This is a genomic window from Grimontia sp. SpTr1 (genome assembly GCF_947387585.1).
Taxonomy (GTDB): Bacteria; Pseudomonadota; Gammaproteobacteria; order Enterobacterales; family Vibrionaceae; genus Enterovibrio; species Enterovibrio indicus.
The window spans coordinates 173,015-230,685 of sequence record NZ_CANDOD010000003.1; the positions used below are offsets into that span (position 1 = coordinate 173,015).

The following is a 57,671-nucleotide window of genomic DNA, read 5'->3' on the forward strand; positions in this document are numbered from 1 at the left end:
CAGTCAAATACGACGCGTAGTTCTCAATGCCTCCGCAGTAACCTTGTAACCGAAGCATCTCCAAATCCCGTGTGGTGCGCTCATAAAGTCTTGCTGCTTCTGCAACTTGATGGTTGCGACTGAGTTCGGCAGTGCGTTGTTCAAGCTCAGCTTCTATCGCTTTGCAGGCGCGGGCAATTTGTTCCGGCGAGGTGGAATAGAGGGTCTTTGGTGAGACACGGTAATGTTCCAGGTCACCCAGAATTTCGCCAGTGGCGTTGTCCACTCTCAGTAGTTGAGTGATGGTTTGGGCATTGTCGAGCATCACCACTATCGCATCTTTTTCAGAATCTGCCGGGAAGATATCTACTTTATGCGGACTGATGCGGTAACTCCCACGAGAAAGAGGCTCACCGCCGGGCTCGTAGTGAAGTTTGGCTAACTGGTTCTCCAGTGTTGTGAGGTTCAACCGGTCTCCGGGTTGAAGCGGGATCTGGAGCGCGCGGTAGTCATCTGGTGAACCTAAGCCATAAACGGAAGAAACTGACGCCACCACTATCACGTCTTTTCGCTCAATCAGCGCTTTGGTAGTGGAAAGCCGCAGCCGCTCAAGCTGTGCGTTGATGGCGGAGTCTTTTCTGATAAATCGGTTACTGCCCGGAATATAGACTTCTGGCTGATAGTAATCGTAATAGGAGACGAAATACTCCACCGCGTTTTTTGGAAAGAAGGCCAACATTTCATGGTAGAGCTGCGCAGCCAGTGTCTTGTTATGGGCAAGGATAAGGGTAGGGCGCTGCAAACGGTGAATAATGTTTGCCATGGTGAATGTCTTGCCAGACCCTGTGACACCTTGGAGTGTTTGGTGGGTTTTCCCTTCCTCAATGCCAGCGATGAGCTTGGCAATGGCTTCCGGCTGATCACCGGCCGGTGCGTTCTTTGAGTGAAGCAAAAAGGTTTCCTGACCCATGCCTGATTCCTTAGTCAAAAAAGGTAATCATCAAGTAAAGGGTGGAGTGTAGGGACCTGTCAAACCGCATAGCGTTCTAGGTTTGGGAATGTTGATTGGAATCGGTGTTTGTTCGGGGTGTGGATTGTCTGACGTGTGATTTCTGGCAAAGCCGCTCAGATTTTTGTACTTCCACGTATAAATATCTTAGATATGTAGTCAGTGTTTGAATTGATGTATCTGGCTATCAATGCCTGCCTGATTACCTTTCCATTCCTGTTTTCCTTCATTAGCTTATTTACTGATTGAATACTTGGTGAGGTCAGAGTAGGGAACCGTTTTCGTGTGAATGCGGCGCCTTCGAAGTAGGAATGACAGTCAGTCTGCCAACGCTTCAATGTATCGAGCGCAGCCGGATTCGCCGGTTGTGTATCTGATTCATGCGGGAATGCAGGCCATTATTTCACTTTTACCTGTTTGTATTCTCTGCATTGCAAAGAGGTATGAGTATGCGTCCGTTTTCGAGCTTTACCCAATCGTTAAAAACCATGAAAAGTTCCGGTGTCTTGGCGGCAGTTTTTTCTCTGTCTATCCTGTTCAGCCATGCAACCAGCGCTGAAGAAAAACTCCCTTTCTTGACGTTTAACCCGCCGAGCTATGTCACAAGCATCCTGACCGGATCGACTAACTTTGCAGGTCAGGATGTCGGCGACATGAGCTTTGTGGTGTTCGTAGGCGAAATTAATGGCGTCGATAGCAATGGCGTCCATCCGGTGAAATTTACCCTTCCATCAGGCGATTACTTTGGGGTGGAATATGATCCAACATTGATGAGTTTAAACGGTCGCAACGTGAGTAATGCAGATTGGGCATACAGCTCGGCTGGTGGTCTCCACACTTTTACCTACATTGGCAATGGCGGTGTTTTCCCTGCGGGCACTTATTCCTTTGTCGGCGTGAATGCGACGTTCGTGCGCCCTCTGCGTGAGGAAGTGACGCTACAAGTCGACCTTGACCCCAGTGCTGGTGGGCAGGTGAGTTCTCCCCGTGCCAGCGACTCTGATGTGATTATTTACTAGGCCATTCCCCCCATCATTATTGCTGCCTTCTCTAGGGAATCACCTAGGGAAGGCGTATCTCCTAAAACCTTTTTCAACGGCGGCATCCTGCTAATCAAAATTCTCCATCGTGTCTTAGTTTTGAACGATAGTTGTAAGGAGAATTGCGATAGTTTGGTGAAAGGATGCAGTGGCTCGCGGCTATGGCGAGTGGGTTCAATGGATTGAAAAGGATTTGGCGATGTTTGGAAACATTCTTTCCTCAGCGTTTAACTTTGCATATAGCTACAAGGGGTTGCTGTTTCGCGTCACTCTCATCCCCATTCTTCTGACGGCCGCACTGGAAGTGGCTGCGTTTTCTTCTGACAGTGAATGGATGGTGTGGGTCGACTACTTCTTGTGGAGTGTGCTCAGTACCATTCTTGCGGTAAACGTGCATCGGGTTGTGTTAATGGGGCCGGATTCTGTGCCGACCTTTGGGCGCTTTACCTTCGGCAAAATCGAAATCTGGTTTTGGCTGCATTATATGGGGCTTGGTGTCGCCTATTTGCTCATGGCCTTTGCGATGAATTGGATAGGCTCGCTGTTCATTTTCCTGTTGATTATCAGCTTGGTGTTTGGGTGCCGCCTTAGCTTGGTGTTCCCCGCGATTGCGATGGGGAAAGGTGTCTCTTTTCCTTATGCCTGGGCGCAAACGGCGCAAAAAACCTGGCTGATGATCGGCGTGGTGGTGATTGCTCCTTTTATCTTTGGCATCGTGTTTGTTCCCATCACCGCGCTGATTGCCTATACCGCGCCTGAAAACTCTCCCCTGTATGCCATTCTGGCAACCAACATTATGATTTCTTATGTGACGGTTTTGGCAGTTATCGCGCTCTCTTTCGCCTATCAGGATATTACAGGTGAAGACCCTTCAATGCCTTCACCTGAAGAACCTCGGGAAGAATAACGAGAGATTGTCGAAGGTAATGCTGAGTGTGTCGTATTGATAGAAGCGGCAGTGAGGGCATGACGAACAATGGAGTTTGCGCTGGAAAAAACAGCCAGAGAGGTATGGATGTTTGAATTTAAAACTGGCGATTGGGTGTTCACCACGCAATCTGGTGTTTGGCAGATCTACCGTATTGAGCTTTTTAAGGCATTCAGCCCTTCACGCAAGGCACTTGAAGATAAAACGTTGGTATTCGCGAAGCGGTTTATCGACGATACGGGCAAGGCAGCATTTACTCAGGAATTCTTTTCTCCCAACTCGTTATTCCCTGTGAAAGGGGAAGCTGAACACGACTTGGATCTATACATCAAAAGTCATCCCAAGCTCTACGCTAAATTTCTCCGATACAAGCCTGAACCCATCAATACCGTCTTCCACTGTCGTGTCGAAGCGCCCGAGGATCAGTCGACAGAGGACGTTGGAGAACTGTTCCCTAAAGAGGTTGAGTTCACCCAATCAGAAGCGATGGAGTTTGTTGACTCGCTGGGGCTGAAATCGAGAAGTTATCCGCTTTGGACAGTGGAATTTGTTTCCCGCGGTACTGTGTTGCGCGATGGATATGTTCGCTATGTTTTCAACCGCGTGCTGGAGTTCTGAGATTAGAAGCACTGTGTATGGGAAATTATTACTCTAAGACGGCTCCTAACTAAGGTGTCGTCAATGGGTTATTATCATTACTTTGACAAGAAAACCTACTTTAAGACGGTTGAAAGCGGAAATACTCCTAGAATGATTGATTTTGATTTCCTTGTATTAAATTAACTTATTTTCTTTCTCAATTTTGGTCGGTTTTTATTTCAGTGTTATTTGGTGTAACGAATTTCTCTTTCTTTCTATTTTTCTTTTATTGTATGACTAAGTAGACAATTAAGAGTGATTAAATATATCACAAGCAGTCATCTGTTCTTACTCTTTTACTTACTCCTTCGGCGTTTGGTGGCGTGTCTATGGATTCTCACCTAAAGTGTCTTCTTATTTTAATATATTGTATTTTGTTTTATTAGGGTTGTTTAATGCAATTTTTACTTCATTTTATCTTATTGCTATGATTTTATGGGTTTTTTAATCTAATTTTCGATATAGGGTTTGGCTTTATAGATTTTATTGCACCCTTTGTAATTTTTCTTTTTCATTAACTTGTTGTTTTATTTGTTTAAATCGATTGTTGTGATTGATATATTCTTCTTGGTTTTTGAAGATATGAAAGCGTGAAGTTGTTTTTTCTTAAATATGAAGCTTAACTTTTAAATCAGTAAGGCTATAACATAAATTCCGGGCTTGGTTTTAGTTGGAATAACGTTTATCAGGCTGCGTATTATGATATATTTCCAACTCAAGCCCGGCAATTTTCTTATTATATTTAGAAGGATATGAAATAATGAGATCGTTAATTATTGTATGTATGCTGGGCATTGTTTCAGGCTGCACAAGCTACAGTACGACGCTAGCAAACGAAAAAGGGCATACCACTGATTGCCACGCTAGCGGGTTCGGATTAATCAGTTCAATGGTAGCGAAAAGCAGTTACGAAGAATGCGTGAAAAACGCCCACTCTAGAGGATTTGACGAAGAATAATGCAGTATCTTATGACTGCCATTATTGGTTAGGAAGTAACTATTTAAACGACTTGAACGACGGGCTGTGTTTGTTACCTCACGACAACTCATCATGTTGAAGCTCAGCGGTCGGACTTGACGACTGCCAGGACTCGGTAGAGAGTTTGGTGTTCATCGACGAGTCCGATCCTTTCACTGCTTATGCTCTCAGGATGGTCTCCCCCGAATGTGAAGAAGCTGTCCAAGACAGTTTTGCGATAGCGCTTTACTATCCAGCCCATACTGGGGTGGTTAAAGAAAAACACTTGGTTTCGCGACTTCGGCCACCACCTGGGTTGGAGAAGGCCGACCACGTAATCATTAGTGTTGAGTGTCGGGCTCATTGAGGAGCCCGCAATACGCATGATTTTCAGCATCTCAGAGGTTTCGCTTTAAGCTCTTAGGGCTTGAGGTCAGGATACACAGTTGGCAACTCGGGGAGATAGGGACAGTCTGCCGTGTAAGTTTTCACGCCTTTGGTCGCCCAGAATATCTCTGCAAAGCGGTTCACTTTATCCAACAGTTTCAGCGCTGCATCCTTGTCTGATTCCTGCTTCACGACAGAAGCAAGCATCATGATCTCATGGGTCAGGGAGTGAATTTCCGGAAACTGGTCAAGCTGTGGCTGCTTGAAATAATCTCCCCAGATAATGCGAACTTCTTCTTTCAGCTTTTTACCGTGCTCTTCTTTCTGTTCAATCAGGCGGGCAAACGTCGCTTTTTGTTGCTTAGTCAGACCTTGTTCCGGCAGCTCGTTGAGCAGGTCAATCATGCGGATCATCGTCAGCACGGCGATTTGCGCGTGGACAGGATCGTAGATTTTGCAGGGAATATCGCAGTGGGCAGAAACTCTGCCGAAAGAGAATGTGTGGTCGAGGCGTTCCATCAAAGAATGAAGCATGGTGGTTATCTCCGTGACTTGGATTTCTTATCCAGATAAGTAATCGCAAAGATGATGAGCGCACAGCCAAACAGGATCGGCATTAGCCACAGGAAGTGAATCAAATCGGCGGTCCAATGCGCGTGATCGTGGCCTTTGTGGGCGAGCACTTCTGTGCTGAACAGAAACAGAAGGGCAAGCAGTGTGAAGTTCTTGAACATGGTTTCCTCCGGCCGCTCAGGCAGCGCGTTGGGCAGTTTGTTTAAACACGACCAATTCACTGAGTCCGGCGGAATAAGCTTTTAAAAGCTCAACAAAATGCTGGTGGTCCGGTGAGGCCTTTTTCAGCTGGACTTCGATGATTTCCAGCGGCGATTCAAGGTGGAATCGGGCGAGTTCAGATTGATCTGATTGCTTGTAAACGGTGGCGAGGTTGTGATGACAGGCCAGCCAGGCTGAGAGCTTTTCGCGGTCTGTGAACAGAGACTCGCTGTTCTCATCCAGCAAGGTGAGGGCATCGAAGTAGTTGTCTTCTGCATGCTCCATCTCATCAATGGCGAAGTATTGGTTCCCCGCCAATATCAAGTTTCTCCAATCATCCATATCACTGCGCCTCAATCATAATGATAACTATTCGCAAGTGATAATTATTATCGATTTGGGTGGAAAGTAAAGACAGTTCCAAAGAGAGAGTAATTGGAATGCCCGAAATGTGATGCAGATTCGAGAGTGGGGAAAAGAGATGTATGAAGGGCTTGGAGGGAAAGGGAAGTTATAGAGGCGTCTCAGAATACGTACTTATTTAGAGGCTTCCTTGGCTGATGCTTAAAGAAACCTTCACTCAGTCAGGTGCGTCAGATGGTTCGTTTTGTATTGGTTTTCTTTCTCTTGATGCTGTCTTTCAACACCACTGCGAAAGAAGCAAGTTGTTCTGCTCAATTGATACCTGACGTTAGTGACGGTCAGGTAATAAAACCGTATTTGGAAAGCTTGAAACAAACCACGCTGTTTTCCAACGAAAATGTCAACGGAAGTTATTGTAACCTCCACGCGTACTACCTAGATAAATCCCCTTGGAAGTTTTATGCCACCCGAGTCCTCTCAATTCTCATCATTCTATTGGGTGCGATGTTGCCCGTTGTTGCAGTTTTTCCAACGTTTTTCAAAGACCAAAGAGTATGGACGGTTGGTATTGGCGCTGCCATTGTGCTTTCTCAGGGAGTTCTGCAAACATTTCACTTTGAGCAGTCTTGGCGTGGTCAGATTGTGGCTCAACTAGAACTGGAAAGCGCTTTAAGGCAATGGCAATTGAGCGTGGTAAATTTGGATGAGAATAGTCCAGAAGCACTTGAGAGTTTGAAGAAGGCGACGCTGGATTTTGATAAGCAAGTATCAAGTATTGTGATGAATGAAACCTCAGGTTTTTTTGACAATGTTTCAAAAGGCACCGGAGCACTTGGCTCCGGGGGCAAGTAATCGTTATATCGCAGCTAAGACTTCGAACTCTTTAACGCTTTCTTAGCCAGATCATCGGTCAGTTTGTGCATTTCCGGCATGATGCGGTGAATCAAATGCAGCTGTTGTAGCACCATACGGGCGGAGCTGCTTTCTTCTTCTCGCCAGCGTTCAAGGTGCTTGCCGAGCGCTTCATCCAGACATGGCGTTTTCTCGAACGATTCGCCTGAAAGCTTCGACACCAGACAATCCAGTTCTTCGTGAATGCCACGGTGCGCTTTGGAAACCAACTCGTGAATGCTGTCGTCGTCCATTTGCATGCGGTGTGCACCCAGTGCAGAGATATAACTCAGCATGGCGTGGTTCAGGCAAAGGAATCGGAAACTTTCATCAGTGGCTGTGCGATACCGGCCAGGTTCCGCCAGCATGTTACTGATAGCGGTCGTAAGCTGGGCATCACCATTATGCGCTTCACGACGGGCGACACGGTAAGCCATGTTGTCACGCTTACCAATGCGGTATTGGCCAATGATCTGTGCCAGATAATCGCGGTTAGCCGCAACGGAATCTTTCATGATCCCGCGCAGTCGGTGAGCCTGCCAATCAGGCAACACAAAACGCACTGCCAACACGGAAAGGGCGCAGCCAACTAAGGTATCGCCAAGGCGCGGCAGTATCACGGCGTAACCTTCACCCAACTGGTTAAAGCACATCAATACCAGCAGGGTAATAAACGCGGTTGCTGCGGCGTAGTGGGTGGTTCGGAACGCAAAGAACAGCACGCCGAACAGCACCATTAATACCAGTTGTCCGGTTAAATCCGGGAACAGGGTCAGCAGCGGTAAGCCCACTAACAAACCAATCAAAGTGCCTGAAATTCGTTCGGTCAGCTTGCTGCGCGTGGCGGAGTAATTGGCCTGACAGACAAACAGGATTGTCAGCAAAATCCAGTAACCGCGGGTGAGGTCAAAGCCCTGAATAATGCCGTAACCGACCGCCAAAGCGAGGCTCAAACGCACGCCATGACGGAACAGCAGGGATTTCGGTGTTAACTGGGCGCGAATGCGCGAAAGCTTGTCGCGGAAGCCGTGCGCATCTGAATCGGCGATCTCTTTGTCTTCATCGCTTTGCGTGGCATCCGGGTTGCTGACGTTGGAAAGCTGGCGCTCGACGGTCGCTAAGTTTCGGAACAGAAAATCGAGCTGCGGCAGTAATGGTGTCCATTCTGGATTGTTCTGCGCTTTCACATACAGCAGGGATTCGTTCAGCTCATCCAGCGCTTTTACGCTCTCTTCTCCGTGTCGGTAAGGCTGTCCAAGAGTCAGACATTGAGAAACTTCCAAACACGCTTTGGATTGCAGGTGCAAAAGTCGCTGCAGGCGGAACATGACATCACTGTGGAAGAAGACTTCTGCCAGTTCCTGATAGCGGTAATGCGAGGAGTTGGCTCGCTCATGAATGTCTTGCGCCAGAAAGTAAATCTTGAGGTATTGGCGGTTACTGTCGCTCAGTCTGCCGCCACGTACACGGTTCAGCAGCGCGGCCTTGGCTGTGTTTAGCGCGGTGACAACCAGCGCATTTTCTTTTGCATCACGCAGGCGCAAAGGCTGTGGCTTTAAATCTCTACTTGGGTGGAACATCTCTGATTTCTGGTCAAGATAACCGGAAAGGGATTTAAACAGCGCTGCAAGGCTCTGTTGCACTGGCTGGTGCGGCCATAGCAGCAGCCAAATCAGTGAAATAGCCCCGTAAAGCGCGGCACCTGCCAGCAGAAGTGAAGGTTGATACCAAAGGTTTTGTGACTCGTGCGCGCCGAGCATGGTGTAAACAGCAATAAGCAAGGATGCAAATGCAATGCTGGCATACCGCGCACCTATCGCGCCCAACATGATAAAACCGAAGGTTGAGGTCATGAGACCGGTAACAAACCACCATGGGTAATCAAAAAGGAGCTCAATGGAGAAGGTGGCGACGGCGAAACAGAAAAGGGTGGTGAGCAGCGCAGAGAGTCTGCCGGAGAAGTTGTCGTCTGTTTCTGCCAGTGCAGAGGCAATAATGCCAAGAACCAGTGGTGTGATCGCTTCTGAGGCGCCATACCACCAACAGGGAAGGGCAACACCAACGAGAGCGATAAACACGCGGACACTGTAGTTAATGCGGCTGTTGGCCCAGTATTCCCTGAATGTAAGAGAAGTTTTCTTTGAAATCATTTCAATGCAGCGTTAAGGCAAGTGTGGCTAAGATAGCAGATTAAAGGTGTCATCCAAGGGACGAGATCAAAAACGAAGACTATTTCGCTTGGACAAGACAGGGAAAGCGTCCTTTTGCTTGATTTTCATTCATCTATCTAAACTCTTTGCGTTGTTGGGCTATAAATAACACCTGAAATTGATATGCTGTACATATAGACAGGAAAATAGAATCCAACCATGAAACTCACCGCCTCCAATCTGGCTCAGTGGTTTGTACAGGGCGATCACTACAGTATCGCGCTGGACGACAACCAACTGGTTTTTGAATCCAAACAAATGACGCAAACCGTCCCATTTTCTATTTGGGATGGGCAGTGCCGCGTGTCTCGCGGTCTGGTTTGGGGGCGACTGACTTTCATTGTTTCTCCTGCAGATCGGCCCGCACAGAAAATCACGGTTTATGGTTTGCCCTGGAATCAGGTGCATGAGTTCGCTGAGACACTTTCTGAGCACTATCAAGCGTGGCTGGGTAAGCAACAGAACAAGTTCATGCTGGTGGAGTCGGAATTGTTTGCGCTGCGTGATGAGTTACGCGACTTCTCGGGTTTTCTGAGATTTGAAGATTTGAAAACGTGGCAGGTGAAAGCGCAGGAAGTCTTTGAGCGTTGCGGTGTTTTACCGCAAGTGATGGCAGCAGCCAATCCAGCGCTTTATCAATCACTCTATGGCTGGCTGCAAAACGGTGAAGCACAGCGCAACGCCCGAAATACTGCATGGCGTGATGAAGAGTTGGAACGTTGGTCAACCTGGTTTGATGGGGTGGAATCGTCACCGCTGAATGATTCACAGCGTCAGGCAGTGTTGATGGACGATAACCACAACTTGCTGTTGGCGGGTGCGGGTTCGGGTAAAACCAGTGTGCTGATGGCACGGGCGCAGTATTTGGTTGCCAGCCAGCAAACGGAACCTTCACGCATTTTGATGTTGGCATTTGGTAAGAAAGCCAGTGAGGAGATGGCAGAGCGTTTGACGAAAGCGGGTTTAAAGGGTGTGGAAACCTCGACCTTCCATGCCTTTGCGCTCAAGGCAATCAAAGAGATTTCAGGGCAGGATGCCAATATCGCGCCGATGGCGACAGATGAAGAAACCAAACACAGTTGGATGACCTTGTGGCTTGCGGAAAACTTCGCTCAGCCTGCGGTTGAAAAGCGCTGGCTTAAGCATTTGGCGCAGTGGTCTATTCCGGGTTTATCGGCAGAGCGTCCGCTGCTGGAACAGGCTCATGAAGCTAAGCTGCAAAGGTGGCTGTGGCGACTGGTGGATTTGCTGGCGCAACAAAGCCAATCGGCAACGGCGATCAAGGCATCGATTAAAGGTGATGAAAAAGCTGAAAGTGAACTGGCATTGGTTCAGCCAGTGCTGAAAGGCTACCTCGCGGCGCTGAAAGAACAGAAGGCTTATGACTTTAACAGCCTGATCAAAGAAGCCACTAAGCTGCTTTCCAAGAAAAGCGAAGCCTTTGGCGCGCGATACGATCACATTATGGTCGACGAATATCAGGACATTTCCCCAGCGCGTCTTGCTTTGCTCGAAGCGCTTTGCGGCGGTAAACGAAACCGTGCGCCGTCGCTGTTTGCCGTGGGGGATGACTGGCAGGCGATTTACCGCTTTGCAGGATCTGATGTCAGTCTGACCACGGGTTTTATGAGCCGTTTTCCTTCTGGTGTGATTCGTTATCTTGATACCACTTATCGCTTTAATTCCCAGATTGGCGCTGTTGCCAATACCTTTATTCAGGTTGACCCACAGCAACTGAGCAAACCGCTCGACAGTGCACGAGAGCAAAAGAAAAAAGCCGTGCATTTGATGCCCTCGGATGCGATGGAATCGGTATTGGAGAAACTGGCAAAATCCGCTGGCGACAAACCAACCAGCCTGTTGTTAATGGGGCGTAATAACGCCAACAAACCAGAATCTCTTGGCGAGTGGCAGAATCAGTATCCGAGCCTTTCCATCAGCTATGTCACGGCACACGGCAGTAAAGGTCTTGAAGCGGATTACAGCTTTATTCTGGATGTGGATGACGGTACGTTTCCGGCTAAATCATCAGGTGAAGGATTGGAAGCCGCATTGCTGTCAGTGGCAGATGAAATGGAACATGCGGAGGAAAGACGCCTGTTCTATGTGGCGTTGACCCGTGCACGACATGAGTGCTGGGTGTTCTCCCACCCGGAAAAACCATCGGTATTTGCCAAAGAGCTTTGGCAAGGAAGTTATCCTGTCACGTCTAAGCTTTCGAAGAAGGTGCTGCAGGCGGTTTAAGCCGCCTTCATATCTTCGTCTTTGTACTGTTGGGCGATATCGATAAAGGTATGCTCACAGGCCAGAAAAGCATCCACCACTGCAGGGTCGAAGTGGGTGCATCGTCCCTCCAAAATGATGGCTTTCGCTTCATCATGGCTGAAAGCGGGTTTGTAGACACGCTTGGAAATCAGGGCATCGTAAACATCTGCCAGAGACATCAATCTGCCTGAGAGCGGGATCTCTTCGCCGGATAAACCTTTTGGATACCCTGAACCGTCCCATTTTTCATGGTGGGTGGCGGCAATCTCGCGGGCAAAGCGAAGGAAGGCAATGCCATCGCCACTTTTCTCAGTGATGCTGAGGGCATCTGCGCCAAGCTGGGCGTGGGTTTTCATGATGGAAAATTCTTCGTCTGTCAGCTTGCCGGGTTTGAGCAGAATCGAATCCGGAATACCCACCTTACCGACATCATGTAGAGGGGCTGATTTGTAGAGCAGGTCGATGGTTTCTTCGGTCAGGTAGCTCGAGAATTTCGGCTGGCGTTTCAGCACGTCGGCCAGGGCTTTTACATAATGCTGAGTGCGAAGAATATGCGCGCCGGTTTCGTTGTCACGGACTTCCGCTAAGGTAGAAAGCCCGACAATGGTGGCATCGCGGGTGCGGTTAATCTCGTCATAACTGTTCTTGAGATCGCCAAACATCTTATTGGTGTAGTAGGCAATGACGCTGAGCTCACCGGTCTGGTTCAAAGGGACTCTTTCATCGAAATTACCGGACGCCGCGGATGTCATGGCGTTGGTCTGGCGGGTGAGTTGTTCGCTGATCAGTGCGCTGCCGTTAAAGGATATCAGCGCGATGTATGCCAATACGACGCCTGCAACATACACGAACTCTTTCAGAATACTGTCGATGTCTGCAATGGCAACCTGATGTTCAGTGTGTTCAACCAGCCACAACAAATCTTTCGTCACGACCAGCCCCAGTAGCACGGTGACCATCACGGTGAGGAACATGGCACCCAAGCCGATTTGACCCGCCAGCGGTTTGATATTGTCTGGCATTTGGTTCTTATCAATCTTGTGCTTGGAGAGGTGACGGGCGTTGGAAATGGCCAAATCCAGATTAATCACAATGCCCAGCAGGGCCATACCGAAAATGACCTTGAGATTGCTATCGAGAGGAAAATCGTAAAGAGCCGAGTACCAGGCGGCAAAGCCAATCCCGACAATCGTAAATAAACCCACATTGGTGGCCAGACTCGCTTCGTCATGTTTTACAGCACGGATAATCAAACGGGCAAAATAGAGCAGAATGAACACGGTCGCGGTTTGGATGAAGAGGACGGCAGTGGGCAAGGCATCGATAAAGGGGCAGACTCTGGCGCCATAGAGCGTGAAGATAAACACGGCGGTGACGTAGTGAAGCACCGCGCGGGTCGGCGACTGATAGTGTGTGGTATCTGTCATAAGTCCCTTTGCCTTTAACTAGGTATCTCTAAGATTTTAGTCTTAATAATGAGACCCGCGAGAAGGCGAACTTATTTCATTGATTTTTAACACCACATTGCATCAGGGTTCTCTCCGCGATCGCTTCGGTGATCAACACATGGTAATGAAAAGCACGGTGCTGATTGAAAGCGGTGGTTTCTGGCTGGGTTAAGGCTTGTCCGGTGAGGTGGCTAAAAGCACTGAAAACCGATTTTGAAGAATCACCCGTTGCAGCAATACCTAATTGCGCACAGACAGAAAGATTATTGATCAGCGAGAGTTGCATGACTTGCTCGTTGTCATCATGTACCGCCATCACGGCAAAGTAATTGCCTTCACGAATCCACAACTCCCCGTTGGTCAGGGTTTGCTTTTCTCCGTCTTCTGTTGCATTCCACGGTTCGTCAAACCCCAGAGCAAAGAGCGCATTCTTCATTTGAATCGAATCCGGGAAGGTGTTGTCCATGCGGTCACTTAACGCACCTGGTGATAAGAGAATCCCCATGAAAAAGCAGACTGTTTTTACTAAGCGATTAGCCATAACAAACCTCTCAATGGTCGCCGTAACAAGGTGAACGATCGTCGATATGTGATGCTGGGATTGCACACATTTTGAACAATGCCCCTTAATGCCGATAGCGGTCACATGCTGAGATTCTTGAGAAATTATTTGATGACACTGTCACAAAAGAAAACAAAAAGTTTCAATTGTGAATTTTATTCTTGAGAGTGAGTGTTCAGAAAACCCTTGGATAAACAAGGTGAAATGATAGTTTTATTAATTATGAAACAGTAACTATCACTTTGAAATAATGTGTTCTTTTGCCTATAAGTTATTAATGCAATGAGTTGTTTAGCCAACGTTTGTTGTGATTTTTTTGTAAAAATATCCAACAGTTTTAATAAGCTCAGTCGATAGCAGAGCAAGCACGTAACACTCAGGGTTTGCCGAAAGTGCCTCCAAGAAAACATCAAAGCCACTTTCTGTTAACGGCAAAAGGTATCCCATTCAGAGCAGCATTTCCGGCGAGGATGTTAGATGAACACAAATTCGGCTCAAGTGAAAAAGCCGCCGGCAAAACAAAAAGAACGCGTCATTATGGGGCTTCAGGCCATGGATTTTATCCAACATGGCACCGAAGCGTCGTTGGAGATTGTGACGCCATTGGGGCAACGTCTTAACTTCAAATCCAACTTTATTGGGTTTGATGACCAGCAACATATTTTCTTCACGATGCCTCGTCTTCAAAAGACCGAATATGAAGAGTTCTTCATGCAAGGTTTCAACGTCGATATTGAAGGCATTTCTGAGCAAGGTGAAGGGGCGTTGGTTCGTTTCAGAACGCGAATAGAGCATGTGGTGTACAGGCCTATTCAGCTTCTGGTTTTCCCCGTGCCTCAGCAAGCAAAACTGGTGTTGCTGCGTAATGAAGTGCGCTATGAACTTAAACTTCCTGGTGACATTCAGCTCTCAAACCGCAAATTGCGTGTGGTGCTGACTGACGTTTCATCCGGTGGGTGTGGCTTCAGCTTTGACGCCATTTCACCAGAATTTGATGTGGACACCAAAATTGTGTTGGAAGTTATTAACGGCTCCAATGGCGACACTTACGCCTTGAGTGGTGCCGTGAAAAACTGCCGTAAAAAGCGGGGTAAGCAGAATTACGGTATGGTTTTTGATGAACCCGGAAAGGCGAACTGCCGTCGGTTGCTGTCTAACCTGATTTACGACGGGACAAAATACGTGTTCAAGAGTCCGAAAAAAGATCAGACGCCGGGTGTTTAGCTGGGCGAGGGTTAGTAAAAACACCGCAACTGCGGTGTTTTTTAATGCCTGAAATCGAAGAAACTCCAGGGTCTGTTGACCTTTGGTGATGATTTTTGCAGCAGTTTGTGGGGGCTTTATTCAAGGCAGAGGCTTCGATGTGTAGCTGGCCTACATGAGAAGCCGATAACGCAGGAGAAAGTCCCCACAAACGCTGCCCGAAGGGTTCAGCCCTATGCGTTTTATGCTTTGTTGAGGCGTAGTTGCTTAGAGTAACTAGGCGGCACAAACCTCGCCGCGCCAAAAACGCTTAGGGCTAGAACAAAATTTAACTACCAAAGTTCAACAGACCCTACAAAATGTAGAGAAATGCTGTCTCATTTCTGAACAGACAGAAATACTTGTCTAGACTGATAAAAGGTCTTAATAAATCAGATACCTCCATGACAGATGCAAACGCAGACAATCACTTTGTGACGGCAGCGGTCGTCGCGGCGGAGTTGTATAAAGCCCGGGAAATCGCGAACGATATTTCACTTACCGCAAGCAATGCGCGTGCGCTGGCATTACGCGCTGGGCAAGGCGCTGCGGGGTTTAGGGCAATTACTGATTTCATCGATCAGTTGGCCGATACCACGGTAAAAACCTCAGACATCATTAACCTCAAAGCGGTCACCATCAGCAGATTGGCGACAATTGCGGTGCGTAACGAACGCACCATGGAATGCTTCAAGAAAGCTGCAAAGATAAGTAAAGACGCCGCCTACGTTGGCACGATAGAAAAGCCGATTGAAACCATGAAGGCAGAGCATGCGCAATTGCTCCGCCAGTTTTACCGCGAAGTTACTTCGCTATCAGAGCTACTGGAAAATTTGGCTCGCGAGATCAAAACCGCCTCAGTGCTGTCAGCGATGTCGCGTGTTGAGGCTTCACAGTCCGGTAAGAAATTTGAAGAGGGACTGAACGTTGTTGCAGACAACGTTTCTACCGCTGCAGACCGAATACAGACACACGTCATGCTGTCTCAGTCACTGTGTCGTGAATTGGCAAACGAATACTAATTGCTCGAACCGCAAACGCTTCGGAGACAGATCGAATGATCACAAAGGAAATCTATTCAGGGGAAACGCACCAGTGGTTTATGTTCGGGCGTGACCCGTCTAAGCCTGAAAAAATTATCGACACCAACCAATATATGATCCGCACGCATAACAACGCGCTGTTGATGGACCCAGGCGGCATAGAGATTTTCTCCGCGATGCTGGCGTCCGTCGTTAAACAGGTACCGATTAATCAGATTGGGCATCTTTTTGCTTCGCATCAGGATCCAGACATTATTTCTTCCCTCGGCTTATGGGATACCGCTTTAACCGAATCTAAGCTTCATGCTCCCTGGCTTTGGGAAGGATTTGTTCGTCACTTTGGGATGGAGCATATTGAATACGCTCCAATCGCTGACGAGGGCGGTACTCTGGTGTTGAACGGCGTTGAAATCCGCTTCATTCCGGCGCATTACCTCCATTCTTCAGGCAACTTTCATGTTTACGACCCAGTGGCGAAGATTCTAATGAGTGGCGATATTGGCGCGGCTCTGGAGGCGGACGATGCGCCAATGGAAGTGGAAGACTTTGAGGAACATATTCCGAAGATGAAAGGCTTTCATCAGCGTTGGATGCCATCGAACACCGCCAAAAATGACTGGATTCGTCGGGTGCGCGAACTGGATATCGAAATGATGTGTCCCCAACATGGCCGAATGTTTACAGGCGAAAATGTTGGCAAGTTCTTGGATTGGTTCGAACGACTTGATGTGGGCGTGGCGGTAAAGTAAACAAATAGCAAAAAGGGTGCATCGGCACCCTTTTTAATGTCTTTGGAAATGGCTGTTATTCTCGGAATACCAGCAACAGGTTAAGCGCGTCGCCCGGGTCGACTTTATGATCGGCATGGTCATCAAAGAAGCCGTTGAAGCCCTCTAACCTTGGGTCATCATTATTGATGTGATGGAAGCCCATGCTCCATTCTTTGAATTGTCGTTCGACAATATCTTTCCGCATCATTTCAACGATGGAATAGTGGCGATAATCACTGCAAATCTTTTTAAACAGGGGCGCGAGAATGTCTTCCTTACCTTCAATCACCTGTATGAAGTCGCCATCCTTGTAAAGCAACATTCCGGTGACGCCTAGCTTTTCATTGTTTTCGCGAATCACGGCGAGCATTTCTGCGAACTCTTCATCAGTGAAAGGGTGTTCTGCGCTGCTGATGTAGACGATCTGCTGTAAGTTATCGCTCATCTTGAACTCCTATCTCCATCGCTAGGGGCTGTTGACCTTTGGTGGTTAAACTTTGTTCTAGTCCTAAGCGTTTTAGGCGCGGCGAGGTGTGTGCCGCCTAGTCATTCTAAGCAAATACAACTCAACAAAGCATAAAACGCTTAGGGCAGAACCCTCCGGGCAGCGTTTGTGGGGGATTTCTGCTGCGTTATCGGCTTCTCATGTAGGCTAGCTACACATCGAAGCCTCTGCCTTGCATAAAATCCCCACAAACTGCTGCAAAAATCATCACCAAAGGTCAACAGCCCCTAAGGCCTGTTTTCTATAAGTATGTATTAACTTAATATTTTTGCCTCATAAATGAGAAATCAATTGTACCCATACAACCTGAAGATGCAGGATTCAGAGGTCAACAGGTTGTTTGGGTAAATCGGCAGACACGTAGAGCGTGTGAGCGGAAAGCCCGTGAGTGGCGAAGAAGTTAAGCCAACGCACTTGGTGATGTTGAAGTTTATCGCCAGGACCTTTGACTTCAACAAACTGGCATTTTCCTTCTTTCACCATAAACAGGTCAGGGTGTCCGGCCCGGTTGGATTTGGCATCGAACAAAATGCGTTTAATACAGGCGATAATTTGCGTTGATGACAATGTAGAGAGCGCTGCCTCAATCATATCCCGTTCTGCCCAGCTCCAATTCACCCATTCGTTAGTGATGCCGAACTTTGCATCATAAACCGCCAGGAGGTCGTATTCACCCTGTTCCAAAGCCTCGAAGCGCTGTTTAATCATTTCTCTTCGGGCTGTGGTGAAATCCGTCGAATACATGTCGCGTGGCGCGCGTTGGAAAGGGTTGAGAAACGCACCGGGTACAGGGGCGAAAATGATATCCCATAGCAGCAGGCCAAACAGCGCATTGAGAAGGCTGTTTTCGCAATACCAGACTTGCCAGCCTTGTTGAGCATAATGTCGCGCAGATTCGAGTTCTACGCGCTCATTAAGCACCAAGGTGATGTGTTCTGAGCCAAACGCCTCGCCTGCTTTTTCGGGAGAGGGGCAGTCGGTTTTTTTGGCTAGCTGTCTTGCTATGCGCGCGGCAACATCGGCTTCATCTTCGTTTTTCGGCGCGGTCAGCATGTCGGTGACAATGGCTGCTGCATCTTCAAAGCGCGTTTGTTTGATGGCTATCCTCGCCAATCGCTCTCTGGCAGGAGGAAGCGAGGACTGTGAAAACAGGTGTTGGGCGCTTCCTTCGTCTTTTTGTCTTTCGAATTCTCTGGCCAGCTTGTTCGCCAGCCTTTCCCATTTCCTTGTTAACGGCGGCCAGAAGGGCTTCTCAGGGAGTTGTTGACTCACTTTTAATGCAGAAGTGACTTCTTTTGCTTCTGTATACTCCCAATACAAATCAGCAAGTGATGACAAGAAAAGCCAGTCAGCGATTTGCTTCCGTGAAGTAAAGAGTCTGTCTTCTGGACGAAGTTGGACGTTTTCAAAGCGGTAGATGCCTAAATCGTTAAGAACAAACTGGCTGAGATCCTGACGAGAATTGCCGAAGTAGAGCAGCAAAAATACAGGCAAGACATCGTGTTTCAGGCAAAGAAAACGGGTTGGCAAAGGTGGGACAGCTTCTTCATTGTTTTCAACGATGGTGGCGATGATTTCTGGCTTTCGAAGGGTAGCTTTTATAGAAAGGTGACAATAAAGCGAGAGTAATTCCGCTTTTGTCATTAGCTTAGCGACGATTTCAAACGGCGGTTGCGTCGTTTCAATGAGGAAACCTTCTTCAGATAACCGTGTGGTGGCGCTTTCAATATCCGGGATCTCTGGATAAACGAGCTTATCGCAGCGGAACCAATCCCCTTTGCGTGTCAGCAGCCGAACCAACAAGAGTTGGGCATTTTTGGGTAGCGCCGAAAATGCAGTAAGCCAATGCGTTTCTGTTTCTGTGAGTAAATCACTGTATCGGGTCGAGACGACATCGACGATGGATAGAAAGTTATCCAGATAGTAGTGAGGCGGCAAAACAGGCGGGGTGGTCAACGGGCTCATGGCATCCTTGTCGATTTAAAACGAAGACTTACTCGATGGTTCAATAGCATTCAATCGTTCAATAGCATTCAATAGGGACAGACAGTTAGTGAGCATAACACGCCTCATTTCAGGGATACTTCTTCTGACATCACTTCTTTCTATGTCAATGGGAGTGATGGCAAGCCAAGAAAATGCAATCAATAGTACGTTGCCAATCGAGGCGGCAGATTGCCTTATCGTCGACAAAGACAAAAACATCTTGATGATTGATGAAGCGATCAGCGGGCGCTATTCCATTCCTGGCGGATCAATCATTGGAGAAGAAACGCCGGAACAAACCGCCAAGCGTGAAGCGTATGAGGAAACCGGCCTACACGTGAATGTCGGTCAGCAAATCGCCCGCACTTATAATTCGGCCATTTTCGCCTGTCAGTTGGCTTCACCCACACCGTATTTTATCGATTCGATGGGAAGAAAAGTGCTGATGGCGTGGTCAGCACCGCATTTCGGTAAGGAAGTGACCCGCGTTTTGATGATGCCGGACAATAAAGCCGTGCGCGATAACTACCGCTTCCCGGAGCATAAATGGATGTTTAGGCATTGGGTGCCGGAGGTGCCGCCGAGTGAGTTTGTTCTTTCAGAGGGCGATTCTGTGGTGCTTACACCCTTTTATCGTGCTCAGTTATCAGTGCTCCAATCCTTGCATGAATTGAAAGCTGAGAGCGCGATTGTAAAAGCCTTGGTGAAGGGGGTAATCGTACTGGGAAGTCTGTTTACGCCGATGTTGTTTCTCGGCACGCTTATTTTTATCCGGGCTTACCATGGTTACCGTGCAGCACTGCTTTACGGCGCAGGATTGCTGTCGCTTTCCGTGTTCGTGCTGATACTGAACACCGTGATTGAGCTACCCAGACCTTACTTCATCGATCCTGTGTTTGGTGAGCAGGATACCTTGGGTTATACCTTGCCGAGTTGTATGGTCGCGCTCACCACGTTTTTCTTTAGCTGGTTACTGCTTAACTGGGACAAAGAGGTTTGCCCCGCAGGGCGAAAGCGCCTGTTTGCTTGTGCTGTGGTCTGTGTGGCGGCGATCAGTGGTAAAGTCATGCTGCTTGGAGAGCACTATCCATCAGATATGGTCTTAGGACTGTTGATTGGCCTTGGGTTTGCTGTCGGCTTCAAACGACTGAGAGAGTGGCGTTTTGCCAACCGTAACCGCGCTTTGATCTCCGCGCGCTTTTGGTTGATGAGCTTTGTGGCAACCGCACTGATTGGCATCACCATTCACAAACCGCATATTGTGTACCTTTCCGCGTTTTGCTTGGGAACTTACTGTGCAATTCTCTGGCTGAAGGCATTTCCTCTTTATATTTCCGCCGTTCGACGCCCCGCTAAGCTGACTTTTTTCATGATTGCTTTGGCAGGTGTGTTGGCGATCCTATACGCAGACTACGTGATTTCGTCCCGTTATGCCGTGAACACCATTATTGTTGCCGTGAACTGCGCAGCGGCCTGGGGCATCTCAGTTTGGTTGCTGGTGGTGACACCACGTATTTTTCATCAATTTGTTCGGTGACACGTAAACGATTGCGCGGCGTGTTTTTAAAGGGATTTCTCTTAGGATTACCTCTTTGATGGATCTCACACCTGAGGTAAAGTTATGGCAGTCGTTAGTTTATAAGATTGCCAACGATCGTATGGAAATAGATCGTACAAATGGCTTCAGGGAGCAAGATGTTACCAGCACTTACACACCATCATACGCTCGATCCCATCGTCGGGCGTTTTCTTGATGCTTTAAAAGAGAAAGGTTTCCAGGGTGAGACGGAGACCTTTTACGCCAGCCGCCTTGCTGTTGCGACCGATAACTCGGTCTACCAGCTTCTTCCACAGGCGGTGGTTTTTCCTACCTCGACGCAAGACTTAACGCTGTTAGGCGAAGTCTGCAAAGATGCCGAATTCGCTGAGATTAAATTCTCTGCCCGTGGCGGTGGTACCGGCACCAATGGACAGTCTCTGACCCAGCATATCGTTGTTGATATGTCGCGCCACATGCGCAATATCCTTGAGATTAACCCAGAAGAGGGTTGGGTGCGCGTACAGGCAGGCGTGGTCAAAGATGCACTGAATGACGCACTGCGTCCGCACGGCTTTTTCTTCTCGCCTGATCTTTCGACCAGCAACCGCGCAACAGTGGGTGGCATGGTCAACACCGATGCATCAGGTCAGGGTTCATTACGCTACGGTAAAACTTCAGACCATGTTTTGGCACTGAAAGCGGTGTTGGCAGATGGTTCAGTATTGGATACCGAACCCCAGTCTATGGCGGATGTGACGGGTAACACCCGTGATGATTACGCAGGTGAAGCACTGCGCCGCGTGGCGGAAATCTGCCAAAGCAAACGTGCGGAAATTGACGCAAAATTCCCGCCACTGAACCGATTCTTAACTGGCTACGATCTGAAAAATGCATACCAGCCTGAGACTGAAACTTTCGACATGGCACGTGTGCTTTGTGGCGCGGAAGGCTCTCTGGCATTTATCACTGAAGCCAAACTGAATATCACGCCAATTCCTAAAGCGCGTACTCTGGTTAACGTGAAGTACGACAGCTTCGATTCAGCACTTCGCAGTGCGCCTGTGATGGTTGAAGCGAATGCCTTGTCTGTTGAAACCGTGGATTCCCGCGTATTGAATTTGGCGCGTGAAGATATCGTTTGGAACACGGTGAAAGATCTGCTGACGGACGTTCCTGGCAAAGATATGCAGGGCATCAATATCGTTGAGTTTGCCGGTAATGATGCAGAGGAAATCGACGCACAAATCGCTTCACTTTGTGAGCGTTTGGATGTGCTGGTCGAAGCCGGTGATAAAGGCGTGATTGGCTATCAAGTCTGTAACGACTTGGCCTCTATCAACAAAATCTACAATATGCGCAAGAAGGCCGTTGGCCTGCTCGGAGCGGCAAAAGGTGCTGCGAAGCCAGTTGCCTTTACGGAAGACACGTGTGTGCCGCCGGAAAACCTCGCTGACTTTATTGTCGAATTCCGAACGTTACTGGACAGTCATAACCTTAACTACGGCATGTTCGGTCACGTTGATGCGGGTGTATTGCACGTCCGTCCTGCTCTTGACCTCTGCGACCCAGAGCAAGAGCGTCTGATGAAGACGATTTCCGATCAGGTGGTCGCGCTGGTGGCGAAATACGGCGGCCTGATGTGGGGTGAGCACGGTAAAGGTTTCCGCTCTGAATATGGTCCTGAATTCTTTGGTGAGGAGCTTTTCAACGAGCTGCGTAAAGTCAAAGCGGCATTTGATCCTCACAACCGCATGAACCCTGGGAAGATTTGTACGCCAATCGACAGCAGCGATTCGCTGGTGAAAGTGGATGATGAAAAACGCGGCACCTTAGATCGCCAAATCCCAATCACGGTGCGTGACAGCTTCAAGCAGGCGATGGAATGTAATGGCAACGGCCTTTGCTTCAACTACGACACCAGCTCGCCAATGTGTCCGTCGATGAAGATCAGCTATGACCGTCGTCATTCGCCAAAAGGCCGTGCGGGCATTGTGCGTGAGTGGTTGCGTTTGTTGGCAGAGCAGGGCGTTGACCCTATCACCATGGAAAAAGAGCTGATGGAGAAAACACCGTCGGTTCGCCAAATTTTCGCACGGTTCAAGAACACCTGGCTTTCAAACAAAGATGACTACGACTTCTCTCACGAAGTGATGGAAGCCATGAATGGTTGTCTGGCTTGTAAAGCCTGTGCGACTCAGTGTCCTATCAAGGTCGATGTGCCGAGCTTCCGTTCCCGCTTTATCAATCTTTACTACAGCCGTTATCAGCGTCCTGCGAAGGACTATCTGGTGGCAAATATCGAAACCATGCTGCCTTGGATGGCAAAAGCGCCGGTGATTGTGAATGCGTTCACCCAGCCAAAATGGGCGCAGTCTGTCACTGAAAAAGCGATTGGGTATGTGGATACACCTGCGCTGTCAGTACCGACACTGATGGAGTCGCTGGATGGCCACCATGCCACCAAGTTCGACTTGGAATGGCTGAAAGCGTTGAGCGACGAGGAGCGTTCCCGCTATGTGCTGATTGTTCAGGACCCGTTCACCAGCTTCTATGAAGCAGATGTGGTTAAGGACTTGGTGACGCTGGTAGAGAAGCTGGGTAAGAAGCCAATGCTAGTTCCGTTTAAGCCAAACGGTAAAGCGCAGCACATTAAAGGCTTCCTCAAGAAATTTGCCAAAACAGCCCGCAATACCGCTGACTTCCTGAATCAGCTGGCAGCGTTGGACGTGCCAATGGTGGGTGTCGATCCTGCTCTGGTTCTTTGCTATCGCGATGAGTACAACGAGATTCTGGGCGAAAGCCGTGGTGACTTTCAGGTGCAGACCGCGCATGAGTGGTTGCTCAATGCAATTTCTGACGTGCCGCAAAAAGAAAATGCCGACAAAGACGCTTGGTATCTGTTTGCGCATTGTACTGAAAAAACCAAGATGCCAAATGCAGAAGCTGAGTGGGGCAAAATCTTCCATCACTTTGGTGGCAAGCTCGAGGCTGTTGCAGTCGGTTGTTGTGGTATGGCAGGGACTTATGGACACGAATCTGACAAGTTGGAAAACTCAAAAGGTATTTTCGGTTTGAGTTGGAAACCTCGCTTGGAATCTTTGCCACCATCACGCTGTATGGCAACAGGTTACTCGTGCCGCAGTCAGGTGAAGCGTTTTGAAAGTAAAAAGCTCAAGCACCCGGTACAAGTGCTGGTGAAGTTGGTTTAATCCGCTTATTGCTGTATTGAAGGGGGAGCCATTGGGCTCCCCCTTTTTGATCTTGTTTGGGTAGAATACCAATCGTAGTAAATATCTACTCATCCTAGCTTGTTAAAATGCTAGATAACTGCGTTGAAAAATTTGATTGTAGAATAACTACTTATCGAAATTTTCCGCCTTGTTCTCGAGCATTTTTCCTGCGCTATCTCTGATCATCTACTTACTGTGATTGGTATATATCTTCAAACGTCTTAATTATTAGGCGGGGCGTAAATTGGCACCTGATAGTCTGATTCATAGATAGATGGAAAGGAGTCAGACATGAGCAAGATTAAGCCACATGTGACGTTCCATGGTGTATGTAGAGAGGCTCTTGGCTTTTACAGTCAGGCACTTAACGGGGAAATTAAGACAATCGCGACATTTGACGAATCTCCGGTGGAGTTTCCCAATCATTTACTTAGCAGAGTTATGCATGCGGAATTCGAATCGCCGGAAGTGAGTTTCTATGCGTCCGATGGGTTAGACGATTCGTTGGCGCAAGGCTCTGGCGATGTGGCGTTCCATGTCAGTTTTGAGGATGAAAAAAGACAGAACCAAGTCTTTATGGCGCTTTCTGAAATGGGGCAGATAGTCATGCCGCTTGATTACACGTTTTGGAAAGTGCGCTTTGGTATGGTGACGGACAAGTTCGGGATAAGGTGGATGCTGAGTTGTCCTGCTGAACACGTAGAGATTTAATATACCTAAACAGCCTGAATCCAGCATTTTCAGGTTGTTTAGGTACAAAAAGCCCCGAATTATCGGGGCTTTTTCATGGAGTATTTAATCTTCGTTCGGACTCAGCCAGCGGTAAACCACACCGGCGATGAAAGCACCAATTAACGGGGCCACCCAGAACATCCAAAGTTGTGCCATCGCCCAGTCACCAACAAGCAGTGCAGGACCCGTGCTTCGTGCTGGGTTCACTGAGGTGTTGGTGATTGGAATACTGATAAGGTGGATCAAAGTCAGGGCGAGACCAATCGCTAATCCTGCCATGCCTGGACTTGCCAGCTTGTGGGTCGCACCCATGATGACAATCAGGAACATAAAGGTCATCAGCACTTCGGTGATAAAGCCGGAAAGCATGTCATAGCCGCCTGGTGAATGGTCACCATAGCCATTTGATGCCAGGCCACCCGCTAAATCAAAACCCGGTGCGCCGCTTGCAATAATGTAAACAACATACGCGCCGACAATACCGCCTGCGACCTGAACCAGCATATAGGGAATTAGCTCAGCGGTAGGAAAACGTCCGCCTGCCCATAGGCCAAAAGATACGGCTGGGTTGAGGTGACAACCGGAAATATGGCCAATGGCGTAAGCCATGGTCACAACGGTTAAACCGAAGGCGAGGGCGACGCCCAAGAAGCCGATACCAAGTTCCGGAAAAGCGGCTGCGAATACAGCACTACCGCAACCCCCAAGCACCAACCAAAAGGTGCCAATAAATTCTGCTGTCAATTTCTTCAACATTTCACGATCTCCCTAGTTGTATTTAGGACGGCACGTGAGAAAACCATACTCATGACTAACTTGCCATCTGAGTTATTTAGATCTGGGTACATGCTTAAAAGTAGCACTCTATGCTTTATTTTGAGTGTTATTCATAATTTGATACCCCAACGTGCCATCAAACGTACCTATGACCTGTATGCTGGTTCGAGTGTCACAATTCAGCGGCTTCAAGAGTGGCCTAATTTACAATTGAGTAGTTGTTACGCTGGGAATCGATATGTGTTAGCTTTAAAAATCAAATGGATGGTTGTAAGAGACGATCTGAACTATCTCATTCAGAGGTATCAGAATGATTAAAATTGGATTTATTGTTGGCCTGATCATTATTGGCGTTTTGGTTGCCAAGTTCCTCGATGAAAAGTCCCAGAAGAAGTTTTTGATTGGCGCTGTTTCTACAGTCGCATTGGCTGTGGTGTTGTTGGTGATTTCAGAATTAATGCGTTAAACGATAAACGTTAAACCGAATAAAAAAGCGAACCGGATGGTTCGCTTTTTTTGTTAGAAGATTATCTCACCGCCTGACGGCTTCTGTTTCCAGCAGGGCGTTTCTTTCCACCTTGTGCTGGTTTACCGCCAGCATTTGAATGTGCTTTTGGCTTACCACCTTGTGGCGTTGCTTTGCCATTGGTTGGTTTCTTGCCTGCCGGTTTGCCGCTACGCTGATTAGGCTTACGAATATCTGGCTGGTTCGGGTGTTTAGTTGCAAAGCGTTTGGCGCCATGACGGCTTGAACCACGACGTTGTGCCGGTGTCATTTCCGCTTCTGTACCTTCGCGAGGTACCAGACAGCCCGGACGGTCACCAATCAGGTGGCGTTTGCCCATAGTGATCAACGCTTCACGCAATAAAGGCCAGTTTGCTGGATCGTGGTAGCGCAGGAAGGCTTTATGCAAACGACGTTGGCGCTCACCTTTGGCGACGAACAAGTCTTCACGCTTCTTATACTTCACGCGTTTCAGCGGGTTGGTTTCCGCATGGTACATCGCCGTTGCATTACACATCGGTGAAGGGTAGAAGTTCTGTACCTGGTCACAACGGAAATCGTTTTCTTTCAGCCACAGTGCCAGATTCATCATGTCTTCATCAGTACAGCCAGGGTGCGCTGCGATGAAGTAAGGGATCAGGTACTGTTTCTTACCCGCTTCTTTCGAGTATTTCTCGAACAGCTCTTTAAAGCGGTCATAGGTGCCCATGCCCGGCTTCATCATCAGATCCAGTGTGCCTTTCTCTGTGTGCTCAGGCGCGATTTTCAGATAACCACCTACGTGGTGAGTCACCAACTCTTTCACGTACTCAGGTGATTCAATCGCCAGGTCATAACGAACACCGGATGCGATAACTACTTTCTTCACACCTTCAAGCTCACGTGCTTCGCGGTAGAGGTCGATAGTGTGTTTGTGGTCGGTGTCCAGCTTTTCACAGATTTTCGGGAAGACACAGGAAGGACGACGACAGTTCTTCTCTGCGCGTGGGTCTGAACAACCCAAACGGTACATGTTTGCGGTTGGGCCACCCAAGTCAGAAATCACACCGGTAAAGCCCGGTACCTTTTCTTTGATTTCTTTGATCTCGTTAAGGATGGAATCCTTTGAACGGTTCTGGATGATGCGGCCTTCGTGCTCGGTAATCGAACAGAAAGAACAACCACCAAAACAACCACGCATGATGTTGACCGAGGTTTTGATCATCTCATACGCAGGGATTTTCGCATCGCCATAGCTAGGGTGAGGAACACGTGCAAACGGCAAGCCGAATACATAGTCCATTTCTTCTGTTGTCAGAGGAATAGGCGGCGTGTTGACCCAAAGTTCACGCTCGCCGTGCTTTTGCACCAGCGCACGTGCGGAATAAGGGTTGGTTTCCAAATGCATCACGCGGCTTGCGTGCGCATACAGAATACGGTCATTCAGAAGTTTTTCGTATGAAGGCAGACGGACGAAGCTGTTTTCCGCATCGTGACGGGAAGGGCGAACCATGACTGGCTTCGGCGCTTCTTCTTTCACTTCGCCCTTGTCGGTTGCACAAGCCGTTTCTGTCACGTATGGGTTCGGCATAACCATCGCCTTGCCCGGCTTGTCGATACGTGAGCTGTCGATTTCCTTCATGTCTTCCGGCACTTTTTTCAGCATCACTGCGGTGCCAGGAATACGGGTCATATCCGCGATATTTTCGCCACGAGAAAGGCGGTGCGCCACGTCAACCAGCGCACGCTCGGCGTTACCGAACAATAAAATGTCAGCTTTGGCGTCGCACAGTACTGAACGACGAACTTTATCTGACCAGTAATCGTAATGCGCAAGACGACGAAGGCTCGCTTCGATGCCGCCCAGTACGATAGGGGTGTCTTTGTATGCTTCTTTACAGCGTTGCGAGTAAACCAATACAGCACGGTCTGGACGCTTGCCGCCAGCATTACCTGCTGTGTAGGCGTCGTCATGGCGAGGTTTCCGGTCAGCGGTGTAGCGGTTGATCATGGAGTCCATGTTACCGGCTGTCACACCGAAGAAGAGGTTAGGCTGGCCAAGTGCCATAAAGGCTTTCTTATCCTGCCATTCTGGCTGCGAGATAATGCCTACGCGGAAGCCTTGCGCCTCAAGCGTACGACCGATAACCGCCATACCAAAGCTAGGATGGTCGACATAGGCATCGCCGGTAACAATGATGATGTCACAGCTATCCCAGCCGAGCATGTCCATTTCTTCTCTGCTGGTAGGCAGAAAAGGAGCAGGACCAAAACACTCAGCCCAGTATTTTGGGTAATCGAAAATCGGAGTTACAGAATTGCGCATTTTTTAACCTCTTTCTCGCGAGGCGTGAATTATAGCGGCTTGCGCAGGTGAGAGCCAGATCGAATAAATCCGCAAATTTAAAAGGGATTTGCTTGAGCAACGCCCTTAAAGAATACCTTTGGGGATTGCTGGAAGCTTATGTCGCAACTTTCTGATAAGACTCGTGATCTTTGAAGCGAGGTTTAAATCTATCAATATGGTCAAAAGGAATCGCTCTCTCAAAGTAAAAACCCTGGATGTATCTCACTCCCATTGTTTTCAATTTTAAATATTGGATGTCCTTCTCAACCCCTTCAGCCACGCAGTGGAGACCTAGGTCATTACATAGGGTAAAAATGTTCTTACAAATGTGATAGCCCTTCTCTGATTCGATGTTGTCAATCAGAGACTTATCGATTTTTATTGTATTGATTGGCAGGAAGGTCAGCGTTTCAAATGAGCTGTAGCCAACGCCGAAATCGTCAAGTGAAATACCAAATCCGTTGTCATGAAGCCGCATAATATTGGCGATAGAGCTGGGGCTTTTGACAGAATCACGCTCAATAATTTCAAACTCGACACTCAGTCCTTTTAGTTCTCTGATAATTAGCTCAATGGTTTTGTTATCGGTGAGCGTGTCAGGGTGAATGTTGACAGCGACTTTTGGCGTAAATCCTCCAAGACGCCAAATCTGGAAGTGTTTTCTCACTTCCTTGCATACCCACAGATCAATGACGCTTGCTAAACCTGCGAGTTCGAGAGACTCAAGGAAAAATGGGCCTGAGATGGTACCGTCGTCCCTCCTAATTCTGAGTAGGGCTTCGTAGGCACTGCAGCGTCCTTCGATAATGTCTACTTTGGGTTGGTAGTGAACTTCGAGCTTATTTGAGCTGATGAACTTGATGATTTTGTCGACTTCTTGATTGGATTTGATGATTTTCGATTCTGCAGCATTGGATTTAATGCCTTCGTTTGACTCCATTAACTCAATCATCTCCAGATTATTTTTCAGGTTTTCCAGATGGTTGGAAGAAGACTGTGCCAGTGAATACCGCTTGATAAATGGTGCGTAAATGAAGGTGCCAGCAACGACGAGAAGGAGCTGCAATAATAGCGCTCCACCATGTCCATCGGTAGCGATGAAGGCGTTGATAAATATAGGGGTTATCCAGGAAACCTGATTGTTGACGAAGGAAACATTAAAAAAATCCACGTAAAAGTAGGCGATAACAATGTTGAAAACAGGAATGAGAATAAACGGGGCAAGCAGGTACTTGTTTAGGACGATGGGCAGGCCGTAGATCAGTGTTTCATTGACGTTAAAGATCGCGAAAGGAAGAGAGAGCTTTGAAACTTTATTGATGTGCTTGCTCTGTGAATAAATAAGTGCCGCAAAAATTAATGATAAACCCGAGCCTGAACCGCCATATATGACAAATACGTCATAAAAAGCTTTGTAGGAAATATCGTTGATGATGGGGAAAGAGAGGCTTCCACTGGGCGCAATAATTGAGAGGGTATTGGGGCCGTGGACTCCTAAAAACCAAAGAAACTGTGACGCAATTGTTCTGAGCGTCATGATGGAAAAAAGATCCAAGTCCAAAAAACCGAAACTGATATTGCTGGCAATGACTTCCAACCCTTTAACCACCAGTAAATAGGCCGCAATCGAGACAAAATAGATGAGGATAAAGGATTTGAGGTGGAAGAAAACGTGGCTAAGTTGACCATTTGATAGCTTCAGGTCTTTTTCAAACTGAGGAAGGATGTTGAATAGCGCAACGGACACGATGGGAATGATAAGGACAAAGAAGGAGACGCCAGCATCATGAAGTAACCACTGAGTTTTGTGTGTATTTATCATGGACTCAATGGTGATGAAAATCGCGAAAGATAAAGTGATGATAAATATGTTGTTGATGTTATTACGTTTTGAAAAGTGGAACGCAATTGAAGTCATTAGTATGACGGGGAAAAAGTCGCTCATGTAGCCGATGATTTTGGTAAGTACAATGCTGTTCAAGAAGGGGGTGGTGAAATCCGTTAAAATCAGGAGTTGGTTGATAAGCACAATAATGGAAGATAAAACCAAGTAAGGAACCGTGCTTATAAATGACTCTTTAATGGCCATAAAAAACACGTCTCTTCTCAACCTTTTTATGTTGTCCACGTTGCTTTCCCCAAAACAATTAAGCCAATGAATACTTTCTTTGGACGTCGTAACGACCTATTAATTGGCAGTAGATAGACTTAGCTTTGATTGTGATGTGTCATTAATGAAGTGAATATCGGAATATTTAACGGTTGTGAATTGAAATTGAGTCATTTGTGTATGATTTATTTACACAGTAAATTCATTGGTATTTGAAATGTTGGGCAAATCGCATGTAGTGAGATGTCGTGGATAGAATAAAGGGGAGAAATATGGCTGATGACGAGAAGAACCAAACCACTCGAAAAGTGCGCGTCCCCGGACTCTTAGGACAGGAAAAGTCTGGATAGGAAAGATAAGCTCAGAGATAAAAGGTGATAAGTTTGATGATATCGAATCGTACTAGCGAGTTGGGCCTTGAGAGTGAAAAGGCGAAGATATTCAAGGCCCGGTTTGTTGTTAAGGCAATCGCGATACAGCGGCGATTAAAGGAAAACAGCGTCAATAATCAATGAACCGTCACTTTCACGAGTGAATCCGGCTCTAACTCAATGTAAAAATTCCCTTTTTTCAATCCATCCAAATATTTCACGTATACCGACCCTTTAACTGGGCATTTTTTATGGTATTGCAGCTGGATTAGCTCACCGTGTTTGTTCATGCAAATCATACAAAGCTCCTCAACAAACTCTTTTAATTGCTTTTTGCACGCTAACAGTATCCATTCGTTTTTGTTTTAAACCTCTCGTTACTCTACGTCGTACTGTTATTTTCCTAAAGCAACCTACAGGCCAACTTTTTTAATAAGCATCTAAATAATCAAGATATCAATAGGTTAATCTTCTTCTGTTAACATAAAGGGCAGATGCCTAAGTTTGTTGTCTTTTTGCAAAATGATTTTCAGAATGCAAATGCATAACGGGACTATTGATGGGGTGAATTTTAATAAATTCAGATATTTGCCGTAAAGATGGATTTGCTAGGATTTTCTAACACGAAAAGAAACGCCGTCTTAGCCAATAGCAAGACGGCGTCAATTTAAGCGTATAGGTATTGAAGCGAAGCTTAGAAGCGGTAGGTCACGCCAACTGAACCAAAAAACTCACTGGCGTTGTAGAAGTCGATGTTTGAGTCAGTGTTGTTATATCCCGCCAGTGTGACAAACGAGAGCGGATGAACTTCGAAGAAATGTGCATATTCGTATGCCAGGAATGCGCTGAATTCTTGATCGTTTCTCACCTCGCCAAACACCGGATGCACGGCATCGTAATCTCGGTAATGGTATTTACCGGTCAGTACCACTTTGTTTCGGCCTGCAAAGCTGAAATAGCTGAGTTCGCCGCCGTAAGTTTGGTGTGACATGGCATCGCCGTCAGCTTCGTTTTTCATGTACACGAATGCAGGTGAAACGCCTAATCCGCGGCCAAGAAATTGACGATAACTGACCTTGGAGTAAAAAGTGTCTCCGCTGCGATCCAGACTTTGTTGCTGGGCAGGTGAAAGCCCCAGCGTGCTGCCGCTTTGTTCAAGATCGACCTCAGTTTGGGCGTAGGCCAAATCGAGCGAGAGCATGGAGCCGCCAATGCGATCCAACTGGAGTCGGTAAGCGTCTCCGGATTTTTCCGTTTCACTTCTGGCAGCTCCCAGTGTGAAAGGGTCTGTCCACACATCTTCTGCGAGTACCGTTGGAAGGTATGACAAGGAAACCCGGGTGCCAGATTCAAGCTCTTGTTGGTAGCCAAGCTCCAGTGCAATGGTACCGATGGCGATATCTTCACGGGACGTACCGACGAAGATTTGCTTATCCAAACTCTGACCGAAGGTATATGCCAAGCTACCCAACGCACCCACGATAGAGCTTGTCTCTTGCTCACCCTCGGAATTTAAAGGCGCGTTTTTAACCGTATTGCCGTTGGTTGAAAGATTGGAATTTGTTGATGTCACACCAGCAATAACGGAAATTTCTCCACTCAATCCGCCTTTTTCAGCGAGACCTGCATGGGCAACAAACGGCAAAAGTGCAATGGCTGTAAGAAGAGGGGTCGTTGTTTTCATCGATTATTCTGTCCCTGAGGTGTTGTGCGGTGCATGGATAACTCAACAACCTGAATCTTGCGTCTTAAGGTTGTTTGATTATGTTAACAGACTGGGAAACTTAAAAAACAATTTAATATCTTTAAGTTACGAATAATAAATACGGTATGTCGACCAGTAAAGATCACCTCTGTGAACCTTCAATTAGCCCAACAAGCCGTTCAATTTTCACGTTTGATAGTTGGCGATAATCAAAATATGGGCAAATAAAGATAGGCAAGGTGGTATGTTTAGCAAATTCATTGTCCAGCCAGACACATTGTTCAGAGAGGCCCAATTTCAGGGCGTGTGTTCTCCCAGCAATAATATGGATACCGCCTTGTCTCGCGTTTTCTTCGACATCCCAATCTCCGAACAGAAGTGACGTTCCGCTTTGAGATTGCAAAAGCGCTTGGTCTCTAAAATCTTGCCAACTTGAGAAGCTACTGGGTTTAAATGGGGAACTCTCTGGAAAAGTGAACAACAACTTGGCGTAGACATTGAACACTTTTCGCCAACCATTACCGCCTATATTGCCAAGGGATTTGATGTCTCCTTCTTGAAGGGCTTTAACGTGGCCGCTTTCCGGAGCTTCTCCCCACAGTTCTTCACATGGAGGTGATTTTTCTACATAGACATGGAGGCTTGCGCTGCTGTCGCCAAAAGCATAGTGACTCACATTGATTTCCTATTTGTTATTCTGCACAAAGTCGATAAAGGCGCGGTCGGCCAAAGAAAGGTAGCCATGTTTACGCCAGGCCATCGCAATGTCCAGTGTGACTGGTTCTTCAAAAGGAATGGGTTTCAACCCCGTTTCGTGTTCTGTCACCATTTCCAGCAGTGCCGTGATGGCAAATCCATGCCGGACGATATTGAGGATCATGGCTAACAGGTTCGTTTCGAACGAAAGATGCGGTGAGATTTTATGGCTGGCACAAATCCGGTCGACAAATTCGCGGTGAAAGTATCCCTTTTTGAACATCACCAGCTCTTCATTAAAGAACTCTTGAAAGCTGATCGACTCGCGCTCTGCCAACGGATGGTCAGTTGAAGTGACCGCCACCATTTGCGAGGAAATCAGATGAGTGGTTTCCAGCGCTGACGGAACATCTTGATTGTGTATCACGCCAATATCCAAGTCGCCATCTAATAACATCTGACGAATGGACTGTGTTCCTGCTTCCACGACGCTGAGTTTGAGATCTGGGTAGCGGCTTTTGAAGCCCATCAGAATCGAAGGGAAGAAATAAGAACCCAGCATGCCAGGAACGCCGACGCGAACTTCTCCCTTTTGCAGCCCGCGAAGCTCTGCCATCGCAGTGTTGGCGTCTTTGACCTGTTGAAGCACCCGATAAGCATGAGGCAACAGAATCTCACCCTCGTGGGTTAAATGAACTTGACGCTCATTCCGATCAAACAAGGGCAGGCCAATACTCTGCTCCAGCTTTTTGATGGCGATACTCAATGCGGGTTGTGCAATATTGAGTTGCCTTGCGGCACGTGTGAAATTCTGTTGTTCTGCAACGCAGACGAAGTAGCGTAACTGACGAATATCCATTTCGATTCCTATCGTTCCCGCATAGAAAGACGTGGTAGGTATAAATAAAAGATCTTACTTCTATATATTTAATATACTTCTTTTATCATGAGGGCGTTGCTAAATTCACTGTATATCCAGAGAAAAACAGTGAATAACATCATGATTGAATTACAGACACCCGCCTATCGAAAAGCTGCCTTTGCCTTGTCATTTGGCTCTTTTCTTGTGTTCTGTAATCTCTATCTGTTTCAACCCTTGTTGCCTGTTTTTGCCAATGCGTTTGAAGTGACAGCCACCAAAGCAAATTGGTTGTTGGCATCATCTACTTTGGGTTTGTCTGTCAGCTTGATTCCATGGGCGGTGATTTCAGAAAAAATCGGTCGACGACCAGTGATGCTGTTCAGTTTGGTGTTAATGCCATTGGTGGGCGTCTTATCGCTTCTGATTGAATCCTTTTGGGGCTTGGTTGCTATCCGGGGATTAATGGGTATTGCGCTGGCTGGTTATGCGGCGGTCGCTGTTGCTTATATGGCGGATGAATTCAGTCCGACCGCTTTGGTGGTCGCCGTGGGCGCTTATATCAGTGCCAACTCGTTAGGGGGCATTTTTGGACGCCTTTCCGGTGGTATGTTGGCTGATTTCTTTGGATGGCAAGGGGCAGTGGCTGCCATGGCGACATTCACTGTCTTGGGGGTGGCATTGGTGTATTGTCTGTTGCCTCCTCAGCGCCAGTTTGTGCCCTCAAACGATTCCTTTTTTAAACAATTCAGAATGGTAGGTAGGCACATCAGAAATCCGATTTTATGGATGGCGATGGTTATCGGCGGTATCAACTTTGCCGTGTTTGTGAATATTTACTCTGTGACCACGTTTCGTCTGCTTGCCGCGCCTTTCAACCTCCCGGTTAGTGTCGCTTCCGCCATTTTTATCTGTTATCTGGCGGGAACCCTAACATCGAGATTGAGCGGCCGTTGGGCAAACCGCTATTCACCTATTTCAGGCATGACGTTTGGTACCTTGGTGACATTAACGGGTGTTCTGATTGCCAATATTGAGCATCAGGCTGCGGTGGTGATTGGCTTACTTGTGGTCAGTGGAGGTGCGTTTTTCACCCATTCACTGGCTTATGGTTGGGTCAGTCGTCGAGCGCGGCAAGGGAAAGCGACTGCAACGGCATTGTATCTGGTTCATTACTACGTGGGTGGCAGTCTCGGCGGGTTCTATCTTATTGGGTGTTGGGAAATCGGAGGTTGGCACGCTGTGACTTTTGGTGCTTTGTCACTCGCGTTCGCAAACATTGTTTTGATTCAACTGCTTGGTGCCAAAAACAAAAAGGTCCCTGTTCAGGAACCTTGTTAATAGGGTTAGTTGACTAATTCCAACCACGGGCGCTTTATCCCGTCTTCGACTGCTTCGTTCACCTCATCAAACGTGCTGCTCTGATCACGGCCAGCATTCTTTGCTTTGTAGAGCGCGAGGTCTGCCTGTTCGAGAATCATGGACAGGTCATCATCTTTACACTGGCTGGTGCTGATCCCGATTGAGGTGGTGACCTTCAAAGGTTCAGGAAAGCCGTCGACCTTGATACCCATATCGCGAACTCTTGTCATGATACGGTCAGCCACCAACTGTGCGTTGTCTGCACTGCAGCGTGGTAGGAACAAAATAAACTCTTCACCGCCAAACCGACCAAAAATATCACTCTTACGTTGGGTTTCCTGCACGGCTTGGGTGAATGCCTGAAGCACCAAATCACCCGCGTGATGTCCGTATCTGTCATTGACGCGCTTGAACCTGTCTAAATCCATCAGAAGCACGGAGTAGGGTCGAGATTTTGTGCGGGTGTTTTCGAAATCCCGACGGGCAAGTGTCAACAGCATGCGGCGGTTGTAGACACCTGTGAGCGGGTCGAGCGTCGCGTGACGGTAGAGCCTTAGCATCATGTGAAGCTTGGAGGTCTGTGCCCAAATTACCAGGAAGCCGACCACGGTTTGCAACCAATAGAGCCCCAGCGTTTCGAAAGAGAGTAACGCGCCACTTTGCACATCGACATATATCTGTGAAACCACCGTCATCAGCATCACGCCGACTGATTCTTTCGCGGTTAGGGGAAGAATGGTCAGGATGACCACATACACGAATGGCAGTAGGTTATAGCAGTAACTGAAAGCATCAATACTATGTGGGTAGCCCAGAATATGGTTTGCCAGCACGTAAAACATGTTCAGGCTGAACACCAGCGCAAATATGCCATTTCTACAGGCGCTTAATGTGCTGCGTAGACTGGTCATCCAGCCAATAAATATCAACACAGCAGAAAGCTTCAGTCTCAGGATGGCTATGGAGCCAGCAGCGTCTTCAAGAAGTATCGCGTCAATGGGGATCCAAAGCAGACAGAGCGCCGCCCAAATATAGCAAAGCGCCATAATACGGGTGCGAAGGTAGGTGGCGCGTGTTGTGTTGAACGCTGCAGCATGTGTTCGGTCAGTCAGCAGCTCTAACACTTGGGTTTTGTACTGTGATAAGGACAATTCCATATCCCGCACTTGTCATCCTGTTAGTTGAAATCATCAATACACCTAGATTTTTTTACTCTTCACTAGGCCATTTTTTTGAAGCGTGTTCACATTTGTACCCTTTATATAAAAACAGTTACATATCCGTGCGACTGATTGCAAAATAATCGTCAATAACTGTGAGCGTCTCAACGTTGTTACACACTTTTTGTGTGGTTTTAGACCTAAAAAATCTGAAGACGCTTCATTCAGATCATTTGGGTATATCGCTTTTAATCGGTATATAATCGGCGCTCAATTGATCTGGGTAAGAAAAGATGTACGAAATTTTTAGCGCAGTGACGCTTGCGGGTGTGCTGGGAGCACAAGCTGTTTTAACCTTAGTCCTGCTGAAAGGGGACATTTGTCCGGGGCAGCGTGGGCGTTTACACAAAGCTTTCTGGTTCTTGGTTGTTGGCTGGGCGCTAACCGTTCCTTTCTCGCCATTTTCAGCGTTGCCTTTTATTACCCTCGGCATTTTCTCGCTGCGCTCTAAATCAGGCAAAACACGTCAAACGGGACCCGTGCCGTTATTGCATCTTTCAAATGCCTTTGGCGTGCTGGCACTTTTGATGGCTAGTGTTGAGCAGGGCGTGATCACCACGTTATTGATGATATCGCAGGTACTTCTGGTAGGAGCAATCACCGCACACTGTTTGCTGGTTAGAGCGCGTTCTCGTCTGCAGGCGTTCCACCGTATTTTGCCCGTGATTGGTGTTGTCGCAGTGATGTTGACAGCCGTGACACTGGCTGTGGCAAGCATGATGTTGGAGCCGGAAGCGGCTCAATCGCTGGTGTCGACAGTCATAACCAGTCTGGGTCTGGCGATTGCCGGTGTCATTGTGTGGACCTCCCACTTGGTTCGACAGACCACTCCTCATCTCGCACAGCTTTGTGTCACCTTACTGGTGATCGGATGCGCATCCGGTGTGGCTTTGTCGAGCGTTATCTAGCGGTTTCAGGAATCCCTGTCTCAGCAGCAATAAAAAGGCACGTGAAGTGCCTTTTTTGTTGCTTGATTCACACTGGCAGGACGGCAGCCGAACTATGCTTTAGTTATGTGTCCGCGTTTAGGATTGCCGTCATGGAAATACATAACCTTGATCACCTCGATAGCGCCATCATGTATGGCATCGTGAATGAAAAGCTTCGTCTTGAATGTTCTTCACTGGATGATTTGGCGTCGCAATTCGACCTGGATTTACAAGAGTTCCAGGCCAAAATCGACGCCATGGGGTGCTACTACGATCCACTGGTGAACCAGCTTCGTCAAAAATAGCCCCAAAGGTCAGCAGACCCTAAAGTTACACGCGCTTAATGCCTTCCAAGTGTGTGTGGCATTGGTTACGGGCGGTGGAAAAGAAAGCTTGAAGGTACGGACGTTGTGCCTCTTGATTTCTGACCGCCGCGAATAAGCGTCGCCATAATCCCTTCCCTAAAGGTCTGTCTACAACCAAGCCTTGTCGAGAAAACTCGCTGATTGCCCAATTAGGAAGTGCTGCTACACCAAGGCCTGCGGTCACCATTTGGATAAGCATTAAGGTGTTGTCAGCCGATTTGAAGTGCGCGGGCTCGATACCTGCGGGTTGCAGGAAATGCTTAATCACATCCATTCGCTGACGCTGAACCGGATAGGTCAGCAAGGTTTCGTTAGCCAAGTCTTCCGGCTCAATGGACTTTTTACTCGCCAATGGGTGGTTGTCAGCCAGCACTAAACGCATCTCGAAATCAAACAACGCTTCGTAATGAATTTCGCTGCGAGGCGCAATGTCAGAAGTGATCACTAAATCCAGTTCACCACCGGCCAGCGCTGGTAATGGTTCAAAGCCAAATCCTGAAGAGAAATCCAGTGTGACCAAGGGCCAGCTGATTTTGTACTCTTTGAGTGCTGGCATCAGCCATTGGAAACAGGAATGGCACTCGATAGCCATGTGCAGGCGTCCTTGCGCGTCTTCCTTCAAAGCGGCCAACTCAGTTTCTGCCTGAGCGAGTCTTGGCAGCACATCATCCGCCAGTTTCAGCAGTACCTGACCTTCAGCGGTAAAGCGTACAGGGCGGGTTTTACGAAGAAACAAAGGCGCGCCGATACGCTGCTCTAAGTCTTTTAGTTGATGACTCAATGCGGATTGAGTCAAGCACAATTGTGTGGCGGTTGAGGTCAAAGAGCCCGTGTCTCTGAGTACCGCCAAAGTACGTAAGTGTTTCACTTCTAGCATGAATTTTTCTCAACATCCGTTTGAGTAATTTGAGTTTGTTTTATGCACTCTAATGAATCAATGTGGACATGTAAACATCTGGACGGCTAAAAATAAGGAAAGAGTCATGACCACAACGCATATTCTTGGTTACCCTCGCATCGGTAACAAACGCGAACTGAAATTTGCACTCGAACAATACTGGCAAGGTGAAATCAATCAACAAGGATTGCTGGATGTTGGCGCGACAATTCGCCATCACAACTGGCAGGTACAAAAGGACGCGGGCCTTTCTTTTGTCACTGTCGGTGATTTCGCTTGGTACGATCAGGTGCTACAAACTAGCCTGACTTTAGGCCATATCCCGAAACGTCATCGCAGCGGCCATCCAGATTTGGATACCTTGTTTCGTATTGCCCGCGGGAAAGCACCGACAGGATGCAGTTGCGCGGCGTCAGACATGACGAAATGGTTTAACACCAATTACCACTATATTGTTCCTGAATTCACGAAGGATGATGAGTTTAACCTGAGCTGGAACCAAATTTTCGATGAGGTTAACGAGGCGCAAAAGGCGGGGCACACTGTTAAACCAGTCATTCTGGGACCCATCTCTTACCTCTACTTGGGCAAAGAAAAAGAAGCCGGTTTTAACCGCTTAGATCTGTTGCCACGTCTGCTTTCTGTCTACCAACAAATCTTTGCCAAATTCAAAGCACAAGGCGTTGAATGGGTGCAAATTGATGAGCCAATTCTGGCATTAGAGCTGCCTGAGTCTTGGCGAAAAGCCTATAAACTCGCGTATCAGGTGATTGCAGGTGATGTGAAGCTGCTGCTAACGACTTACTTTGAATCTGTAGAACAGCAGCTGGACATTATTTCCGAGCTTAAAGTGAATGGTCTTCATATTGATTTGAGTGTGGCACCACAGCAGCTCAATGCTGTCATCAACCAGGTGCCGCAAGACTGGATCATCTCTTTAGGAGCCATCAACGGCCGGAATGTGTGGAAGGCGAACCTGAATACCTGGCTTAATTCGCTGTCTCCTGTGGTTGAAAAGCTGGGAGACAGGGCGTGGGTATCAACAAGCTGCTCGTTGCTGCACACGCCGGTAGATTTAGATCAGGAAACCGATCTCGATCCGGAAGTGCAATCCTGGCTGGCTTTCGCCAAGCAGAAAACCCACGAAGTGACTTTGCTTGCTAACGCTCTGAATGGTCACGAGTCTGCGATTGCACAATGTCGTGAATACAGTGCGGCAATTGAAGCCAGATCGACGAGCACGCGGGTGAACAAACCTGATGTACAGGCACGAGTAAAGGGAATAACGGCAGCATTGGCTGAGCGTGAAGAGAATTACGTGGAACGCGCCAAAGCACAGCAGGCGGGCCTGAATCTTCCCCTGTTCCCAACTACCACCATCGGTTCTTTCCCGCAAACCGGCGAAATCCGCCAACAGCGTCGTGGCTATAAAACCGGAACCCTTTCCGAGACGGAATACGTCGCGGCGATGCAAGAACACATCAAAGATGCGATTGAACGTCAGGAAAAGCTGGGACTGGACGTCTTGGTTCACGGAGAGCCTGAACGAAACGACATGGTGGAATACTTTGCCGAGAATCTCGATGGCTTCGCAGCGACACGATTTGGTTGGGTACAAAGTTACGGCTCGCGTTGCGTGAAACCAGCGGTGATCGTTGGCGATATTTCCCGTGAGTCACCAATCACTGCTGAGTGGGCGGCCTACGCACAGTCATTATCAGATAAGCCCGTCAAAGGCATGCTGACAGGACCGGTGACGATTCTGGGGTGGACGTTCCCACGCGAAGATCTTTCACGTCAGCAAATTGCCGAGCAAATCGCTTTAGCATTGCGTGATGAAGTTGCGGATCTCCAAACTGCGGGCATCAAAATTATTCAAATTGATGAGCCCGCTATCCGTGAAGGGATGCCGCTGAAAGCCAGTGAGTGGCAAAACTATCTGGATTGGGCGGTCAACGCGTTTAAGATTTCAGCCTCCAGTGCGGCGTCTGACACCCAAATTCACACTCACATGTGTTACAGCGAATTCAACGACATCATTGATTCTGTGGCGGCGCTGGATGCTGATGTCATCACCATCGAAACCTCTCGTTCAGACATGGAGTTGCTTGGGGCATTTGAAGACTTTGCGTATCCAAATGAAATTGGTCCTGGCGTTTATGACATACATTCACCAAACATTCCTTCAGTGGAAAGCATCGTTGGATTGCTAGAAAAAGCACGCAAAACCATTCCGGATGAACGTTTGTGGGTCAACCCAGATTGTGGCTTGAAAACCCGCAACTGGACGGAAGTAGAAGCGGCATTGACTAACCTGGTAGAAGCGGCGAAAACATTGCGCTCTGCTACACAGTAAAAAAATTTACGGAACATTAACAATGCGTCTGGGTCTTTTTAAAGGTCCGGGCGTTATTGTATTTCAACGTGCGGTTATGCTGTATCGACCGCCCAATGCTGGCGGGATCTAAGATTATGTCCAACAATTAGTTAACATCTTGAAAAGGACAATGAAGGGATGGCGAAGCGGGTTTTATATTCAACGATACTTACAGTCTTTGTGGGGCTGTTTTTTTCGTTCCTGGCCGCCATGTCTCTTTATCAGTCTGAACAGCAATCAATCGAACACGAAATCCAGAAGGACGTAGAGAATGCGGCTCTCTCCCTCGGGCGTGAGTTAAACATTGGCATTGAGCTCATGTACGCCCTTCGAAACCAGTTACTGATGAATGAAGACATTAATGAAAACGCCTTCATCAATCTTTCCCAAGCCGTCATGGACAGACACCCCAATATCCACGCAATGGAGTGGGCGGAAGTGGTCAACGAAAATGACCGTGAACTCTATGAAGCGGAAGCGGCATTGGAATTCGCTTTGTTTGAGATTGTCGAGCTCAGTGAGGAGGGCAATCTGGTGTCTGCGGTAAGTCGAAGCCGCTACTTTCCTGTTCGTTATGTTCATCCTTACGAAAACAACCAAAATGTCATGGGTTTCGATCTTGCTTCCCGCCCGTTAATGAAAGATGCACTGGAAATGAGCTGGTATCGCGGTGTCCCCATTGCCACGCCAGCTATTCGCTTGAAGCGCGAGTTTGAAGATCACAGCGGATTTCTGATGCTGTTACCGGTGTTTTTTGGCGATCCGGAAACGGATGCCGATAGGGAGGAAGCACTGCGCGGCTTTTTAGTGGCACTGTTTGATGTCTCCGATATTTTTAATCTGGCCATTAACAACACAGTGAAAGAGTCGATCAACCTTGAGTTGGTGGACAAAGGGCTTTCTGAGCAAAGCGGTGTGATTTACAGCAACGTGGTCGATTTGGCCCAACCGCCCGTTGAAGCGCTGCGTTATGAGTCTGAACCTATCTTCTTTGCCGGAAGGGAATGGTTGTTGCGAGGCACGCCATCGGCGTCTTATGTTCATTCCCGGATGAGTATTGTTCCGCATCTGATTTTCTTTATCGGCGTACTGATTTTCTCTTTACTTGCTTATCTTCTCTACATGCTGCAATACCGTGCGATGACGATTCAAAGACGGGTCGACGAAAAAACGCGGGAACTTCGTGATGCGAACAAGAAACTGGAAAAGCTTTCTAAAAGTGATGGTCTGACGGGGTATTACAACCGGGATTACTTCAAATTGATTGTGGAAGCCGAAGTGCGACGAAGTCAGCGAGACAATCTGTTTATCAGTCTGATGATCATCGAAATCGATCAAATGTCTAAGTACAACACTAAACATGGCAGGGTAGCGGGAGATAAGGCTATCCGGCTGATTGGCGCTGCGATATCAGATACCCTCAAGCGCCCTGGTGATTTGCTGGCACGTTACAGCGGTGAAACCTTTGCAGTTCTTTTGCCCAACACAAAGGACGGTGCGCCAATGGCGGAAGCCTGCATTGAAGCGGTGCAGAAGCTGAGATTGCCTTTTGACAAAGAGGAAGGCCCGGCAACCATATCGATTTCTATCGGTGGTGTGACCGTTCAGGAAGCGAAGTCTCTCGATGCAGCGAAAGTATTGGCTTACGGAGAGGTGGCGCTGGGTAAGGTTGTTGCCGAAGGCAGGGGAACATATAACTGGGTGTATGTGCCAGAAACAATTCAGCCTCCCGGAGGAGGCTGTTAGAAACACCTGACTTCAGGTGTCCTCATCACTTCGTGTGGGTTTAGTTTACCCAATCACGCAGTTGGAAAGTCAGAACGTGCTCGCCGTTTTCAAGAACCAGTGTCTGTTTGGTCAGCGTAACATCACTCCAATCGCTCAGCACATTGGTCATCACACCTTCCAACTTCATTGCAGGCTCAGGACACGCCATCATGGTGCTAGCCATTTTGTCGATGCGGAATTTGCTGCCTTTCAGCTCACCTTGACCGAAGTAACGGTTACAGCCGCCATGGCCGTTTGCTGTGAATGACTCACCAATCTCTAAGCTTGGTGCTGCAAAACCTTCTGGCAGGCTCAGTGGTTGACCATCAACGCTTTCCAAAACCCAGTTGTGGTGCTGCATGTTTGCTTGAGACACTTCCATTGCGTCACCTTTGCCTGAAGTGCTGGTTGCACAGCCCGCCAGAATTGCAGGAGCGACCAGCATTGCGATTGCCATCTTTTTCATTATTAACTCCAGATTGATCTCTGAGTGTTTCTACATTTCGTCACGTAGAGACAGCGCCTGATTGGCTTGGTTCAATGATTATTATGAATCTTAGTCGCTTAGCAAGTCAGAAATCTGTCAATTTGGTATTAAATTGCGGAACTTGGACAGGGTTTGTTCGTTTTAAGAATTGTCTCAACGACCTGTTAACCAAAGTGTCGATATTTTATAAATATCATGAAGTTATGAGAGGGTGTTTTTTAGGGCGGTATGAAAAAAGCCCCCGGGAGACGGGGGCAAAGTAATCCATCGCGATTGTTATAGTAGTAATGAGAAGCTCTTGTACTGAACGGTTGGTTTTTAACCAAAATCTCCGTTCACATAACCACGGGTACGATCGTCACGTGGGTTGGCAAACAGGTTGGCAGTTTCATCATGTTCCACCAATTCGCCCATCAGGAAGAAGGCGGTGCGGTCTGAAATACGACGAGCTTGTTGCATAGAGTGCGTCACGATGACGATGGTGTAGTTCTTCTTAAGCTCTTCCATCAAATCTTCGATTTTCTTGGTGGCTATCGGGTCAAGTGCGGAAGTAGGTTCGTCCATCAGAATCACTTCTGGCTCCATCGCAATGGTACGGGCGATACACAGACGTTGCTGCTGGCCGCCAGACAGACCGAAAGCGTGAGATTTCAGGCGATCTTTCACTTCATCCCAAAGCGCTGCACCACGCAGGCTTTTCTCTACCACTTCATCCAGCTTTTTCTTGTCAGTCACGCCTTGTGCACGCAGGCCATAAGCCACGTTGTCGTAGATGCTCATTGGGAAAGGGTTTGGCTTTTGGAACACCATGCCCACCTTGATGCGAAGGTTGGCGATGTCGATGTTACCGTAAACGTTCTCGCGATCCATCTCCAAGCGACCGTTGATCTTAACCCCTTCAATCAGGTCATTCATGCGGTTCAGGCAACGCAGTAGGGTAGATTTACCGCAGCCTGAAGGACCTATCAGCGCCGTTACTTTCTTGCTCGGGATCGGCAGGGTGATGTCTTTCAGTGCGTGGTTAGCGCCGTTGTTATAAAACAGGTTCAGGTTTTCGATATCGAATTTGTTTGCTGTGTTCATTGCAGTTGCAGTCATCATTGTGTTCTCTCCCGGGCTCAGTAAGTGGCTTTGCTAAATTTGCTGGCGATAATTTTGGTCAGCATGTTGATAAACAGCACGACAACAATCAGCACTGTCGCGGTGGCATACGCCTGGTTCCATTCGTGAATGGTGTAGAGCTCCTGGGTTAATTTGTAGAGGTGTACGGTCAGTGTACGGCCTGAATCCAGCACGCTTTCTGGGATACGTGCGACCATACCTGCTGTCAGAAATACCGGTGCAGATTCGCCAATGACGCGACCAACACTCAAAATGATGGAAGTCACGATGCCTGGCATGGCACTAGGCAGAATCAGTTTCCAGATGGTGTATATCTTCGATGCGCCCAGACCATACGAGCCTTCTCGATAGGTTTGAGGCACCGCCATTAGCGCTTCCTCAGTGGTACGGATAATCACTGGCAGGATGAGAATGCTCAGCGTCAGTGCACCAGAGAGGATAGAGAATCCAAGGCCGAGCACGGCGACAAAGAATGTCATACCGAACAAGCCGAAAATGATAGACGGGATACCCGCCAGTGATTCAGTACAAAATCGAATCACTTTCACCAGACGACTTCCTACTTTTGCGTATTCGGTCAAGTAGATTGCCGTCATGATGCCGATAGGCGCTGCGATAGAGATCGATGCGATCACCATGTAGATGGTTGAAACAATCATCGGCCAGATACCTGATTGCTCACCAATACGGGTGTAATCGCTGGTAATGAATGACCAATCGACGTATTGCAGGCCATTACTCAGGATGTACCAGATAATCCAGAACAGGAAACCGACGGTCATTGCTGCTGCGGCCCAAACGGTAACCAGTGAAATCTTGTCTTTCATTTGACGGGTCAACATGGTGATTACCTCGCTTTTTCGCGGTTAAGGTAAAGCAGGGAAGCGTTCAGGATCATGATGAAGACCAGAAGGACGATACCTGTTGCGTAGAGAGCGCTGGCGTGGACACCTGATGCGTATGACATTTCCAGCGCGATGTTGGCGGTCAGGGTTCGTGCTGATTCGAGCAGACCGTTAGGCATAGCAGGCGCATTACCCATCACCATGATAATGGCCATGGTCTCACCCAAAGCGCGGGCGATGCCAAGGATGACGCCCGTCATGATGCCTGAGCGCGCTGCAGGAACCAGCAACTTGAAGGTGGTGAACATCGGCGATGCACCAAGTGCCAAAGAGCCTTCTTTATAGGCCTTTGGTACTGCGCGCAGCGACGTTTCAGAGACAGCGATAACCGTTGGCAGAATCATGACAGCGAGAACGATGATACCCGCCAGCAGTGTATTACCCGCTGGAACGTTGAAGATGTCCTGAATCATTGGAACGATAATCACCAGACCGAAGAAGCCGTATACCACAGATGGGATACCGGCCAGGAGTTCAACGGCTGGACGGATGATGTTTGCCAGCCATTTTGGGGCAACTTCCGCGATAAAAACGGCGGTTAGAACCGCGACTGGCACGCCCAGCGCGACAGCGCCTGCGGTTGATGCCAGCGATGCCACAATCATTGGCGCGATGCCGTAAAGGGCTGGTGGCAGCCATTCTGAGCCAGTGACGATACCGGTAACACCGGCTTCCTGAATAGCAGGGAGGCCTTCACGGAAAATAAAGAAGCCGATGGTCGCGAGAGACAACACGCCCAGCGCTGCGGCTGTCAGGAATAGCGTGCGAAAGATGTCTTCGCGCCAGTCTCGGCGTTTGCCTGTTCCCAGCTTACCAGCGGGGATTTGGATAGATTGTTCGGTTGCGATGGTCATAATTGCTGTCCTTTGTGTCACATGATGACAGTAGGGAAATGCTTAACTTCTTGAAAAAGCGGCCTGATGAAAACCATCAGGCCAAGGGGGATCACTTAACTGGCACGTAGCCTTGGTTTGAAACGATTTTCTGGCCTTCAGAAGAAACGACCCACTTCAGGAATTCATCTGCTGCTGGTGAAGGTTTGCCATCTTTGCTGAGAACCAGGAAAGGACGGGCTACTTTGTAATCGCCGGCTGCGACTGCTTCAGATGTTGGCGCTACGCCGTTCACTTTCACGGCTTTCAGTGATTCATCGATCGAACCCAGAGAGATATAACCGATGGCGAATGGGTTGTTCGCGACGATGGTTTTGATCACGCCGTTACCGTTACCTACCTGAGCGTGCTGCGAGATAGCAGAAACACTAATGCCGTTAACTTTGCGTTTCAGACCCATGATGTCTTCGAATGCGCCACGGGTGCCTGATGCTGTGTCACGGGTAACAACCACGATTGGCTTGTTCTCGCCGCCAACCTGAGACCAGTTTTGCACTTCCCCGCGGTAGATTTTTGCGATGTCTTCGATAGTCAGATCGTCCAGCGTGTTTGCGTTGTTAACCACAACGGCGATACCGTCTCGCGCAATCACGGTTTCTTTCAGTGATGATTCTTTTTCTGAATCTTTCAGCTCACGGGATGCCATGCCGAACATTGACGTTCCGTTCTTGGCGGCTTTTACGCCAGCAGAAGAGCCTGTTCCCTGTACTTCGATAAAGGTGTTGTTGTTCTGGGTTTGGTAAGTCTCAGCCAAAACTTCCATTACTTCTGTTACAGACGTTGAGCCAGATACAGTGATGGTTTCTTGAGCGGTAGCAGTGTGAGCAACGAGTGCGCCAGCCATACAAAGTGCGGTGAATACTTTTGATTTCATTATAGATTTCCTTAATCGTTGCCTTTCTCGAAGGTCGTGTATGAGTCAACGATTGCAACTTTAGGTCTCTTTTATGACACTCATGTTTCAACAAAATTAAGCATTAATGACGAGACAAGGGGTTAGATATGAGTCGTATGATTCAGTAGATAGGCATGTTTGGGGTGAATAGGTTTGGGGCTCTAGAGAAAGAAATATCGGTTAGTTTTGGCTGGCAACGCGGGAGTTGATAAGTAAGGCTTCGTTTAGCCAGGCATCGGTCTGAGCAAGGTTCATTGGGCGGCCGTACCAGTAGCCCTGTATTTTGTCGCAACCAATAGAGACGAGATATTGACCCAAGGCTTCGGTTTCCACACCCTCAGCAACTACGCGGCAATCCAGACTATGGGCAAGGTAAATGGTTGATCTGACAATGGCTTCGTGGTTGCTGCTGTAAAGAAGATCGGTGACGAAACTGCGGTCAATTTTGATTTCGTCTATTGGCATATTGCTCAGGATAGACAGTGATGAAAAGCCAGTTCCGAAATCATCAATACTCAGTGATACACCCAACTTCTTAATTTTCTCCAGTACAGCCCGCGCTTTGGCTGGATTCTGCATCATACTGGTTTCCGTGATTTCCAGCGTCAGTTGGGCAGGGTTGATGGCATAACGGCTGAGTAGCTTGGACAGGTAAGGTTCGAGTGAGTCATCTTCAATGTCTTTTGCCGAAAGGTTGACCTGAACCTGCGGCGTTATAGATTGCTGTCGCCATACGGCGAGCTGGGCGACTGTGCTTTCCAGGACCCAATGGGTAATTTTTTGTATGGCATTGGTTTGTTCAGCAAGCGGGATAAAGTCATCCGGTCTGACACTGTAACCGTCAGCCAAAGGCCAGCGTATTAAGGCTTCAAAGGTGGTGCTGCTCGGATTGTGTACGTTCATGACGGGTTGGAAATTGAGCTCAAAATCCATGGTTTCAAGCGCGTTGTGAAGCATGGCGGCCAATTCCGTTTTATCGTAGAAGTGGCTGGATGCCGCAGGCTCGTAAATAGCGTAGGGCGCCTGAATGCGTTTGGCGTTGTACATGGCGACTTCAGCGCGCTTAAGGACCTCTTCAGCGTTGCTGCCGTGTTCCGGGAACAGCGCGACACCCACTGTGTTGGTCAGATTCACATCGTGGTCATTAATAGTCAGTGGGTGGTCTAAATAGCTCTGAATACTCTCGATGTATTGGGCAATATTGATATTTTCTGGGTCGTTCAGAATCATGGTGAATCGGTTCCCGCTGGACCGGGCGAGAAAGATTTCATCCTCAACAAATTCTTTGAGTCGGGTAGAAAACTGCGCAAGTAACACATCACCTTTTTGGTGGCTAAAGACTTCATTGATGTTATTGAAGTTATTGATATCAATAATGATCAAGGCAAAGTGTTGTTGAGAAGTGTTGTAGTCAATGACTTGCTGTCCAATGGTGTTCAACAAAAACCGACGGTTTGGCAAGCCGGTCAGTGGGTCATGCGACTCGTTGTGACGTTGTTGAAATTCCGCAAACGCGATGCGCTCCATGCTTTGGGAGACGACACCAAAGATCATGACACAGAAGATACCCCCGCCAAAAAAGACCGCCGCAACAATGAACTCGATCGTGGTGGCTTCAGGCTGACGAGACAAGAAGGCTGCGAAAATGACGTAGCCCAGCACGAAACCAAGCATCACGGGAATGAAGCTGAAAGTGGAAGGGCGACGGTCGCGGCGATATAGAGCGATCGATGATTTCAGCGCCGAAATCAGGGCGAGCATTCCAAGTATGACAAGCACTATTGAGACGGTTTTTATCATCGTCCTATCACTTCGCCCGCGGTGAAATACTAAGGTCAACAAACCTTGAAAAGGATTAACGCTGCCTTGATATGCCAAGACAGCATAAGCTGTTATAAATGTAGTAGAGATTTGTCGATATTGAGAAAAGTGTCAGCAAATCAATGAGGTTATGTTAAGTATTGCAGACAGGACAGGTTGGGTATTTAGGCAGATTAAAGTTGCGCCATTCGCTGGCCATCGCATCGTACAGCATGACCTTACCCGTTGGCGCAGGCGCAAAGCCTGATAATAGCTTAATAGCCTCTAGGGCCTGACAAGCACCAATGATGCCTACGACAGGACTGAGAATTCCGGCCTCAACACAGCTCAGCGCCTGGTCACCGAAAAGCGCGCTGAGACATTGGTAGCATGGTTCACCCTCTCCGTAGGTGAACACCGCTATTTGTCCTTCGAGCCGAATAGCAGCGCCGCTCACCAATGGCCTTTTGGCGTCAAAGCATAAACGGTTTAACTGATTGCGGGTCTCCACATTGTCGGAGCAATCCATCACCAAGTCGTGAGAATGAATGAGCTGACGTAAGGTTTCGTCGTCCAACCGCTTGGCAATAGTTTCTACCACGATATGTGGGTTGATTTTACGAAGACTGGCAGCGGCTGATTCCACTTTCAGTTCACCAATCGTGTCGTCACTGTGTAGCACTTGGCGCTGCAGGTTGGAGAGCTCAACCTTGTCGTCATCAATAAGCGTCAGTTTCCCGACCCCAGCGGCAGCAAGGTATTGCGTGGCAGCACAGCCAAGGCCGCCCGCTCCCAACACCAGAATACTGCCTTTTTTTAATGCTTCCTGACCGTCGAAATCAAACTGACGCAGAATGATTTGCCGGTTATACCTGAGTTCTTCTTCGGGAGAGAGAATATCCACGTTTTTCCTCAGTTCAGTACGGCATTAAATGGTTCAATGGTGACGGTTTCGCCCACTTCGATATGGCCGCGATCTTGCTCAAGTACGGCAAAGCAGTTAGCCAGAGACAAAGAGCTGAATGCGCCAGAACCCTGGTTGCCCGTTGTTGAAACCAGTAAATCGCCATTGTCATCCGTACGATAAACGGCACGTTGATAATCTGCTCGGCCTGGTGCTTTCTTAAAGCGGGTTTCGGCTTTGGCTTTCAGCGTAATTGAAGGTTGCCACTGAGTATGACCTGCCAATTTAGCCAATAGAGGCTGAACCAAAACGTGCAGCGTGACAAGGACTGAAACCGGGTTGCCTGGCAGACCGCAGAAGAGGGCGCCTTTCACTTTGCCGAAGGCAAAAGGTTTGCCCGGCTTGATGGCGATTTTCCAGAATCCGACTTCGCCTTCCTGATCCAGAATGTCTTTGGTGTAATCTGCTTCACCGACGCTGACGCCACCGGAAGTCACAATGACATCGGCTTCAGCTGCTGCTTTGAGGAAAGCCTCGCGAAGTTGGTCGGGACAATCAGGAATCACACCGAGGTCAATGGCTTCACAATGCATCTTCTCTAGCATGGCGCGAATGGTATAGCGGTTGCTGTCGTAGATTTCACCTTTGCCCAGTGTTTCACCGACCTGACGTAATTCATCACCTGTCGAGAAAAAGGCGACTTTTGGGCGACGTATGACGGTAACTTCGGCAATGCCCAGTGTTGCGAGCATTGGCACTTCGCGTGGTGTTAGCAGCGTGCCTTTTGGAATAACAACGTCACCCGCTTTTACATCATCGCCGATCGGGCGGATGTTTTGCTGTGGCTGGGCTGATGCGGTAAAAGTGATCTGGTCGCCTTCAACAGTCGTTTGTTCTTGCATGATAACGGCGTCCGCACCTTCTGGTACTTCTGCACCAGTCATAATGCGGATACAACTGCCTGTTGGCCATTCGCCTTCAAATGGCACACCGGCAAATGATTTCCCAGCCAGTCTTAACGTGTTAGACGAGGCCAAATCGCTGGTGCGAAGGGCGTAACCATCCATTGCTGAGTTAGCGAAAGGTGGCACGTTTAGCGGTGAGCGGATATCTTCCGCAGTGATGCGGTTTTGCGCATTAACAAGAGAAACCACTTCTGTTTCGCTGAGTGGCGTTGTGTTCTCAAGAAGGGTAGAAATAGCCTCAGAAACGGGCATCAATCCCGGCGTGTCGCAGCAACCCATATAAAGACTCTCATTCGTTTTTTGAATACTGTAGCCGATTGCGTTAGTCAGGTCATGTGACGTAACTTTCATGCTTAGCCTATGATCTCTATATAGACTTGTACTTTTGGCGGACACAATCGGTGCAACGAGATTGATGACAGAGCGTTAATAACGAACCAAGCATCTTTGTAATGATGAGGTATTCTGCTCAACTCGTAGAAGAAAGAAGGTATTATCGCAAACTTTGTAGCCGGAAACTAATGCCCACACGCATTTCGAGGTGTAATTTTCCTACTATTAACGTTATGCTTCAAAATTCTGACAGCACATTGATCCTTGTCCTCAAAAGGCGAGTAATAAATAAAACTATAACATTGGAACGATCCGAGGAATGACTATGACAGCATTGAGCGATTCTGCAAAACGAGTCCGTGAGGCGCTGATAGCACGTGGCATTGAGACGCCGATGCAGGCTGGGTCGCCGATGACCGCCCAAGAGAAGAAAGAGAAAATCGAATACCACATGCGTGAAATCCTGACGGCGATGGATCTTGATTTGGAAGATGATAGCCTGACTGAAACACCAATGCGCATTGCGAAAATGTATGTCGATGAAGTCTTTTCTGGCCTGGATTACGCTAACTTCCCAAAAATCACAGTTATCGATAACAAAATGGGCTGTGATGAAATGGTAAGAGTGAAGAATATTACGCTGACCAGCACCTGCGAGCACCACTTGGTGACTATCGATGGGCAGTGCACAGTTGCTTATCTGCCAAAGAACAAGATCATTGGTTTATCGAAGATTAACCGTATCGTAAGGTTCTTCTCTCAACGTCCACAGGTTCAGGAGCGCTTGACGCGCCAAATCCTCGTGGCCCTGCAAACGTTACTGGAAACAGATAACGTAGCAGTTCATATGAACGCAACCCACTATTGCGTGAAAGCACGCGGTGTAATGGACGCCACAAGTGAAACCACGACGACTGCATTGGGTGGTATCTTCAAATCCAACTCAGCGACGCGCGCAGAATTCCTACATGGCATCTAACACTGAATGACGAATACAAAAAAAGCGCCGGAAAGGCGCTTTTTTCTTGGCTGCAATTTTGAATTACTTCAAAACAGCGGCAATAGCTTTACACAGTGGACCCATGTTTGAACGTGTCATGCCAGCAACGCTGATTCGGCCAGAACCAACAATGTAAACACCGAACTCTTCTTTCAGTTGGTTCACTTGTTCTTTGGTCAGGCCAGAGAAAGAGAACATGCCGTTTTGACGCTCGATAAAGCTGAAGTCACGGTCAACGCCTTCTTCTTTCAATGTCGCTACGAACAGCTCGCGCATCGCCTGAATGCGAACGCGCATATCTGCCACTTCCTGCTCCCACTCTGCGCGCAGTGCCGCATCGTTCAGGATAACAGTCACAACCGCAGCACCGTGTGCTGGTGGGTTAGAGTAGATAACACGCGCAATGCTCTTCACTTGGCTAAATGCAGCTGCAGCTTGCTCGGCAGATTCACCGACCAGTGTGAATGCACCAACACGCTCATTGTACAGACCGAAGTTTTTCGAGAATGAACTTGCGACCAGAAGCTCTGAACAGCTTTCAGTGAAAATACGCAGACCTGCAGCATCTTCTTCAACGCCTTTCGCAAAACCTTGGTATGCAAAGTCAAACAGCGGCAGAAGACCTTTTTCTTTTACCAGTGCTGCGAGTTGTTGCCATTGGCCTGCATCTGGGTCGATACCGGTTGGGTTGTGGCAGCAACCGTGCAGAAGGACAACATCACCAGCGCTTGCAGTGTGGAGATCTGCCAGCATGGCATCGAAGTCCATGTCTTTAGTTTCTGCGTTGTAGTAGCTGTATTGCGCGACTTCCAGACCTGCTGCAGCGAATACGCCATTGTGGTTTGCCCAAGTTGGGTTGCTCACCCAAACTTTCACGTCGCCAAGTTGGCGTTTAATGAATTCAGCCGCCAGACGAAGAGCGCCGGTACCACCCGGAGCTTGTGCAGTTTGTGCACGTTTGTCTGCAATTACTGGAGCGTCAGCGCCGAACAGCAGTTTTTGCACTGCCAGACCGTATTCAGGGGTACCTGGAATCGCCAGATAAGATTTGGTGGTTTCGTTTTCCAGCAGAACAGCTTCTGCTTTTTTAACGGTTGCCAGAACAGGGGTGTTTCCGGATTCATCCTTGTAAATACCTACACCCAAATTGATTTTCTCAGCACGGGCATCGGCTTTGAATTCTTCGGTTAGGCCTAGAATAGGGTCGGCGGGAGCCGCAGCAATTTTTTCAAACATCTTCGTTCATCCATGGCGTTAGTAACTTTCTTTTTTTATAACATTTGGCTGATGGTAATAAAACGGAAATTTAAGGATTTTTTACGATTAGCTATCACTTGGCTGCCGGATGACAATAAAGCCTCTATTTCTCTATCTTTTCTTAATGGCGTGATGTGGGACAGACAAGTTTTGGAGGAGTGGCACAAAATCCTGAAACACGCATGAGAAGGGGAGTCGTACGTGCCAGAGAAGACGAAAATCTCGTGTGCCTGATGAAGAAAAATTACAGACAAAAAAGGCCGCTTTTCGCGACCTTTTTAAACATCCAAAATGGATTAGAAGTTTGCGCTACGTGGCGTACGTGGGAATGGGATAACGTCACGAACGTTGCCCATACCTGTCACGTAAGAAACCAGACGCTCGAAGCCCAGACCGAAACCCGCGTGTGGCACAGTGCCGTAACGGCGCAGGTCGCGATACCAGTTCATGTGCTCTGGGTCGATGTTCATCGCACGCATACGCTCGTCTAGTACATCCAGACGTTCTTCACGCTGTGCACCACCGATGATTTCACCGATGCCAGGTGCCAGAACGTCCATCGCAGCTACAGTTTTGCCGTCGTCGTTCAAACGCATGTAGAAAGCTTTGATGTCTTTCGGGTAGTTTTTAACGATAACTGGCGCGTTGAAGTGTTCTTCAGCCAGGAAGCGCTCGTGCTCAGAAGCCAGATCGATACCCCACTCAACAGGGAATTCGAACTTCTTGCCAGATTTGATCAAGATGTCGATAGCATCGGTGTAATCTACTTGAGCGAAGTCAGAATCAACAAACTTCTCAAGTCGGGTGATCGCTTCTTTGTCGATACGCTGAGCAAAGAATTCCATATCGTCACGGCGCTCTTCAAGCACAGCTTTGAACACAAACTTCAGCATGTCTTCTGCCAGCTTTGCTACATCGTCCAACTCTGCGAACGCTACTTCTGGCTCAACCATCCAGAATTCCGCAAGGTGGCGGCTGGTGTTTGAGTTTTCAGCACGGAAAGTTGGGCCGAAGGTGTAAACCTTGCTAATTGCGCACGCGTATGCTTCTGCGTTCAACTGACCTGATACCGTCAGGAAGGTTTCTTTACCGAAGAAATCTTCGTTGTAATCAACGTCGCCTTTGTCAGTGCGAGGCAGGTTTTCCATGTCCAGTGTAGAAACGCGGAACATTTCACCAGCACCTTCAGCGTCAGACGCAGTGATTAGTGGAGCAGATACCCAGAAGTAACCTTGCTCGTGGTAGAAGCGGTGAATCGCTTGTGCCAGACAGTTACGTACACGTGCTACCGCGCCAATGACGTTGGTGCGTGGGCGCAGGTGAGCTACTTCACGCAGGTACTCAATCGAGTGGCGGGTTTTCGCCATTGGGTACGTGTCAGCATCTTCAACCCAACCAACCACTTTCACGTTAGTTGCTTGCAGTTCGTATGCCTGACCTTGTCCCGGGCTTTCTACCACTTTACCGGTAACTTCTACAGAGCAGCCTGTGGTAAGACGCAATACTTCTTCCTGGTAATTATTCAGCTCATTAGGAACAACCGCCTGGATAGGGTCAAAACAAGAGCCGTCATAAATGGCAAGGAAAGAAATACCGGCTTTTGAATCACGACGTGTGCGGATCCAACCGCGAACAGTGACTTCTGTGTCTACTGCCGCTTTGCCGTGCAGGACGTCTGCTACAGGCACATAGTTCATAATTTGCATCTAACTCCGTTGAAGAATATCCGACGATTCAGAGTCGTCGGACTAGGATAATTCGCACTAGGACTGGCAAGTTTACCCGCATACCTGAGCTACCTCAAGATGCAGTAATAACGAGGCTTCATGGTGCGATGAGATCGAAGAAAAAACCAGCAAATTTCGATAAGTAGAAAGAAAAAGGAGGCGGGCAGCCTCCTAAAAGTGATGTATTAGTACCCAACTTAAGCCAATTTGAACTGATCTATCAGTTGCTCGAGTTGATCGGCGAGGTTTTTCAGCTTCGCGCTGATGGCCTGTGTCTGGTTAGCGTTGGTTGACGTGTCTTCCGCATGGGACTGAATGGTCACCACCTGCTCTCGAAGGTTATCCGCCATTTCAGCCTGATGCACCGTATCCTGACTGATCTCTTTGGCGTTCGCATTCACAATCAGGATTTCCTCGGCGATCTGAGCCAATGAGTTAGACAGTTGCATGACGGTATCAGAGCGCTGAGCCGTGTTTTCGCACGTGGTCTCGATGGCTGAAGCTGAACGCTCGGCATCGGCTGTCAGTTGCTCGATGATGCTCTGAATATCGCCTGTCGCATCATGGGTGCGACTGGCAAGACTTCTTACTTCGTCAGCGACAACAGCAAACCCGCGACCTTGCTCGCCAGCTCGGGCTGCTTCGATCGCAGCGTTAAGGGCAAGAAGGTTGGTTTGTTCTGCAATTCCGCGAATGACTTCCAGAATGCTGTTCACTTCCTTGCTTTGCTGGTTCACAGCAAGGATTTGATGACGAACCTGATCGACTTCCTGAACCAACTGCTGGATCTGCTCCGCTGCAACATTCGCGACGTTGCGACCTTGTTGTGCGCTCTCTGCCAGGTTTTGGCTCAGTTCTGCTGCCTCGGTGGTTTTCTCTTCCACGATATGCTGATGATGTTGAACTTCATCAATAGACGAAGACATCTCCTGCGTTTCCCGGCGTTGATTCTCAACCAGATGATTGGTTTCACTGGAGACATTAGTCAGCACTGTGGCTTCCTCAAGCAATGTCGTGGCTGTACCTTTCACGCGGTTCAGGCTGCTAGAAAAGCTGTCGAGAAGGGTATCGCAACTGGCTGCCAATTGGCCGATTTCATCGTCCCGATGCATGGCCAAACGTTGGCTGAGGTTTTTTTCTTCGCTGCAACGATGCATGAAATGGGAAATTCGCTTCAAAGGCGAAACCAAACTGACGCGAACGAAGCCGAAAGTAAGCGCAAAACCGCCGAGGGTAATGGCTCCCATGATGCCAGCTGTGACCCACATATCCCCGTTGATACTTTCATAGAGTTCGGACAGGTTATATTCCAGCCTCACGACGCCAAGAACAGTGTCCTCTGGAACAATGTGGCACTGCATACAATTGGTGCCGCGATAGTTTGCGCTGGCTTTCATTGGCAGAGCGACCACAATACCGGGACCATAATCGCGGGTAACACGCTCTACAATGGTTTCTCCCGCTACCGCACGGTGGTCTATGTTATCGAGAATTGCTTGATTAGGATTTCCGGGGCCGAAGATGCTTGTAATGCCATCGGCACGGATAACGCGGGCATCTTCAATACCATTCTGTTCCAGTACTTTATTTCTCAGCGCTTCCTTTTGATGGATGGTGCCGGTCAGCATCATCATGTTCAGGCTATCGAAATAATTGCTGGCTTTATCTAAGGTTTGCTCTCCGACAATATCAGTAACAAATGTTTTCTGGTGATTAGTTTGGTAGATCAGGGAAACAGCTAATACGACAGAAAATATACCGAGCAAGACGAAGAGTATTTTTACCGCTATTGGTAGGCGCATTGTTAACGATGACTTCCATGTAGTTATTATTATCAATAGTTTAGCTTCAACAATGTGAATAAGTATTAACCATGATGTTAATGTGTGATTGTTGCAACACAAAAATTTATGGGTCGTCTCGCACGCTTGGAAATTGTTATTGCAGCCGAATCAGTTTGAGCTCAACGCAATTATTGAGTAGCATCGCCGCGCAATGTAAAAACACTCGATCACAGGAACGCTAAAAATGCATACCGAACTGTTTAAAGAATTCATGTTTGAAGCGGCACACCGACTGCCGAATGTCCCAGAAGGACATAAGTGCGGTCGTCTGCATGGCCACTCTTTCCTGGTTCGAATTTATGTGGCCGGAGAAGTGGATCCGCATACTGGCTGGGTGATTGATTTTTCTGAGATCAAGCAAGCATTCAAACCTATCTATGATCGTCTGGACCATTACTACCTGAATGATATTGAAGGTCTGGAAAACCCAACCAGTGAAGTGCTGGCGAAGTGGATTTGGGATCAGCTAAAACCAGAACTGCCAATCCTTAGTAAGGTTATGATTAAAGAAACCTGTACAGCGGGCTGTATTTACACTGGCGAGTAAGCAATTTGCTTTAACAGCTGAATAAAAAAAGGGCCAAATTGGCCCTTTTTTCGTGCCTTGAAAAATAAACAGTCTGCCTGCCTTTTTCAGAGAGTAATATCAGGCAATTTCCAGATACTTGTGTGTTTGAATCGAAAGACGCCAGTTTTTCTTGATGCAGGTTTCAATGCATAGCTTAGTTGCGCGTTCTTTTTGGCTGATCGGTTGAAGTGCAACTTCTTTAT

At 48.1% G+C, this 57,671-nt stretch carries 49 protein-coding genes (2 of these 49 running past the window's edge); 20 read left to right on the plus strand and 29 right to left on the minus strand.

Annotation, left to right across the window (positions count from 1 at the left end):
• On the minus strand, positions 1-949 hold the start of the coding sequence (uvrB, locus tag QL223_RS07500; protein ID WP_281544352.1) for an excinuclease ABC subunit UvrB. 1,034 nt of this gene lie to the left of the window's left edge; only the first 949 of its 1,983 coding nucleotides appear in the window; the start codon lies at positions 947-949; the stop codon falls past the left edge of the window.
• A gap of 488 nt (positions 950-1,437) precedes the next feature.
• Here uvrB and QL223_RS07505 point away from each other — a divergent pair, with 488 nt between their 5' ends.
• The 4 genes from QL223_RS07505 (at position 1,438) to QL223_RS07520 (ending at position 4,553) form a co-directional block, all read left to right on the plus strand.
• Positions 1,438-2,007, plus strand: a complete 570-nt coding sequence (locus QL223_RS07505; RefSeq protein WP_281544353.1) for a hypothetical protein — start codon at positions 1,438-1,440, stop codon at positions 2,005-2,007.
• Between the two features lie 220 nt (positions 2,008-2,227).
• On the plus strand, positions 2,228-2,935 hold the full coding sequence (locus tag QL223_RS07510; protein ID WP_281544354.1) for a hypothetical protein: 708 nt from the start codon (positions 2,228-2,230) through the stop codon (positions 2,933-2,935).
• A 108-nt stretch (positions 2,936-3,043) separates the two neighbouring features.
• On the plus strand, positions 3,044-3,574 hold the full coding sequence (locus QL223_RS07515) for a hypothetical protein (protein ID WP_002541779.1): 531 nt from the start codon (positions 3,044-3,046) through the stop codon (positions 3,572-3,574).
• A gap of 781 nt (positions 3,575-4,355) precedes the next feature.
• On the plus strand, positions 4,356-4,553 hold the full coding sequence (locus tag QL223_RS07520; RefSeq protein ID WP_281544355.1) for a hypothetical protein: 198 nt from the start codon (positions 4,356-4,358) through the stop codon (positions 4,551-4,553).
• A gap of 420 nt (positions 4,554-4,973) precedes the next feature.
• On the opposite strand, the gene sodN is transcribed toward QL223_RS07520, so the two are convergent.
• The 3 genes from sodN to QL223_RS07535 are packed head-to-tail and all read right to left on the minus strand — an operon-like array spanning position 4,974 to position 6,056.
• Positions 4,974-5,474, minus strand: coding sequence for a superoxide dismutase, Ni (gene sodN, locus QL223_RS07525; RefSeq protein ID WP_281544356.1), 501 nt, complete (start codon positions 5,472-5,474; stop codon positions 4,974-4,976).
• A 5-nt stretch (positions 5,475-5,479) separates the two neighbouring features.
• Positions 5,480-5,674 (minus strand): hypothetical protein, encoded by a 195-nt coding sequence (locus QL223_RS07530; RefSeq protein WP_281544357.1) that lies wholly within the window; start codon positions 5,672-5,674, stop codon positions 5,480-5,482.
• 16 nt (positions 5,675-5,690) lie between these two features.
• Positions 5,691-6,056 carry a hypothetical protein gene (locus QL223_RS07535; protein ID WP_046305587.1) on the minus strand — a complete coding sequence of 122 codons (366 nt, stop codon included), beginning with the start codon at positions 6,054-6,056 and terminating at the stop codon, positions 5,691-5,693.
• Positions 6,057-6,311: 255 nt separating this feature from the next.
• Here QL223_RS07535 and QL223_RS07540 point away from each other — a divergent pair, with 255 nt between their 5' ends.
• The gene (locus QL223_RS07540) at positions 6,312-6,929 is read left to right on the plus strand and encodes a DUF4231 domain-containing protein (RefSeq protein ID WP_002541785.1); all 618 of its coding nucleotides are present in this window, start codon (positions 6,312-6,314) and stop codon (positions 6,927-6,929) included.
• Positions 6,930-6,943: 14 nt separating this feature from the next.
• On the opposite strand, the gene yccS is transcribed toward QL223_RS07540, so the two are convergent.
• Positions 6,944-9,118, minus strand: coding sequence for a YccS family putative transporter (gene yccS, locus QL223_RS07545; RefSeq protein WP_281544358.1), 2,175 nt, complete (start codon positions 9,116-9,118; stop codon positions 6,944-6,946).
• A gap of 219 nt (positions 9,119-9,337) precedes the next feature.
• On the opposite strand from yccS, the gene helD reads away from it, so the two are divergent.
• A complete protein-coding gene (gene helD / locus QL223_RS07550; protein WP_281544359.1) occupies positions 9,338-11,422 on the plus strand; it encodes a DNA helicase IV in 2,085 nt (694 codons plus the stop codon).
• Here the strand turns inward: helD and QL223_RS07555 are convergent.
• Both QL223_RS07555 and QL223_RS07560 read right to left on the minus strand, forming a co-directional pair.
• Positions 11,419-12,870, minus strand: a complete 1,452-nt coding sequence (locus QL223_RS07555; RefSeq protein ID WP_281544360.1) for an HD domain-containing phosphohydrolase — start codon at positions 12,868-12,870, stop codon at positions 11,419-11,421. The genes helD and QL223_RS07555 overlap by 4 nt on opposite strands.
• A gap of 76 nt (positions 12,871-12,946) precedes the next feature.
• On the minus strand, positions 12,947-13,432 hold the full coding sequence (locus QL223_RS07560) for a hypothetical protein (RefSeq protein ID WP_281544361.1): 486 nt from the start codon (positions 13,430-13,432) through the stop codon (positions 12,947-12,949).
• 498 nt (positions 13,433-13,930) lie between these two features.
• On the opposite strand from QL223_RS07560, the gene QL223_RS07565 reads away from it, so the two are divergent.
• The 3 genes from QL223_RS07565 to QL223_RS07575 all read left to right on the plus strand — a co-directional run bounded on the left by QL223_RS07565 (position 13,931) and on the right by QL223_RS07575 (position 16,487).
• Positions 13,931-14,677, plus strand: a complete 747-nt coding sequence (locus tag QL223_RS07565; RefSeq protein ID WP_002541792.1) for a flagellar brake protein — start codon at positions 13,931-13,933, stop codon at positions 14,675-14,677.
• Positions 14,678-15,099: 422 nt separating this feature from the next.
• Complete coding sequence (locus tag QL223_RS07570; protein WP_002541793.1) at positions 15,100-15,717, plus strand: hypothetical protein; 618 nt, start codon at positions 15,100-15,102, stop codon at positions 15,715-15,717.
• Positions 15,718-15,752: 35 nt separating this feature from the next.
• Positions 15,753-16,487: an MBL fold metallo-hydrolase gene (locus QL223_RS07575; RefSeq protein ID WP_002541794.1), complete on the plus strand. Its 735-nt coding sequence runs from the start codon at positions 15,753-15,755 to the stop codon at positions 16,485-16,487.
• Positions 16,488-16,542: 55 nt separating this feature from the next.
• Here the strand turns inward: QL223_RS07575 and QL223_RS07580 are convergent, their stop codons facing one another.
• Entirely contained in the window at positions 16,543-16,953 is a 411-nt protein-coding gene (locus tag QL223_RS07580) for a BLUF domain-containing protein (RefSeq protein ID WP_281544362.1), read from the minus strand.
• A gap of 381 nt (positions 16,954-17,334) precedes the next feature.
• Positions 17,335-18,978 (minus strand): VRR-NUC domain-containing protein, encoded by a 1,644-nt coding sequence (locus QL223_RS07585; protein ID WP_002534989.1) that lies wholly within the window; start codon positions 18,976-18,978, stop codon positions 17,335-17,337.
• 157 nt (positions 18,979-19,135) lie between these two features.
• On the opposite strand from QL223_RS07585, the gene QL223_RS07590 reads away from it, so the two are divergent.
• The 3 genes from QL223_RS07590 (at position 19,136) to QL223_RS07600 (ending at position 24,480) form a co-directional block, all read left to right on the plus strand.
• Complete coding sequence (locus QL223_RS07590; protein WP_281544363.1) at positions 19,136-20,536, plus strand: phosphatase PAP2 family protein; 1,401 nt, start codon at positions 19,136-19,138, stop codon at positions 20,534-20,536.
• A 158-nt stretch (positions 20,537-20,694) separates the two neighbouring features.
• Positions 20,695-23,748: an FAD-binding and (Fe-S)-binding domain-containing protein gene (locus tag QL223_RS07595; protein WP_002534992.1), complete on the plus strand. Its 3,054-nt coding sequence runs from the start codon at positions 20,695-20,697 to the stop codon at positions 23,746-23,748.
• Positions 23,749-24,060: 312 nt separating this feature from the next.
• Positions 24,061-24,480, plus strand: coding sequence for a VOC family protein (locus QL223_RS07600; RefSeq protein ID WP_039849360.1), 420 nt, complete (start codon positions 24,061-24,063; stop codon positions 24,478-24,480).
• Between the two features lie 84 nt (positions 24,481-24,564).
• On the opposite strand, the gene aqpZ is transcribed toward QL223_RS07600, so the two are convergent.
• The gene (gene aqpZ, locus QL223_RS07605; RefSeq protein WP_002534995.1) at positions 24,565-25,257 is read right to left on the minus strand and encodes an aquaporin Z; all 693 of its coding nucleotides are present in this window, start codon (positions 25,255-25,257) and stop codon (positions 24,565-24,567) included.
• A gap of 331 nt (positions 25,258-25,588) precedes the next feature.
• Between aqpZ and QL223_RS07610 the strand changes: the two genes are divergently transcribed.
• Complete coding sequence (locus tag QL223_RS07610) at positions 25,589-25,744, plus strand: hypothetical protein (RefSeq protein WP_002534997.1); 156 nt, start codon at positions 25,589-25,591, stop codon at positions 25,742-25,744.
• Positions 25,745-25,805: 61 nt separating this feature from the next.
• Here QL223_RS07610 and QL223_RS07615 read toward each other — a convergent pair whose 3' ends face one another.
• From QL223_RS07615 to QL223_RS07635, 5 genes are all read right to left on the minus strand, one after another.
• Entirely contained in the window at positions 25,806-28,088 is a 2,283-nt protein-coding gene (locus QL223_RS07615; RefSeq protein ID WP_002534998.1) for a YgiQ family radical SAM protein, read from the minus strand.
• A gap of 136 nt (positions 28,089-28,224) precedes the next feature.
• Positions 28,225-30,198, minus strand: a complete 1,974-nt coding sequence (locus QL223_RS07620; protein ID WP_281544364.1) for an EAL domain-containing protein — start codon at positions 30,196-30,198, stop codon at positions 28,225-28,227.
• A 1,086-nt stretch (positions 30,199-31,284) separates the two neighbouring features.
• Complete coding sequence (locus QL223_RS07625; RefSeq protein ID WP_281544365.1) at positions 31,285-32,274, minus strand: DUF2860 domain-containing protein; 990 nt, start codon at positions 32,272-32,274, stop codon at positions 31,285-31,287.
• A gap of 163 nt (positions 32,275-32,437) precedes the next feature.
• A complete protein-coding gene (locus QL223_RS07630; RefSeq protein ID WP_281544366.1) occupies positions 32,438-32,971 on the minus strand; it encodes a hypothetical protein in 534 nt (177 codons plus the stop codon).
• A 9-nt stretch (positions 32,972-32,980) separates the two neighbouring features.
• On the minus strand, positions 32,981-33,850 hold the full coding sequence (locus tag QL223_RS07635; protein WP_002535003.1) for a LysR substrate-binding domain-containing protein: 870 nt from the start codon (positions 33,848-33,850) through the stop codon (positions 32,981-32,983).
• 141 nt (positions 33,851-33,991) lie between these two features.
• On the opposite strand from QL223_RS07635, the gene QL223_RS07640 reads away from it, so the two are divergent.
• A complete protein-coding gene (locus QL223_RS07640; RefSeq protein WP_002535005.1) occupies positions 33,992-35,191 on the plus strand; it encodes an MFS transporter in 1,200 nt (399 codons plus the stop codon).
• Between the two features lie 5 nt (positions 35,192-35,196).
• Here QL223_RS07640 and QL223_RS07645 read toward each other — a convergent pair whose 3' ends face one another.
• Positions 35,197-36,369 (minus strand): GGDEF domain-containing protein, encoded by a 1,173-nt coding sequence (locus tag QL223_RS07645; protein WP_002535006.1) that lies wholly within the window; start codon positions 36,367-36,369, stop codon positions 35,197-35,199.
• Positions 36,370-36,665: 296 nt separating this feature from the next.
• On the opposite strand from QL223_RS07645, the gene QL223_RS07650 reads away from it, so the two are divergent.
• The gene (locus tag QL223_RS07650) at positions 36,666-37,340 is read left to right on the plus strand and encodes a hypothetical protein (protein ID WP_002535007.1); all 675 of its coding nucleotides are present in this window, start codon (positions 36,666-36,668) and stop codon (positions 37,338-37,340) included.
• A gap of 131 nt (positions 37,341-37,471) precedes the next feature.
• Positions 37,472-37,666, plus strand: a complete 195-nt coding sequence (locus QL223_RS07655) for a DUF4250 domain-containing protein (protein ID WP_002535009.1) — start codon at positions 37,472-37,474, stop codon at positions 37,664-37,666.
• A gap of 25 nt (positions 37,667-37,691) precedes the next feature.
• On the opposite strand, the gene metR is transcribed toward QL223_RS07655, so the two are convergent.
• Positions 37,692-38,603, minus strand: coding sequence for an HTH-type transcriptional regulator MetR (gene metR / locus QL223_RS07660; RefSeq protein WP_002535010.1), 912 nt, complete (start codon positions 38,601-38,603; stop codon positions 37,692-37,694).
• Between the two features lie 106 nt (positions 38,604-38,709).
• Between metR and metE the strand changes: the two genes are divergently transcribed.
• Together metE and QL223_RS07670 are read left to right on the plus strand one after the other, a co-directional pair.
• Positions 38,710-40,980, plus strand: a complete 2,271-nt coding sequence (gene metE / locus QL223_RS07665) for a 5-methyltetrahydropteroyltriglutamate--homocysteine S-methyltransferase (RefSeq protein ID WP_281544367.1) — start codon at positions 38,710-38,712, stop codon at positions 40,978-40,980.
• A 159-nt stretch (positions 40,981-41,139) separates the two neighbouring features.
• Complete coding sequence (locus tag QL223_RS07670; protein WP_046305516.1) at positions 41,140-42,747, plus strand: CHASE domain-containing protein; 1,608 nt, start codon at positions 41,140-41,142, stop codon at positions 42,745-42,747.
• Positions 42,748-42,787: 40 nt separating this feature from the next.
• Here QL223_RS07670 and QL223_RS07675 read toward each other — a convergent pair whose 3' ends face one another.
• From QL223_RS07675 to moeA, 8 genes are all read right to left on the minus strand, one after another.
• Positions 42,788-43,234, minus strand: coding sequence for an META domain-containing protein (locus tag QL223_RS07675; RefSeq protein WP_002535015.1), 447 nt, complete (start codon positions 43,232-43,234; stop codon positions 42,788-42,790).
• Between the two features lie 339 nt (positions 43,235-43,573).
• The gene (gene pstB / locus QL223_RS07680; RefSeq protein WP_281544481.1) at positions 43,574-44,338 is read right to left on the minus strand and encodes a phosphate ABC transporter ATP-binding protein PstB; all 765 of its coding nucleotides are present in this window, start codon (positions 44,336-44,338) and stop codon (positions 43,574-43,576) included.
• 35 nt (positions 44,339-44,373) lie between these two features.
• The gene (gene pstA / locus QL223_RS07685; protein WP_046305535.1) at positions 44,374-45,219 is read right to left on the minus strand and encodes a phosphate ABC transporter permease PstA; all 846 of its coding nucleotides are present in this window, start codon (positions 45,217-45,219) and stop codon (positions 44,374-44,376) included.
• Positions 45,220-45,224: 5 nt separating this feature from the next.
• The gene (gene pstC / locus QL223_RS07690) at positions 45,225-46,136 is read right to left on the minus strand and encodes a phosphate ABC transporter permease subunit PstC (protein ID WP_046305514.1); all 912 of its coding nucleotides are present in this window, start codon (positions 46,134-46,136) and stop codon (positions 45,225-45,227) included.
• Positions 46,137-46,227: 91 nt separating this feature from the next.
• A complete protein-coding gene (locus QL223_RS07695; protein WP_281544368.1) occupies positions 46,228-47,049 on the minus strand; it encodes a phosphate ABC transporter substrate-binding protein in 822 nt (273 codons plus the stop codon).
• A gap of 201 nt (positions 47,050-47,250) precedes the next feature.
• A complete protein-coding gene (locus tag QL223_RS07700; RefSeq protein ID WP_039849363.1) occupies positions 47,251-48,870 on the minus strand; it encodes a GGDEF domain-containing phosphodiesterase in 1,620 nt (539 codons plus the stop codon).
• Between the two features lie 154 nt (positions 48,871-49,024).
• Positions 49,025-49,774, minus strand: a complete 750-nt coding sequence (gene moeB, locus QL223_RS07705) for a molybdopterin-synthase adenylyltransferase MoeB (RefSeq protein ID WP_002535024.1) — start codon at positions 49,772-49,774, stop codon at positions 49,025-49,027.
• A gap of 8 nt (positions 49,775-49,782) precedes the next feature.
• Positions 49,783-51,018: a molybdopterin molybdotransferase MoeA gene (gene moeA, locus QL223_RS07710; RefSeq protein WP_002535025.1), complete on the minus strand. Its 1,236-nt coding sequence runs from the start codon at positions 51,016-51,018 to the stop codon at positions 49,783-49,785.
• Between the two features lie 379 nt (positions 51,019-51,397).
• Here moeA and folE point away from each other — a divergent pair, with 379 nt between their 5' ends.
• Positions 51,398-52,051: a GTP cyclohydrolase I FolE gene (gene folE / locus QL223_RS07715; protein ID WP_002535026.1), complete on the plus strand. Its 654-nt coding sequence runs from the start codon at positions 51,398-51,400 to the stop codon at positions 52,049-52,051.
• Between the two features lie 63 nt (positions 52,052-52,114).
• Here folE and QL223_RS07720 read toward each other — a convergent pair whose 3' ends face one another.
• The 3 genes from QL223_RS07720 to QL223_RS07730 form a co-directional block, all read right to left on the minus strand.
• The gene (locus QL223_RS07720) at positions 52,115-53,308 is read right to left on the minus strand and encodes an amino acid aminotransferase (protein WP_002535027.1); all 1,194 of its coding nucleotides are present in this window, start codon (positions 53,306-53,308) and stop codon (positions 52,115-52,117) included.
• Positions 53,309-53,625: 317 nt separating this feature from the next.
• Positions 53,626-55,026, minus strand: a complete 1,401-nt coding sequence (gene asnS, locus QL223_RS07725) for an asparagine--tRNA ligase (protein WP_039849382.1) — start codon at positions 55,024-55,026, stop codon at positions 53,626-53,628.
• 227 nt (positions 55,027-55,253) lie between these two features.
• On the minus strand, positions 55,254-56,858 hold the full coding sequence (locus QL223_RS07730; protein WP_281544369.1) for a methyl-accepting chemotaxis protein: 1,605 nt from the start codon (positions 56,856-56,858) through the stop codon (positions 55,254-55,256).
• A gap of 226 nt (positions 56,859-57,084) precedes the next feature.
• Between QL223_RS07730 and queD the strand changes: the two genes are divergently transcribed.
• Positions 57,085-57,447: a 6-carboxytetrahydropterin synthase QueD gene (gene queD, locus QL223_RS07735; RefSeq protein ID WP_002535034.1), complete on the plus strand. Its 363-nt coding sequence runs from the start codon at positions 57,085-57,087 to the stop codon at positions 57,445-57,447.
• 99 nt (positions 57,448-57,546) lie between these two features.
• On the opposite strand, the gene queE is transcribed toward queD, so the two are convergent.
• Positions 57,547-57,671 carry the final stretch of a 7-carboxy-7-deazaguanine synthase QueE gene (gene queE, locus QL223_RS07740; protein ID WP_281544370.1) on the minus strand. It continues 538 nt past the right edge of the window, so 125 of the gene's 663 nt are visible here — the last part of the coding sequence; the start codon falls outside the window, past its right edge — the gene reads right to left on this strand; the stop codon is at positions 57,547-57,549.

What these genes read in the sequence shown, in the direction of transcription:
- QL223_RS07635 (WP_002535003.1), bottom strand. Translation starts at nt 33,850, where the DNA reads ATGGATATTCGTCAGTTACGCTACTTCGTCTGCGTTGCAGAACAACAG.
- QL223_RS07505 (WP_281544353.1), top strand. Translation starts at nt 1,438, where the DNA reads ATGCGTCCGTTTTCGAGCTTTACCCAATCGTTAAAAACCATGAAAAGT.
- QL223_RS07595 (WP_002534992.1), top strand. Translation starts at nt 20,695, where the DNA reads ATGTTACCAGCACTTACACACCATCATACGCTCGATCCCATCGTCGGG.
- metR (WP_002535010.1), bottom strand. Translation starts at nt 38,603, where the DNA reads ATGCTAGAAGTGAAACACTTACGTACTTTGGCGGTACTCAGAGACACG.
- QL223_RS07565 (WP_002541792.1), top strand. Translation starts at nt 13,931, where the DNA reads ATGAACACAAATTCGGCTCAAGTGAAAAAGCCGCCGGCAAAACAAAAA.
- QL223_RS07650 (WP_002535007.1), top strand. Translation starts at nt 36,666, where the DNA reads ATGTACGAAATTTTTAGCGCAGTGACGCTTGCGGGTGTGCTGGGAGCA.
- queD (WP_002535034.1), top strand. Translation starts at nt 57,085, where the DNA reads ATGCATACCGAACTGTTTAAAGAATTCATGTTTGAAGCGGCACACCGA.
- QL223_RS07530 (WP_281544357.1), bottom strand. Translation starts at nt 5,674, where the DNA reads ATGTTCAAGAACTTCACACTGCTTGCCCTTCTGTTTCTGTTCAGCACA.
- QL223_RS07590 (WP_281544363.1), top strand. Translation starts at nt 19,136, where the DNA reads ATGGCAAGCCAAGAAAATGCAATCAATAGTACGTTGCCAATCGAGGCG.
- QL223_RS07730 (WP_281544369.1), bottom strand. Translation starts at nt 56,858, where the DNA reads ATGCGCCTACCAATAGCGGTAAAAATACTCTTCGTCTTGCTCGGTATA.
- QL223_RS07540 (WP_002541785.1), top strand. Translation starts at nt 6,312, where the DNA reads ATGGTTCGTTTTGTATTGGTTTTCTTTCTCTTGATGCTGTCTTTCAAC.
- QL223_RS07510 (WP_281544354.1), top strand. Translation starts at nt 2,228, where the DNA reads ATGTTTGGAAACATTCTTTCCTCAGCGTTTAACTTTGCATATAGCTAC.
- QL223_RS07645 (WP_002535006.1), bottom strand. Translation starts at nt 36,369, where the DNA reads ATGGAATTGTCCTTATCACAGTACAAAACCCAAGTGTTAGAGCTGCTG.
- folE (WP_002535026.1), top strand. Translation starts at nt 51,398, where the DNA reads ATGACAGCATTGAGCGATTCTGCAAAACGAGTCCGTGAGGCGCTGATA.
- QL223_RS07610 (WP_002534997.1), top strand. Translation starts at nt 25,589, where the DNA reads ATGATTAAAATTGGATTTATTGTTGGCCTGATCATTATTGGCGTTTTG.
- QL223_RS07580 (WP_281544362.1), bottom strand. Translation starts at nt 16,953, where the DNA reads ATGAGCGATAACTTACAGCAGATCGTCTACATCAGCAGCGCAGAACAC.
- metE (WP_281544367.1), top strand. Translation starts at nt 38,710, where the DNA reads ATGACCACAACGCATATTCTTGGTTACCCTCGCATCGGTAACAAACGC.
- pstC (WP_046305514.1), bottom strand. Translation starts at nt 46,136, where the DNA reads ATGACCATCGCAACCGAACAATCTATCCAAATCCCCGCTGGTAAGCTG.
- helD (WP_281544359.1), top strand. Translation starts at nt 9,338, where the DNA reads ATGAAACTCACCGCCTCCAATCTGGCTCAGTGGTTTGTACAGGGCGAT.
- yccS (WP_281544358.1), bottom strand. Translation starts at nt 9,118, where the DNA reads ATGATTTCAAAGAAAACTTCTCTTACATTCAGGGAATACTGGGCCAAC.
- QL223_RS07585 (WP_002534989.1), bottom strand. Translation starts at nt 18,978, where the DNA reads ATGAGCCCGTTGACCACCCCGCCTGTTTTGCCGCCTCACTACTATCTG.
- sodN (WP_281544356.1), bottom strand. Translation starts at nt 5,474, where the DNA reads ATGCTTCATTCTTTGATGGAACGCCTCGACCACACATTCTCTTTCGGC.
- QL223_RS07560 (WP_281544361.1), bottom strand. Translation starts at nt 13,432, where the DNA reads ATGGCTAATCGCTTAGTAAAAACAGTCTGCTTTTTCATGGGGATTCTC.
- QL223_RS07520 (WP_281544355.1), top strand. Translation starts at nt 4,356, where the DNA reads ATGAGATCGTTAATTATTGTATGTATGCTGGGCATTGTTTCAGGCTGC.
- QL223_RS07675 (WP_002535015.1), bottom strand. Translation starts at nt 43,234, where the DNA reads ATGAAAAAGATGGCAATCGCAATGCTGGTCGCTCCTGCAATTCTGGCG.
- QL223_RS07555 (WP_281544360.1), bottom strand. Translation starts at nt 12,870, where the DNA reads ATGACAGATACCACACACTATCAGTCGCCGACCCGCGCGGTGCTTCAC.
- QL223_RS07570 (WP_002541793.1), top strand. Translation starts at nt 15,100, where the DNA reads ATGACAGATGCAAACGCAGACAATCACTTTGTGACGGCAGCGGTCGTC.
- QL223_RS07615 (WP_002534998.1), bottom strand. Translation starts at nt 28,088, where the DNA reads ATGCGCAATTCTGTAACTCCGATTTTCGATTACCCAAAATACTGGGCT.
- QL223_RS07620 (WP_281544364.1), bottom strand. Translation starts at nt 30,198, where the DNA reads ATGGCCATTAAAGAGTCATTTATAAGCACGGTTCCTTACTTGGTTTTA.
- QL223_RS07640 (WP_002535005.1), top strand. Translation starts at nt 33,992, where the DNA reads ATGATTGAATTACAGACACCCGCCTATCGAAAAGCTGCCTTTGCCTTG.
- moeA (WP_002535025.1), bottom strand. Translation starts at nt 51,018, where the DNA reads ATGGGTTGCTGCGACACGCCGGGATTGATGCCCGTTTCTGAGGCTATT.
- pstB (WP_281544481.1), bottom strand. Translation starts at nt 44,338, where the DNA reads ATGAACACAGCAAACAAATTCGATATCGAAAACCTGAACCTGTTTTAT.
- QL223_RS07670 (WP_046305516.1), top strand. Translation starts at nt 41,140, where the DNA reads ATGGCGAAGCGGGTTTTATATTCAACGATACTTACAGTCTTTGTGGGG.
- pstA (WP_046305535.1), bottom strand. Translation starts at nt 45,219, where the DNA reads ATGTTGACCCGTCAAATGAAAGACAAGATTTCACTGGTTACCGTTTGG.
- QL223_RS07515 (WP_002541779.1), top strand. Translation starts at nt 3,044, where the DNA reads ATGTTTGAATTTAAAACTGGCGATTGGGTGTTCACCACGCAATCTGGT.
- QL223_RS07700 (WP_039849363.1), bottom strand. Translation starts at nt 48,870, where the DNA reads ATGATAAAAACCGTCTCAATAGTGCTTGTCATACTTGGAATGCTCGCC.
- QL223_RS07535 (WP_046305587.1), bottom strand. Translation starts at nt 6,056, where the DNA reads ATGGATGATTGGAGAAACTTGATATTGGCGGGGAACCAATACTTCGCC.
- QL223_RS07720 (WP_002535027.1), bottom strand. Translation starts at nt 53,308, where the DNA reads ATGTTTGAAAAAATTGCTGCGGCTCCCGCCGACCCTATTCTAGGCCTA.
- QL223_RS07600 (WP_039849360.1), top strand. Translation starts at nt 24,061, where the DNA reads ATGAGCAAGATTAAGCCACATGTGACGTTCCATGGTGTATGTAGAGAG.
- asnS (WP_039849382.1), bottom strand. Translation starts at nt 55,026, where the DNA reads ATGAACTATGTGCCTGTAGCAGACGTCCTGCACGGCAAAGCGGCAGTA.
- aqpZ (WP_002534995.1), bottom strand. Translation starts at nt 25,257, where the DNA reads ATGTTGAAGAAATTGACAGCAGAATTTATTGGCACCTTTTGGTTGGTG.
- QL223_RS07655 (WP_002535009.1), top strand. Translation starts at nt 37,472, where the DNA reads ATGGAAATACATAACCTTGATCACCTCGATAGCGCCATCATGTATGGC.
- QL223_RS07695 (WP_281544368.1), bottom strand. Translation starts at nt 47,049, where the DNA reads ATGAAATCAAAAGTATTCACCGCACTTTGTATGGCTGGCGCACTCGTT.
- QL223_RS07575 (WP_002541794.1), top strand. Translation starts at nt 15,753, where the DNA reads ATGATCACAAAGGAAATCTATTCAGGGGAAACGCACCAGTGGTTTATG.
- QL223_RS07625 (WP_281544365.1), bottom strand. Translation starts at nt 32,274, where the DNA reads ATGAAAACAACGACCCCTCTTCTTACAGCCATTGCACTTTTGCCGTTT.